The organism is Actinoplanes sp. NBC_00393 (assembly GCF_036053395.1).
Lineage (GTDB): Bacteria > Actinomycetota > Actinomycetes > Mycobacteriales > Micromonosporaceae > Actinoplanes.
In genome coordinates this window covers 1,036,735-1,092,495 of sequence record NZ_CP107942.1, presented here as the reverse complement: position 1 = coordinate 1,092,495, position 55,761 = coordinate 1,036,735, and the positions used below count along the sequence as shown (strand labels likewise).

The window sequence follows — 55,761 nt, the reverse complement described above, 5'->3', positions numbered from 1 at the left end:
CAGTGGCCGCGCTGTTCACCGTCCTGCCGTTCGGTTCGGCGCGGGCCGGCAGCCTCTGGCCGGATCTGACGCCCGGCGCGTACGCCCTGATCGTGACGGCGGCCGCGATCCTGACCACGGCGGCCATGGTCGGGACCGCCCGCCGGACCGTGCGCGGCCCGGCGACCGCGGCGCTGCGGGCCTGAGGCGTCAGTGCGGCGCGGCCGCCAGCTCGGGCGCCCAGGCCCGGGGGTCCTCGTCGGGACGCGCGAAGTGGTAGCCCTGAGCGAGGCGGACACCCGCCTCGGTCAGGGCTGCCACTTCTTCGGCCCGTTCCACGCCCTCGGCCACCACGGTCATGCCGAGCGACGCGGCGAAGGTGGCCATCGCGGTGAGCAGCGCCCGGCGAGCCGGGTCGGTGTCGGCGTGATCCACGATGCCGCGGTCCAGCTTGATGATGTCCGGGCTCAGCCGCAGGATGTGCTGCATCGACGCGTACCCCGCGCCGGCGTCGTCGACCGCGAGCCGGCAGCCGGCCGGCCGGATCTGCCGGACCACCTCGGCCAGCGCCGCGTAGTCGTCGACCACGGCGTGCTCGGTGACCTCGACGACCACCCGCGCCGCGTCCGGGCCCAGGCTGTCGAGCAACGCGGCGAACCGGTCGTCGAGCATGGTGGCCGGCGCCACGTTCAGCGACAGGTAGGCGCCGTCCGGCAGCTCGGGCAGCGCGCGGCAGGCGGCAGCGAGGGCGTGCAACTCGAGCGCCGGCCCCAGACCCAGCTCCCAGGCCTCGTCGAACCACACGTCCGGCGCCCGGTACGGCTCCGCGGTGAACCGGGACAGCGCCTCCACCCCGACCAGCTGCCCGGTGCCGACGTCCACGATCGGCTGGAACACGATGCGCAACCCGTCCGGGTCGCTGAGGGCCGCCTCGATCCGGGCCCGGCCGGCCTCGCGCCGCTCCCGGCACTCCCGCTCGGCGGTGACGTCGGTGCTGAAACCGTGGTACGCCGTGACTCGCCCCCGCTGATCCCGGACCGGAGTCACACTGCTGCGCAGGTACCGCGCGGTGCCGTCGAAGTGCTCGTAACGCACCGGCTCGGGCGCGAACAGCTCCGCCAGATCCCGCCCCACCATCGCGGCCGGCGCATAACCCAGCAGCTCCTCGACGGCCGCGCTGGAATAGGTCACCCGCAGATTCTCATCGGTCTGCCACACCCAGCCGGGCACGCTGTCCACGGTGTTGCGGAACGCGTCCACCGCGGCCTCGGCGGTCCGCCGCAACCGCCGGTACAGCCCGATCAGCCGGACCAGCACGATCGCCAGCAGCGGCAGCCAGCACGCCGCGGCCACCGCGAGCCACTCGTCGGCCTCGACGGACTCGCCGGTCACGACGACGTCCTCCCACTCCCAGACCGCGGAGGTCAGGGTGAGCAGGAAGCTGACGCTGAGAATCACGATGGCGGCCACCACGAGCCGCCGGGTGGCGGGCACCTCGACGCTGTCCGGAGCGTCGCGTCCCCGAGAAGAATTCACCTGCCACAGGATAGCTCGGGGTCTCAGCGTCCCATCTGCAGGCGGATGCTGGTGCCGCCCGGGCGGGTGTGGATGCGTACCAGGTCACAGAGCAGATTGGCGAGCAGCAGCCCGCGACCGCCCTCGGTATGTGTGTCCGGCGGCACTCGCCCGGCCAGCACGTCGGACAGGTGACCGTGATCGTCGACCTGGCAGACCACGGCGTCCTCGACCCAGAACGAGACCACGCCTCCGGCCGCGGTGTGCAGGATGGTGTTCTCCACCAGCTCGTTGACCGCGGCCACCAGATCGTCGGTCCGCTCGGCGGGCAGACCGGCCCGGGCGGCGCGCTCGGTGACGAACCGGCGGATCCGGGCCAGGTCGCGCACCTCGGCGAAGGACACGGCGGCGGCGCGCTGCGGCACCTCGGGCAGCGGGCGGTTGAACCGGGCGGCGGTGGTGAGCGGGTCGGCGTACCAGGGGCTGGGCCGGCGGCCGCCGCCGGCGATCATCACCGGGTGGGTGCGCCAGGCGTCGTGCAGCCTGGTCCGGTCCAGGCGCGCGGCGTCGTACGGGCAGAGGATCGCCGCGTCCCGCCCGGCGAACACCGAGTTGATCAGCGCCTCGTGGGCGGCGCAGGCCGGGTACTCGACCTCGGAACGGCCCGGCCAGATCGGCTCGCCGATGATCGACACCCGGCGGCCGGCGTGCGCCGCGGCGAACTTCAGCAGCACGCCGGGGATGATCCGGCCCGGATTCCGGCCGGCCACGGTCATGTCGGCGAAGGAGACCTCGGCGGCCAGGTCGGCCAGGCTGTCGCGCAACGGCCCGAGGTTGGCGCCGGGCACCGCCACCAGCACGGCGTCACCGGCGGCGACCGCGGCGCGGACGAACGAGGTCGTGCCGCGCAGGTACTCACCGAGATCGTGGTACAGCAGGCCGGGGTGGTCGAAGACTGCTGAGCTCATGCTGTCGGCTCCACGGTCAGCCCGGCCACCGCCCCGGCGCCGTTGAAGGCCAGCAGCCGCTGCATCGTCGCGGAGCAGCCGACCACCCGCAGCCGGTGCGACTCGGCCACCGCGATGCGCAGCAGGATCCGCATCGCGGCGGAGTCGGCGAACCGCAACCCGGACAGGTCCACGGTGAGCGGCCCGCCGGGATCCGGGGTGTCCTCGAAGAGGTTCTCCAGGACGGCCTGCAGCGCGTGCCGGTTCGACAGGTCGGCGTCGCCGGTCAGGCGCAGGCCCGGCGGGTCGATGGTCCGGACCGCCCGCAGGGCCGGTTCGGCCGACGGAGCGGTGTCGCGGTCCACGGTGGCGGGGTGCGACCAGCAGATCCGCTGCAGGGCGGTCTCGGTGAACACCCGCCGGTCGTACAGGCAGATCGCCATCGCGTCGCCGTCGGCGAAGACCCGGTTCACGTGCGCCTCGTACCAGGGCAGCCGCTCGGCGCCGGGCACCGGCCGGGCCGCCCAGGACATGTCGCCGATCGCCCGCAGCCCCCGGAAGCCGTCGGCCCGGGCCTGCGCGGACTCGGCCCGCCAGCCGGCCATCGTCGCCTCCGGGTCGAAGGAGCCGCCGGACAGGTACGACTCCTCGGGCGTCGCCATCCGCAACTGCCCGCGGTCGAGGGCAGGCCGCACGTCCAGGCCCCGCGCGGCGAGACCGGTGGTCAGCTCGCCGGGCGCCGGGCCGAAGTAGAGGATGCGGTCGTCCTCGCGCAGCCCGGCGCCGATGTAGGCGGCCAGGCTGTCCAGCCGACCGGCATCGTCGTCGACCAGCACGCAGGCGTGGTCGCCCAGCCGGAGGCGGTCGAGGACCGCGGTAGTTGCCACGGGGCAAGTATTACGCCGCGCTGTCAGCCACGCCACACCGGTAGAACTCAGACACATGCCGGCACCGCCGATCTCACCCATATGCGACTGGCAATACGGCGAATCTGGCCGATCATCGGTGCCCTCGTCGCCTGCGCTCTCGGGTTCCTGCTGCTGCGGCAGGTGGCCACCGGCGCGTTCGACGACCTGGAAGCCCGGCAGGTGGCGCAGGACGCCGACCGGATCCGGATCGGGCTGGACGGGCAGGCCCGCCTGCTGACCGCGTTCGGCGTGACAAACAGCATCTGGGACGACACCCACCTCGACGTGGCCCGCAGCGACCGGGAGGCCTTCGCCGAGGACTTCCCACCGGCGACCCAGCACGAGGCGAACGACCTGGACGGCATCCTCGGTGTCGGCCCGGACGGGACGCTGCGCGTCGGCGGCCTGACCACCGGCGCCGACGAGTTCACCGCGCCGCCCGCCGAGCTGGCCGATCCGGCCCTGCTCAAGCGCCTGTTCGACGCGGGCGCGCCGGCCGGCACGGCGGTCTGCGGCGTGCTCTCGGCCGGCGGCGGATACCTGTTCTGCGGGCTCGGCGCGTTCCCCAGCAGCGGCGAGGGCGAGCCGTCCGGCGGCCTGGTCCTGCTCAAGCAACTCTCCGCCGAGCGGCTCGGCGGACTCGGCGCCGACCTCGGTCTGAGCATCACCTCGGTCGGCGCGATCCGTCCCGGCGCGAGCGCCCAGCCCGCCCTGACCAGCCTGGTCGGCACCGTCGACGTGCACACCGCGGTGCTCGGCGACGACCGGATCGCGGTGGACGCCGGCATCGAAACGGTCGACGGCTCGACGCTCACCCTGGAGGCGGTCCAGCCGCGCCCGATGTACCAGGCCGCGACCAGCACCGCGCAGCGCCTGTTCGCCCTGATGGCGGCCGCCACGATCCTGCTGGTCCTGCTGATGCGCTGGTCCACCCGGCGGGCGCTGCGCAACCGGGTCCGGCCGCTGCGGCACACCACCGAGCAGATCATCGCGTCCGGTGACCACACCCTGCGGATCAACGCCACCGGCACGGACGACATCGCGGCCCTCGGCAAGGCCGTCGACTCGATGCTCGACAAGATCAGCCGGAACGAGGAACTGCTGCGCACCGAACAGGAGCAGCGCCAGGAGGAGCTGCGGCGGGCGCACGAGGAACAGAGCGCGGCCCAGCAGGCCGCCCAGACGGCCGCACAGGAGCTGGTCAGCAGCACGTCCAGCATGGTGAGCGACCAACTGGGCGGGGTCTCCGAGCGGGCCGGCACGGTCGGCGCGGCGGCAGCACGCATCGAGAAGCAGGTCGAGGACGTACGCGCAGCAGCCGGCCGCCTGCTCTCCAGCAACTCCGCGGCCGGTGAGGCGGTCGGCACACTCCACACCAGCCTGCGCAAGGTCGACGAGGTGGCCCGGTTCATCGGCGGGCTCGCCAAGCAGACCAACCTGCTCGCCCTCAACGCCACCATCGAGGCGGCCCGGGCCGGCGCCGCCGGAGTCGGCTTCGCCGTGGTCGCCGACGAGGTGAAGACCCTCGCCTCGACCACCGCCGAGTCCACCGAGACGATCACCGCCACCCTGGGCGAACTCAACGAGCACATCGAGGCGGTCGTGGCGATCATGGCGGCGATGACCGCGGCGATCAACGACATCGATGCGACGACCGCGCACGCCCAGACGATGACCGCCGAACAGGCCGGCACGCTGACCGCGCTCGACGACGAGGTGTCCGCGGCCATCGAACGACTCGGCGACCTGGCGGCGACGACCGCGCGCGGGGCGGGCGCGATGCGGTAGCGTGCCGCAGCCAGCACCTGTTCTGCAAAAGGGGATTCCGTTGTCCCGCGTCGCCCTCACACCCACGAACGAAGCGGCGCCGGAGACCCCGGACCAGCACGACGGACGGTTCTCCCGGCTCCGTGTCGCGGCCCGCCAGGCGGCCCCGGCAATCGGCCTGTACCTGCTGCTGCGCACGATCAGCCTGCAGGTCATGGCCGTGCTGGCGGCGCACGCGCACGTCCGGGCGCCGGGCAAGAACGTCTATCCGGACGGCACCATCAACAACCAGTGGCGCAGCTTCACCTCGGCCATGGACGCGCTGGTCTCCTGGGACGCCAAGTGGTATTCGAAGATCGCCGAGCAGGGCCTCGGCGGTCCGCTCGGCGCGGTCGACGCCGACGGTGTGCCGTACCAGCTGCGCCTGATGTTCTTCCCGCTCTACCCGTGGCTGGCCCGGCCGCTGACGTACCTCGGCTTCTCCGGCGTCACGGCGTGCCTGATCGTCTCCTTCATCTCCGCGGTCGCCGCCGCCTGGGCCCTGTACGCGATCGGCCGCCACGTGCACAGCCACCGGGTCGGGGTCATGTTCGCCGCGGTCTGGGCGCTCGCCCCGGCCGCCATGACACAGAACGGCGCATTCTCCGAGTCGCTGTTCACCGCGCTGGCGGCCTGGGCGCTGTACGCCGTACTGAAAGAACGCTGGGTGCTGGCCGGTCTGCTCGCCGGACTGAGCGGACTCAGCCGGCCCACCGCCGCCGCCCTGATCGGCACCGTCGGCCTGGCCGCTTTGATCGCCGCCGGCCGCCGCCGCGGCGGCTGGCGGCCGTATGCCGCGATGCTGCTCGCGCCGGCCGGCCTGCTCGGCTACATCGCGTATGCCTCCAGCAGGCTCGGCGGCGTCTCGAAATACTTCGAGACCCACAGCAACACGTTCGGCGCCTGGTGGGACTACGGCGAGTCCACCTGGGAGGTCATCAAGGACATCATGATGGGTACGGGTGACGACAACGCCACCAAGCCGATCCGGATCCTGTCCGTCCTGATCCTGGGCCTGTTCATCATCCTGCTCCTACTGCTGGCCCGCCGCGGCCCGTGGCCGCTGACCGTCTACGCCCTGGTGACGCTGATCCTGGCGACCGGCTCGCACGCCCACATGTCGATGATGGGCCGCCACCTGCTGCCCGCGTTCCCGGTCCTGCTGGTCCCGGCGATCGTGCTGGCCCGCGCGAAGAACAGCGAGCTGATCGTCGTCCTGGGCGGCCTGGCCCTGCTCTCCGGCTGGTACGGGGGTTGGCTCCCGTTCATCTCCGGCCAGGCCATCTGACCTGGCATCGATGAATTACGCTGCCGCCCGTGAAGCCGATCATCGGGCGCCGCGGGTGAGAAGCCGTCGCGTCAGTTCCCGCAGCGTCGTCCTGACCGCCGCCTTCCTCGCCCTGGCCGCGGGCGGTGCCGCCGCCTGCGACACCGCCGACCCCGCGCAGGAGTGGGAGTCGCCGGACTACAACTACGAGCCCGCCGTGGCCGAGCCGATGATCGTGCCCAGCACAACCGCGCCGGCCTCGACCGCACCGGCCCCCTCCGCGCCGGCCTCTTCCGCGCCGGCCTCTTCCGCGCCGGCCAACCGGGCGAAACCGGCGACTGTGCCGCCGGTCGCCGAAGAGGTCTTCTACTGCGCCGACGAGGAAGGCGAGATCGTCGAGGAGTACAACTGCGCCGAAGACGACGGCTGGGGCTACTACTATCTCTGGCACTCCCCCACCTACCCGCGGACCCTCACTCCCGGCGACTACCTGGACGGCGGCGACTACTTCCCCGCCTCCGACGCGGACGGCCGCCGCGCCTTCAAACTTCCCGCGGCCGGCCCGATCCCCAACGGGACCATCAAGACCGGCGTCGTAGGCACCACCGTCAGCGGCACCTCCGGCGGCAGCTGACATTTGTCATGGCCGGGCCGTGCGATCACGCATGACAACCGGTGTGTGACGGCACTGCCGGGTGGGCGTTGCGTCGAACATGCTCAATGCATGACATCGACAGCGACATCAGCGGCCGTGGAGGTCAGCGAGGTGCGGCGCCGCTACGGTGGGGCCGATGGGTTCGAGGCGGTGCGCGGCGTCTCCTTCGACGTGCGGCGCGGTGAGCTTTTCGCCCTGCTCGGCACGAACGGCGCCGGGAAGACCTCCACGATGGAACTCGTCGCCGGGTTCAGCCGGCCGCACGCCGGCGAGGTCCGGGTGCTCGGCCACGACCCGCACCGGGAGCGGCCGGCGGTTCGGCCCCGGCTGGGCATCATGCTGCAGGAGGGCGGTTTCCCGCCCGACCTGACGGTCGCGGAGACGGCGGCCATGTGGGCCGGCACGCTCAGCAACCCGCGCCCGGCCGCCGAGGCCCTCGAGCTGGTCGATCTGAGCAACCGCGCGGGCGTACGCGTGAGGCAGCTCTCCGGTGGCGAACGCCGCCGTCTCGACCTCGCGCTGGCCGTGCTCGGCCGGCCCGCGGTGCTGTTGCTGGACGAGCCGACCACCGGCCTGGACCCGGAGAGCCGCCGCAACGCCTGGCGGATGATCCGCAACCTGCTCGCCGACGGCGTGACCGTGCTGCTCACCACGCACTACCTGCAGGAGGCGCAGGAGCTCGCCGACCGGCTGGCGATCATGCACGAGGGCGTCGTGGTGGCAGCCGGCACGCCCACCGAGATCGTCGCCGGCCATCCGGCGCGGATCAGCTTCCGGCTGCCGTTCGACCTGAGCCCGGACGCGTTGCCGCAGCTGCCCGGCGCCCGCCCGCAGGAGGACGCGGCCGAGCCGGGCCGCCCGCTGACCATCCGCACCGACGCCCTGCAGGACACCCTCACCGAGCTGCTGACCTGGGCACGCCGGCACGAGATCGAGCTGGCCGGCCTGGAGGCCAGGCCGGCCTCGCTCGAGGAAGCGTTCCTCGCGGTCGCCGATCACGACAACCCCTTGGGAGTACGGGCATGAGCACGATCCGCCTCAACCGGTTCCGTTCGGTCAGCACCGCCGAGCTGCGGCTGTTCGGCCGTAACCGCAGCGCCCTGTTCAGCGCGCTCGCCATCCCGCTGATCCTGGCCGCGGCGATGTCCGGCGCCGGCGTGGACGAGAGCGGGGTGTCCGCGGCCGCGATGGCCGTCACCTCGCTGCTCGGGTACGTGCTGCTCGCCGCGGTCTACTACAACCTGGTCACCACCTATGTGTCGCGGCGCGAGGAGCTGGTGCTGAAGCGGCTGCGGGCCGGCGAGCTGTCCGACAACGAGATCCTGACCGGCATCGCCACCCCGATGGTCGTGGTCGCGCTCGCCCAGATGGTGGTGTTCGTCGTTGCCGGGGCGTTCCTGTTCGGGCTGCCCGTACCCGTCAATGTCTTCCTGTTGGTGGCCGGCGCCCTCGGCGGCGTGATCGTGTTCGTGCTGCTCGCCGCGATGTCCACCGGGTTCACCCGGACCACGGAGTCGGCGCAGGTGACGACGTTGCCGGTGATGCTGGCCTGCCTGATCGGCTCGATGATCTACTCGGCGCTGGACGACGCGCCGGCCGTGGTGGTCGCGGTGCTGCGGGCGCTCCCGCTCACCCCGGTCGTCGACCTGATGCGCCTGGGCTGGCTGGGCACCACGGGTGAGGCCGCGCCGGCCGATTTCACCGGGGTGCTGAACGAGGCGCTGGTGCCGGCAGCGATCCTGGTGGCATGGATCGTCATCGGTGTGCTGGCGGTCCGGCGGCGGTTCCGCTGGGAGCCGCGGCGCTAGCCTCGACCCTCGCATGATCGAGCGCGAAATCGTCAGAGAGGCATTCAGCGATGTTGTCGAGTCGGAGCCGGGCCGCCCGGGTGGACTGGTACCTGCGCAGCTCGATGTACGTGCTCTATGCGGCGGTCCCGCTCGCGGTCGGTGGCGCGCTCGGCGGGGAACTCGCCGCGCACGACACGGAACTCGGCGCGCTCGCGCTGGTCTCCGCCGGCCTCGCGACCGCCCAGGCGATCGCGGGGGCGATGCTCCTGAGCGCCGCGATCGACCACCACCTGGGCCGCCGTCCCCGGCCCACCCGGCTGATCATCGTCGTCGTCGCGCTGAGCGTGCTCACCATCGCCTCCGGCTGGCCGGCGTACGCCGACAACGATGCCGACTACGCCTTCGTGGTGGTCGTCGTCATGACGTCGTTCCTGGCCGCGATCACCCCGATCGTGTCGATGACGACGGTGGTTTCGGCGACGTTGATCGGCTGGCTGCTGGCCGCCGGCCCGGCGATCCTGCGGGACTGGCACGAGTTCTTCCCGCAGCTCGGCCTGTTCCTCGTCGTGGCCGTGGCGATCTTCACCTGCCGCACCACAGTGTGGATGCTCGACATGGTGTGGCAGCTCGACGACGCGCAGCACGTCAAGGCCAATCTGGCGGTGGCCGAGGAACGGCTGCGCTTCGCCCGGGATCTGCACGACGTCGCCGGGCGCGCCCTGTCGGTGGTCGCCCTGAAGGCGGAGCTCGCCGCCAAGCTCGGCGAACGCGGCCGGCCCGAGGCCGTCGAGGAGATGCTGGAGGTACGCCGGATCGCCCAGGACTCCCTCGCCGAGTTGCGTGCCGTGGTCTCCGGGCTGCGGACCGCCCAGCTCGACGAGGAGCTGGCCGGCGCCCGCTCCCTGCTCGCCGCGGCCGGCATCACCTGCCGGGTGATCGGCGACGCCGTCGGGCTCGGCCCGCGCACCCAGACCGCGTTCGGCTGGGCGGTCCGCGAGGCCACCACCAACGTGCTGCGGCACAGCGAGGCCCGCGAGTGCACGATCGAGCTCGACCGGGCCGCGGACGGTACGGTGTCCCTGATCATGACGAACGACGGCGCGAGCGGCGGACGGATCCGCCACGGCAACGGCCTGACCGGCCTCACCGAGCGCATCGCCGACCTCGGCGGCACGGTCACCGCCGACCGGGAACAGCCCGACAGGTTCCGGGTCGAGGTACGCCTCCCGGCCACCGCCGACCGACCCGAGGTGGCCCACCAGTGAACCTTTCTCAACCTGGCGTCGGGCCGGAGACATCCGGGTCATCGAGTGGCGCCGGGCCGCACGGCCCTGGCCACGTTGAAAAAGGTTCAGTGATTCGCATTCTGCTCGCGGACGACGAGCACCTGATCCGCGGCGCGCTCGCAGCCCTGCTGGCCCTGGAGGAGGACCTCGTCGTGGTCGGGCAGGCCGCCACCGGCGCCGAGGCGATCGCCGCCGCCCGTGCCCTGCGCCCGGACGTCGCCGTCGTCGACCTGCAGATGCCGGACCTGGACGGCGTCGCGGTCGCGGCCCGGCTGCGCGACGAGGTGCCGGACTGCCGCACGATGATCGTCACCAGTCACGGCCGGCCCGGGCACCTGAAGCAGGCGCTCGCCGCCGGCGTACGCGGCTTCCTGCCGAAAACCGTCTCCGCCGACGACCTGGCCATGGTGGTGCGGACGGTGCACGGCGGCGGCCGGTACGTCGACCCGCAACTGGCCGCCGAGGCGATCAGCGCCGGTGACAGCCCGCTCACCGCACGCGAGGCGGACGTGTTGCAGCTCGCGGCGGAGGGTGCTCCGGTCGACGAGATCGCCCGGCGGGCGTCGCTCTCGCCGGGGACCGTGCGCAACTACCTCTCCTCAGCGGCCGGCAAGGTCGGCGCGGCCAACCGTCACGAGGCGGCGCGGATCGCCCGCAAGCACGGCTGGATCTGAGGGTCCGCGAGAACCCGGGCGCGTAGTAGCTCGTACTGATCGCGGCAACGCCGGGGTGTGCCCGGCGGCCGCTGCTGAACCGCGCCCCCGGTGATCACCTCGTCCGGGCGGAACTGGCCGGCGGTGAGGTCGACCTCGCGCCCGCCGGGCAGCCGGTTCCAGTAGTGGTACCCGGTCCGGACGCCGTCGACGTGCACCTCCCCCAGCACCAGTTCCCCACCGAACAGGTCGTGCACGACCAGAGCGGTCACCCCGCACTGGCCGCGGGCCGGGTTGTCCGGCCGCCAGTCCGGCAGGTCGTGCGGGTCGCAGGTGTCGGCGCCCCAGGCGGCGCGCAGGACGGTGGTCACCGTGTCGAGTTCGATCATGCCGATCAGGCTGCCGCCTCGACCGGGTCGAGGGTCAAGCGTCCTCTTTCACGAACCCGTCGTGCAGGTTCGTCACCTCCAGGACCATCCGCACGACGGGCCCGGGAGAACTCAGTCGCAACGTGGCGCCCTGGGCCTGCGCGGCACGGCGGGCCGCCACCAGCATGCCCAGCCCCGACGAGTCCAGGAACGTCACCGAACTCATGTCCACCTCCAGGTGGGCGCAGTCGCGGCGGTCGAGGACCTGCTGGAGTACCTGACGGAGCACGGCGGCGTTGTCGATGTCCACGTCGCCCTCCGGGATGACGACGATGGTGTCGCCGTTGCGCTCGATGGTGCAGTCGAACGACATGGACCTGCCCTCTTTCCTTCTTGATCGACGCGCGGCACGCGTACCCATCGAAGGCCACCGTGAAACCGGTTACCGGCGCCGATGTGCCTCCCCAATGGAAGGATCAGAGTATGCAACGGGTCAACGACCGCCTGGTCAACTGGGCCAGTCTCATCGAGGACGACACCCTGCGGCAGGCGGAGAAGGCGTCCCGGCTGCCGTTCATCCATCCGCACATCGCCCTGATGCCGGACGCCCACCTGGGCAAAGGCGCCACGGTCGGCTCGGTCATCCCGACGCTCGGCGCGCTCATCCCGGCTGCCGTCGGCGTCGACATCGGCTGCGGCATGGCGGCCGTACGCACCCGCTATCACCGCGACGACCTGCCGCCGAACCTCGGCCCGCTGCGCCTCGCGATCGAGAAGGCGGTGCCGCTGTCGGCGGGCGCCTACAACACCCGGCTCACCGACTCGGCCCGCGCCCGGGTCGGCCGGCTGAGCGAGTCGGCCGGCTTCGACCCCGGCCGGTACGCGAAGAACTGGCAGCTCCAGCTCGGCACCCTGGGCAGCGGCAACCACTTCATCGAGGTGTGCCACGACGAGAACGGCACGGTGTGGCTCTTCCTGCACTCCGGCTCGCGCGGTGTCGGCAACAAGATCGCCGGCCATCACATCCGGGTCGCCCAGGAGATCATGCTTCGGGACGGGATCAGCCTGCCGGACCGCGACCTGGCCTATCTGACCGAGGGCACCGACGAGTTCGCGGCGTACCTGCACGAGCTGCGCTGGGCGCAGAGCTTCGCGCTCGCCAATCGCGACGAGATGATGGACCGGGTGATCGCCTGCTTCGCCGATTTCGTCGGCGCGCCGGTCGAGGAGCTGGAACGGGTGCAGTGCCACCACAACTACACCGAGCAGGAGACCCACTACGGCAAGCAGGTGTGGCTGTCCCGCAAGGGCGCCATCAACGCCGCCGCCGGCGTGCCGGGCCTGATCCCCGGTTCGATGGGCGACGCCTCGTACGTGGTGGTCGGCAAGGGCAACGCGACCGCGCTGAACTCCGCACCGCACGGCGCCGGCCGCGCCTACTCCCGCTCCCGGGCCCGCAAGACGTTCACCCGGGAACAGTTGCGTGAGGCGATGAAGGGCATCGAATTCCGCGACACCGACGCCTTCCTGGACGAGATCCCGCAGGCGTACAAACCGATCGACGTGGTCATGCGCGATGCCGCCGACCTGGTCACGATCCGCCACACCCTGCGGCAGCTGGTCAACGTCAAAGGTGATTGACGTGCGAGTGGAGGGATTCGAACCCCCTCAGCGAAGCAACCGGTTTACAGCCGGTCCCGACTCTCCCGCGTCGGCGCACTCGCGTGGTGCCAGGCTCTCGCCTTTCTCGCCTGGCTTCGGCCTGGCTTTTCGTGTAGGCACCCAGCGGACCGTATAGGACGCCACCGCGATGACCAGGGCGCTATACGAATGCCTCGGCTCGTCGCGGCACCTTGATCACCCACCGAACCGTGTAGCGGCTGCTGACCCGGTGCTGGTCAAAAGCCTTGGCGCTCTGTCACTACACGATTTGGTGGGTGACTGTACGGTCCGCTGGGCGCCTACATTTCGCCGGCCGGTTACGCAGTGGCGGAGGCCGGATTCGAACCGGCGATTTCGGGTTTATGAGACCCGCGAGGACGACCGAACTCCTCTACTCCGCTGGCGGATGGGGTCGGGATCGAACCGACACGGGATTTCTCCCCAACGGTTTTCGAGACCGCGGCCGTCGCCTGCCCTCGGCTGGCCCATCCAGATGTGTTCGTCGGGTATGCAGGATTCGAACCTGCGGCCTCTCGGTCCCAAGCCGAGCGCGCTGCCAAGCTGCGCCAATACCCGCGTCGAGATACAGAAAAGCCGCCCGTTCCGATCCGGAAGGGCGGCGCGAAAATCGCTAGCTGAACCTGCTAGCAGCGCCACCGGCCGGGCTCATAAGACGGGTAGAACGACATGACCGGCCACTCCCTCCACTGCTTGCTGGATCAGTTGAGTTGAACCTATGCGCCGCCTCGATCAGGCGCAATGCAATTAACGGCCGGTTGCGGCGACCAGCCCACCGGCCACGATCCCCAGAATGACGATCATAAATCCGGCGACCAGGAGCGGGGTACGCAGCGGCCGGCCCACGAACAACCCGGCGCCCCCGACGAGAACCCCGAGCAAGGCGGCGCCCATCGGGAGGCCGGCGGCCAGGTTCTGCCCGGTCGTCGAACAGATCAGCTGCGGGTCACCGGATCCGCAGGCGTCACTGGCCATCACGAAGAGGACCCCCGCAACGAGGCCGGCGACGGCGAAGAGAACCAGCCCGCAGAACACCACGAAGGCGCCGAGGTTCCGCCGAGGGCTGCCGAACCGCTCCCTGGTGAACCACCCACCGGCCGTCATGCCCGCCGATGCTATCCACGCCGCACCAGATCCCGGCAACGCCGCCTGACTCGAACCCGGCTGGCTCCCACGGCTGCCTACAGGACCGGGAAACGACCCTCAGCGCCAGCCGAGCAACGCGGCTGGCTCCCACGGCTGCCTGCGGGACCCGGAAACGACCCTAATACTGCTACGGCGGATCACTACTTCGAGTAGTTCTGGATCGTTTGCCGGACGTGGTGACGGTTGAGCAGGTTCAGGGTTGGGATGAGGCGTTCCAGGAGTTCTTCCTGGAGTTCTCGCACCATTTCGGCCGGGTGGAGACCCGCTGGCAGGCACGGAAGTACTTGCGCGGATTGATGGCTCCGATCGAACGGCGTAACAGCTGGACCCTCGCCGAGCATGCCGGTGATGCCACCCCGGACTCGATGCAAGCGCTGCTGTGCAGCCCGTGTTTCGACCGGGACGCGGTCCGTGACGCTGTCCGGGCCCGGATCGTCGCGGAGCTCGGCGATCCGGGTGGAGTGCTGGTCGCTGACGAGACCGGGTTCATCAAGAAGGGCAAACACTCCGCCGGGGTCCAACGGCAGTACACCGGGACCACCGGCAAGGTCGACAACTGCCAGATCGGGGTTTTCCTCGCCTATCACGCCCCGGCCGGGCAGGCGTTGATCGACCGGGAGCTGTATCTGCCGGCATCGTGGACCGACGACCGAGACCGGTGCCGCAAGGCGAACATCGGCGACGAGGTCGCGTTCGCGACCAAACCACAGCAGGCGAAAACCATGCTGGAACGCGCCGTCGACGCCGGGACGCCGTTCGCCTGGTTCACCGCCGACGAGGCCTACGGCCAGAACCGGGGTCTGCGCGACTGGTGCGAAGAACAAGACATCCACTACGTGATGGCCACCCGCAAAGATCATGAGGTGCCTGCCGGACTGCACACCACCACCCGCGTCGACGCCCTCATCAGCCGAATCCGGGCCGGGGCATGGCGGCGGATCTCCTGCGGCGACGGCGCCCATGGGCCGCGGGTCTACGACTGGGTGTCCACCCCGATCCGTGCTGAGTTCCCGCACGGCCGCCGCGGCTGGGTTCTCGCCCGCCGCAACATCAACACCGGCGAGCTGGCCTACTACGTGTGCTTCGGCCCGCGCGGTACCCGGCTACGGACTCTCGTTCGCACGGCGGGCTCACGGTGGGCGGTCGAGGAGGGCTTCCAGACCACCAAGAACGAGGTCGGCCTGGACCAGTACCAGGCCCGCCGCTACGACGGCTGGTATGCCCACATCACCCTGGCCATGGCCGCCGCCGCGTTCCTCATCGTCACCCGCACCACCGAGAACGCCGCCAGCAAACACCCGCCGACGATGACGAGGACGGCCTGATCCCGCTGACCGTCAACGAGATCAGACGCCTGTTCGCCGCTCTCGTCCTGGCTGTCCAGCACCCCGCCGCACACATACTGGCCTGGTCCAACTTCCGCCGCCGCTGCCTGCAGCGAGCCCGCAACTCCCACTACCGCAAACGACTCAGCACGCTCGGAAGCTACGAACCCCCGTAGCAGTACTAAGAGCCAGCCGGGCATTTCAGCCGTTTCAGTGCGCGGGAGTTGGCGCCGAGGGACTACTTGCCGGGCAGAGACCTTTTCAGCGATCGGGCAGCAGCATGCGCAGCAGTGAGATCAGTTCGCCCGGGTGGACCGGCTTGTCGAGGTATTCGACGGCGCCCGAAGCGAAGGCCGACGCGATCTCCGTCTTCGTCGCCCGCCCGCTCATCATGACCACCGGCATCGCGGCGGTCGCAGCATCAGCGCGGATCCGCTCGCAGACGCTGACGCCGTCCAGGCCCGGCATCACCATGTCCAGGATGACCAGGTCGGGCCGGGTATCAGTGAAGATCCGCAATGCTTCCGGGCCGTCGGTCGCGGTGACGGCCCGGTAGCCGGCCCGCTGCAGCAGGAAGGCGATCAGCTCCCGGACGCCCTCGTCGTCGTCGACGACCAGGACCGTGGCGGTGCGGGTCTTCACGGCCATGTGGCGGGACTCCCTGGGGTCAGGCGGTGCGGGTCGGCTTGCCGGAGCAATCGGCCCGCCGGCGGCTGACGCCAGCACTATCCCGGTAGCGAGCAGGGAGCGGGCCGGCCACGCCACACGCGGACCAGCCCGGCACGGGGCCGGCCCACCACACGCGGGCCGGCCCGGCGAAAGAACGGCTACTCGATCTCGCGGCCGTTCGCCTCGCTGGTGCCCCGCACCCCGGCGGCGCCGAGCTTGGCGAGCAGGCCGGTCAGGTCGACGCCGGTCAGGTCGCTGCCGAGCTGCAGGCCCTGGGCCACGTTGTTGGCGACCGACTTGGTCAGCGACGAAGCGCCGTCCGTCGAGATTACCGTCATCTTGTCGATCGCACCCATCGGCGCGCTGGCCGCCTCGACGACCTGCGGCAGCACCTTCACCAGCAGGTCGAGAACGGCCGCTTCACCGTACGCCGCGAATGCCTCGGCCTTGCGCGCCATCGCCTCGGCCTCCGCCTGCCCACGGGCCAGGATGGCCGCGGCCTCGGCCGCGCCCTCACGCTCGATCGCGTCGGCGATCGCGGTACGCCGGCGCTGCTCCGCCTCACCATCCTTGGCACCCTCGATGGCGTGCGCCTCGGCGAGCGCGGCCCGGCGGGCCCGCTCACCCTCACCGGTGAGCCGCGCCTGCTCCGCTGACGCCTGAGCGGCCGCGATGGTGGCCTGCCGCTGCGCGTCGGCGCCGATGACCGACGCGTTGCGGGCCGCCTCGGCCTCCTGCTCGACCTTGTACCGCGCCGCGTCGGCCGGCTTGCGCACCTCGGTGTCGAGCTGGCGCTGCTTGAGCTCGGCGTTCTGCTCGGCGACCTTCTGCTGTTCGGCGAGGATCGCCTGGTCCCGCTCCGCCTGGGCGAGCGGGCCGGCGGCCGCCGACTTGGCCTTGGCGGCGTCGATCTCGGCAGCGATGGAGGCCTGCTTGAGGTTCAGGTTGCGCTGCGCCTCGGCGATGGCCTCCTCGGCGAGCAGCCGCTCCTGCTCGGCGGCCTGCCGGGCGCGGGCCTCGGCGATCGCCGCGTCCTTGAGCACGCGGGCGGCCTCGGGCCGGCCCAGGTCCTGCAGGTACGACCCTTCGGCCAGGATGTCCTGCAGCTGGAACGTGTCGAGCACCAGACCCTGGTTGGTCATCGAGTGCTCGGCCTCCTCGGCGACCGCGCTGGCGAACGCCGCCCGGTCCCGGATGATCTCCTCGACGGTCAGCCGGCCGACGATCGAGCGCAGCGCGCCGGCGAGCACCTCACGGGTGAAGTCCTCGATCTCGGCCTGCTGGTGCAGGAACCGCTGGGCGGCGGCGCGGATCGCGTCCTCGGTGCCGCCGACCTTGACGATGGCGACGCCGTGCAGCTCGGCGCGGATGCCCTGCTTCGACACCGCGCCCTTGATGCTGACGTCGATGCGGCGGCTGGACAGGTCGAGGGACTGGAGACGCTGCACGACCGGCATGACGAACACCGAGGCGCCCATCACGACCTTCTGACCGGACAGGTCGGTGCTGCTGGTGCCGTCCGCCGACTGCGTCACCCGGCCCTTGCGCCCGGTGATGATGAACGCCTCGTTCGGCCCGGCCACCTTGATCCGGGAGAGCACGAACAGCACGAGCAGGATGATCAGCAGCAACGCGCCGCCGATCGCGATCAGCAGTGGTGACATTTATGCCCTTCCGGGGGTTGGCGTCGCCTCGACGACGACGGAGGTGTCGGTGGGTGCTTCCACCACGAAGATCTGGGTGCCGGCCGGCAGGGCCTGGTCGGCGCGGGCGTTGAGTTTCACCGGCTGCCCGCCGAGCCGGATCCGCACCTCGCCGTAGCCGCTGCCGGCGGGCACCGGCGTGACCACCACGCCGAGCGTGCCGACGAGGTGCTGCCGGGTGGGGGTGGCGTCGGTCGGCATGTCGCGGGCCGCGCGGGACAGCTTCAGCGCGAGCCAGGCGGCAATCACCGCGGCCACGGCGGCCACCGCCGCGGAGGCGGCGATCAATCCGGGGGTACGCGCATCGAGCAGCTCCGAGGTGATCGCGCCGGCGAACCCGAACGCGCCCAGGAATCCGGCGATCGCCTCGAGAGAGACCAGCCCGTCCGCGCTGATGTTGCCGATGTGCGCCAGTTCCCCGCCGAGCAGAGCGAACGCCAGTAGCGCGATCCCCACCCCGCCGATCACCAGGAACACCACGGTCGCCACCGTCACCCGCGCCCCTCCCCCTCGCTGCCGGGCCCACAGGGTATGGCAGGCCCGCCACCTGCACCAAGCCGGATCGGCCCACATTTTGCGAGATTTCGGGCAGGTCCGCACCGTTGTCCGGGCACCGTCGGATAACCGACATGATCATCAATCCAAAAGATCAAGTTCGAGCATCCGTACGGCGAGCAGCGCCCGCCGCACCGCACGATCCAGAACGTCCGGATCCAGGAACAGTCCGTCCTGCGGCTCAATGGTGAAAAGCTCGCCCTCGCGTACGGTCCACGGCGGGATCCGGCCGTCCAGAAAAGCCTGCCGCACCTCGGGTTCGGTCTGCCGCGGCCAGTCCCCGACGAACCGGTACGGCAACCGCACCGCCATGTCCGGCACCGCCCGCGGCAGCCGGACCACCACGAACGCGCCCTTGCCGTGCCGCGGCAGAACGGCGCCGGACAGCGCGCCGCCCGTCCACCGGATCTCGCCGGTGGTCACCGCAAATCCGTCCACGTCCCGCGTCCAGGCCCGCTCCACCCGCACCTCGCCGTGGAGCTGCAGCCCCTGCCAGGGCCAGAGCCGGTCGTCGCGCGCGACGGCAGTCCAGCCGGCGGACGCTGCCCACGCCTGAGCGCGGCGGCGCAGCAGTTCCCGTTGTCCCAGCACCGTCAGTCCCGCGCCCAGGACGACGGTGAGCAGCAGCAGAACGGCCCACCCGGGAAACCACTCACCCAGAATCCGGGCCGCGACGGCCAGGATCGTGGCCACGGCGAGGCCGGCCGTGGCGAAGGTGGGAGAGCGCTTCGTCCGCATCGACGATCATGGTAGGGCGAGCGTCACCGCCGCGTCGCCGTCGATCCAGCCGGCGGGCAGCACGGCGAGCGCGTCCGCCGCCGCGGCAGCACGCAGACCGGCGGCGCCGCTGCCTCCGACGATGCGGCCGTCCCACAGCACCGGTACGACGCGTACGCCGTCCCGCATCAACCGGGCCGCCCCGGTCACCGGCCGTCGCGGCAGCGGCCCGGTGACTCGCCCGCCGAGCGTGTGCAGCAGCGGTTCGAGCAGCGTGAGCGCCGCGACCAGCCCGGCGTACGGGTTCCCGGGCAGGCTGACCACCCACCGCCCGTCCGGAAGCTCGGCGAGGCCCTGCGGATGTCCCGGCCGGCAGGCGACACCCCGCACGTGCCAGGTGGCCCGCCGCTCTTCAAGCACGGCGTGCAGGTGGTCGGCGGCCCCGCGCGACGACGAGCCGCTCACCACGATGACATCGGTCCCCGCGTCGAGCGCGTCACGCAGAAGTGCCGCGTCGTCCCGCAGGTGGCGACGCTCCGTCAGCTCTCCACCGGCCCGCGAGGTCACCGCGCCGACCAGCCCGGTGAACGAATCCCGCACCTGCCCCGGCCCCGGCAGACCCGCGGTGATCACCTCGTCCCCGGTGACCAGCAGTGTCACCGTCGGCCGCCGGTACGCGAGAACCTGCTCGACCCCGGCCTGCACCGCCGCAGCCGCAACTGTGGCGGTCACCGTTCTCCCGGCCGGCACAACCAGATCCCCGGCCGGCCCGTCCTCACCCACCCGCCGAATGTGGCTGCGCGGGCCGAGCCTGCCGGTGACGATCGCTCCTTCTCGCCGGCAGTCCTCGTACGGCAGCACCGCCTCGGCCCCGTCCGGAACCGGCGCCCCGGTGCCGATCTCGACCCCCGTCCCGGCCGCCAACTCCCCCGGACCGGCGGCGCCGGCGAGAACCCGGCCGATCACGGTCCACGGACCAGGGCCGGCCACGGCGTAGCCGTCCATGGCCGCGCAGTCGAAGGCCGGCACCGGCACCGCGGCACAGACCGGTTCGGCGAGGACCCGGCCGAGCGCCGAGTTCACCTCGGCCGGTTCGGCGGGCAGCGGGCGCGGCGTGTCCCGGGCCAGGTCGTAGGCCCGGGACCAGGCCATGCCGACCGGATGCCGATGCGACGCGGCCGCGCCGAGGGTGAAGGACTGCACGCGACCAGTAGACGCCACCGCGATGTCAGCCGCGCGACGGGCACCTCACAGCCGGCGCCGCTGCTCAACCGCGCCGAACTCCGCCAGGCCCACCTCTCCGGCGAGATCCCGCCGTGGACGGCCCGCGGCGACGAGCTCTTCACCATCCAGCAGGTCGACGGCCACATCGGTCCCGGCGCGATGAGGACGCTGTCCGGCGTACCGTGCAAATCGCCCACCTGCTCAGCTTGCGCTGATCACGCTCCGGTGTGGTTGCCGGGCGCGCGCCGCCCGCGCGCCTAGGGTTGATCCCGCTATGACTGCACCGGAGACCGACACCGAGACCCGCCCCTGCGCGCACTGCGGCCGCCCCGTGCCGCAGCGCGCCTCCGCCGGGCGGCCGTTCCGCTACTGCCGCGACAACGACGGCGAATGCCAGCGGGCCTCCCGCAACGTGCGGATGCGGCACCGCTCCTCCCCCGGCCTGGCCGGCTCGGTAGCCCGCACCTGGGAGGTCGTCGACCGCCTGGACACCCTGGTGGGCACGCTGACCGAAGCGTTGCACTCGGAGATGTCCCCGGCGGGCGTGGAGCGTCAGGTCGCCGAGGTGCGCGCCGAGACGTCCCGGCAGGTAGCGGCCGCGCACGCCGAGCGGGACGACGCCCGCCGCGACGCCGAGCAGGCCGCCACCGCGACCGCCGCGGCCCAGCAGATCGCCGCCGCGGCAACCGCGGAACGCGACGAGGCACGGCACCGGGCCGCCGACGCGGAACGGGCCGCCGAGGAGGCCGGCAAGCGCGCCCAGGAGGCCGCAGCGGCGCGGGACGAGGCAGTGCGCACGGCAACCGCGGCCGCCGCGCTACGCGAACGAGCCGAGACCGAACGCGATGCCGCGGCCGACGAACTCGAGACGACGCGCCGCGACCTCCAGGAGACCCGCGGCCAGCGCGACACCGCGGAACGCGATCTGGCCACCGCGCTCAAGGAAGCTACAGATTTCCGGCGTACGGCCGAAGCGGCGCAAAAACGCTCTCAAGCGGAGATTGCCGACCTCAAGGCCTCGGCGTCCCAGGCGCGAACCGAAGCCGAGCAAGCCGTCAAGCGCGCGGACGTCGCGGCTCAGGAGCGGGACGAGGCCTCTGCTCAGGCGCAACAGGCGCGCGCGGAGGCGTCCGCCGTCCGTGCGGAACTCGCCGCGGCCCTGACCTCGCAGGACGACCTCCGCCGAACCGTCGAGGAGCTCAAGCGTTCCGCCTCGGATCACGCCGATCTGGAGCGCCGCCTCGCTGCTGCCCGGTCCGAGGCCGACACCGCCCACGAGCGGGTCGCCCAGCTGACCTCGCAGGTCAGCGACCTCGCGTCGGCCCTGGCCTCCCTCGGCGCGGCGCACCCACCCGCGCCTTCCCAGTCGGCCGCGCCTTCCCAGTCGGCCGCGCCGGCTCAGTCGGCCGCGCCGGCTCAGGCGGCCGCGCCGGCTCAGTCGGCCGCGCCGGCTCAGTCGGTGCCGTCCGGCGGGAGCTGATCTCCTGCGCCGACCGCATCACAGCGTCCGACTATCGACAGGGCGAGATTTATCACGTAAGGCTGCGGCGCAGATCGGGACAAGATCGCCCAATTGCCGGCGGGCCTGCTACCAGATCGCTACCGGGGGCCGACCGCCTGCTAACCAAAGGGTGAGTTAATTACCGGTGAATCAGAGTGAGTGACCGACATCGCACCACCCGCACAAGTGGCAAATGACCATAAAGTGGACCAAGGTCCACTCGGAAGCCGGTTCAATTTGCCGGGTAACGGGTGTGGCCGGTTACGCTCATAGCGTTAACACCGCCGATACCGGCGGTATCTGACAGGCACCGACAGACTTTGGCGGCCCGGTTCTCATCGCTGATGGCAGGAATCCAGCGGCCGCCCCTTTCGTTACACCAACGAGAGCAGCACCACGAGCGAGGGGAAAGCCGATCATGGGCGAACGCATGCTGCGCGGCAGCCGTCTAGGCGCAGTCAGCTACGAGTCCGACCGTAACACCGAGCTTGCGCCCCGACAGACCCGTGAGTACCTCTGCGTCAAGGGTCACCAGTTCGAGGTCCCGTTCGCTGTCGACGCCGAGGTGCCCACCACCTGGGAGTGCAAGTTCGACGGCAGCGTGGCCCGTCTGGTCGACGGCAGCGAGCCGGAGCAGAAGAAGGCGAAGCCGCCGCGCACCCACTGGGACATGCTGCTCGAGCGGCGTTCGATCGCCGAGCTCGAGGACATCCTCAACGAGCGGCTCCAGGAGGTCCGCACCCGCCGCGGCCGCTGAGCACTGATCGAAAGGGCCGCCCCGGCACTCCGGGGCGGCCCTTTCGCATATCCACTGTCCAGGCTGCGCCCATGGCTACCAGCCGCCGTCCACGCACCCCACAGGCGGCCCCATAACCAGCCCCAGCGGCGGCCGGTCCGGCTCAGCCGCCGCCCACGCACCAAACCACTAGCCCATAAGGGCTCGTCGAAGAACAAGCCGTTGCTTGGCGGATTTCGATGCGTTGATCTGTTATGGCGGTATCGGAGGAGGAACGGGGCAGGCTGGCAGCGAAGTTTGAGGTGATCTTGCCGCATCTGGACGAGCGGCAACGCCGGTTGCTGCTGGGTGCTGAGGCTCGGGTGCTGGGGCATGGCGGGATCCGGGCGGTAGCGCGAGCTGCCGGGGTCCGGGAGGGCACGGTGGCTGCGGGCGTCGATGAGTTGGAGGCCGGGGTGGCGCCGCTGGGCCGGGTCCGCCGTGCCGGTGGCGGCCGGAAGCCGGTGACCGAACATGATCCCGCTCTGATGCCGGCGTTGTTGGGGCTGGTCGAGCCGGACGAGCGGGGGGACCCGATGTCGCCGCTGCGATGGACGACGAAGTCGTTGCGCCACCTTGCGCAGGAACTGGCCGGGCGGGGTCATAAGGCCGGGCCGGACACGATCGCTGCTCTGCTGCACGGTGAGGGATTCAGCCTTCAGGGCAATGCCAAGACTCTGGAAGGCAGACGCCATCCCGACCGCGACGCCCAGTTCGGCTACATCAACGAGCAGGTCAAGGATTATCTGTCCAGCGGTGACCCGGTCGTCAGCGTCGATACGAAGAAGAAGGAACTCGTCGGCGCGTTCGCGAACAAGGGCCGCGAGTGGCGGCCTGCCGGTGAGCCGGCCGTAGTCCGCACCCACGACTTCGCCGATCCGCAGCTGGGACAGGTGATCCCCTACGGGGTCTACGACCTGGCCGCCGACACCGGCTGGGTCGCCGTCGGCACCGACCACAACACCGCCGCGTTCGCCGTCGCCACTCTGCGCCGCTGGTGGGACGGCTACGGCCGTGACCGCTACCCGAACGCCGGACGGCTCTTGATCACCGCGGACGCCGGCGGATCCAACGGCTACCGCACTCGCGCCTGGAAAACGGATCTGGCCGCTCTCGCCGCCGAAATCGGGCTACCGATCACCGTCTGCCACTTCCCGCCCGGCACCAGTAAATGGAACCGTATCGAGCATCGCTTGTTCGCCCACATCTCGATGAACTGGCGGGCACGACCCCTGACCAGCCACGAGACCATCGTCCACACGATCGCCGCGACCACCACCAGCAGCGGGCTGCGCGTGCACGCCGAACTCGACACCGGCCACTACCCGACCGGCGTCGTCATCACCGACGAGCAGATGAGCACCCTGGCCATCGACCGTCACGACTGGCACGGCGACTGGAACTACACCCTGCGCCCCGACCCGGCCACACCCGCCGGCGAACCCGCGACAGCCCTACCACCGCTGCATCACCTGGCCGCGCTGGTGCACCCGGCCATCACCGGCATGCCCGACAGCGCATGGAACGACCTGATCAACCGGCTCACCGTTCCCCATCAAGCCCAACACGAAGCGTTCCTGCACAACCTGCGCGGCCACGCCCGGCCCCGCGGCGGCGGCCGCAAGATCCGCGTCACCCTCAGCCACCAACTACTGGCCACCTTGCTCCACGACCGCTACCAACTGCCCCGCAAGGTCATCGCCGATCTGTTCGGCGTCGCCGGCACCACCATCAACGTCGCCATCCGCAACACCCGCACCCTGCTCACCCAAATCCAGCACCCCATCGAACCCAGCAACATCCGCCTCACCAACCACACCGACCTCGCCGCTCACACCCGCGCCGCCGGATTCACCGCACCCGCCTTGATCAAAACAGCGAGTTAAAAATCGACGAGCCCTAACCAGCCTGAGCGACGGCTGGTTGAACTCAGCCGCCGCTCAGGCGTGGTTGGGAGCGCACCGCCGCGGGTCGGCGGGGTGTGAGGTGGTCAGCGGACGATTTCGCCCTCGATGGCGCCGGCCGGCGGGCGGGGGTCGTCGTCGCGGACGACGACGGTGACCGGGTCGCCGCTGTGGACGCGGACCTTGCGGGGGCCGAACAGGTCGCTGGTGACCGCGCCGCCGAGGTTGCGCTGGGTGAAGCGTTCGACGCCGCGGCGGGCCAGGCGGCGGCCGGGCGGCAGCAGCAGGAACAGGCCGGCCACGCCGGTCAGGAAGCCGGGGATGGCCAGCAGGAGGGCGCCGCCCAGGCCGACCAGCGAGTTCGTCACCTCGGCGCCGGGCGGGCGGCCGGCGCGGGCCGCGTCCTGGAAGGCGTGCCAGCCGCGGATGCCTTCGCGGCGCAGCAGGGCGAAACCGGCGATGCTGCAGACGATCGCCAGCAGCAGCGCCCAGCCGGTGCCGATGGCGTTGGCCACCAGCAGGAACGTCATGATCTCCGCGAACGCCAGCAGCGGAAATGCGATCGGTAGGTAGGCCAGTCTGCTTCGCCGCATTGCTCGTCCTCCGGGGGTCCCGGGCCCGAAACGTGAAACCGGGCCCGCGTCAAGCATGCCACCTCACGGCCAGGTGGAACCCTGTCGCGGTTTGCGGTTGAGGAGTTCGAACAGGCTCTCCTTGCGCGCCTGCGCACCCCACAGGGTGACCCTGAGCAGCTGTTCCTTGAAAATGTTGCCGCTCATCTTGCTGACGCCGTGTTCGCGTTCGGTGAACGTGATCGGCACCTCGATCATCCGGAACCCCTGCCGGTACGACCGCCACGCCATCTCCACCTGGAAGGAGTACCCCGTGGAGGCGATGGTCGCCACGTCGATCTCGTCGAGAACACCGATCCGGTACGCCCGGTAGCCGCCGGTCGCGTCCTTGAACGGCATGCCCAGCGCGGTCCGGATGTAGATGTTGCCGCCACGCGACAGGAGCAGCCGATGGATCGGCCAGTTGTGCACGCTGCCGCCCGGGATGTACCGGGTGCCGAGGACCACGTCGTGGTCGACCAGCGCGTCGAGGATCACGGACAGCTCCTCCGGGGCGTGCGAGCCGTCCGCGTCCATTTCGACGACCGCGTCGTACCCCTTGTCCTTGGCCCAGGCGAAACCGGCCTTGTAGGCCGCACCCAGGCCTTCCTTGCCGGTCCGGTGCAGCACGAAGATGTGGTCGTCGTGGAGGGCGAGCTCGTCGGCGATGGCGCCGGTGCCGTCCGGCGAGTTGTCGTCGGCGACCAGGATGTCGACGTCGGGAACAGCTTTGCGCGTCCGCTCGGTGATCGCCCGCACGTTGTCCGACTCGTTGTACGTCGGGATGATCACGAGGACACGTCCGACTCCCGGGTAGCCTTCCGCCGCGCTCACCGTTCCTCCGTAACCTGTTCTTCGCCGTTGCTCCCATTGTCACGCCGACGGCGCAGGGGGAGCACGCCGGCGAGCGCGACAGCCGTCAGGACGACGGCCACCACCTCGGGCCAGATGCCCGAACGAGTCGCCAGCGTACGCGGTCCACCCAGGTGGATGTCACGGACCACCACCGCAGCAGTGTTGAAACCGGTAGAACCGTGTACATCTCCTTCGGTGTCCACGAAAGCGGACACCCCGACGGTGGACACCATCAGGGCGTCCCGCCCGTGCTCAACGGCCCGCAACCGGACCATGGCGAGCTGCTGGAGGGCCTCGGCCTCGTTGAAGGTGGCGTTGTTGGTCTGTACGGCGAGCAGCTCCGCCCCACCGGTCACGGTGTCCCGGACGATGCCGTCGTAGGCGACCTCGAAGCAGATCACGTCCCCGAGCACCCCGGCTCCGGTGTCGATCACGCCGGGCGCGTCGCCGGGCAGCATGTTGCGGACCAGGTCGACCTTGTCGGTGACGAGCCGGGCGATCGAGCGCATCGGCATGTATTCGGCGAAAGGGACCGGGTGCCGCTTCTCGTACTGCTGGTCGAGGTCGGGGCCGGTGCCCGGGTTCCACAGGATGCCGACGTTGTAGATGTCGCCGGGCACGTCGGTGCGCTGCAGGGTGCCGACCAGGATGGGCGCGCCGATCGCGTCGGCGGCCGACTGGATCAGCGCGGCGGCGTCGGCGTTGCGCAGCGGGTCGATGTCGCTGGAGTTCTCCGGCCAGACGACCAGGTCGGGCTGCTTCTGCTTGCCGGCGGCGACGTCGACGGCGAGCTGCTTGGTGGCGTTGACGTGGTTGTCCAGGACAGCCCGCCGCTGGGCGTTGAAGTCCAGGCCGAGGCGGGGCACGTTGCCCTGGACGAGCGCAACAGTGCTGGTCTTGGCGGCGGGAGAAGCGACCGGCAGCGCGGCCGGTCCGGCCATCAGGACTACCGCGGTCGCCGCGAACCCGCCGGCCGCGAGCAGCCCGCGCGGGCTCCACCGCCGCCAGGCCAGCGCGACGAGGGCGCCGCCGGCCGCGGCCACGGCGAAGGTGACGAGCGGCGCGCCGGCGTACGCGGCCAGCCGCAGCGTGGGCGCGTCGCCCTGGCTGAACGCGAGCCGGCCCCACGGGAATCCGCCGAACGGGGCCTGGTCGCGAACGAACTCCTGCGTGGTCCAGAGCAGCCCGGTGATCAGCGGCCACAGGGCCCGCCACCGGTCGACCAGCGGGGACAGCCAGGCCCCGGCCAGCCCGATCAGGCCGAGGATCAGTCCCTGGGCCACGGACAGGATGATCCACGGCAGCCAGCCTGCGCCGATCGTGGTCCACTCCAGCAGCGGCACGAAGAGCACGAGGCCGGTGATGGCGCCGAGGCCGTAGCCGGCCCGCAGCCGCCGCCGGTGGGTCGCCGCCGCGAGCAGGGCAACCCCGGCCGGGGCGAGCCACCACAGGTCGTACGGCGGGAGCGCCAGCAGCAGCGCGAGACCCGCGGCGACCGCCAGTGCCACCGCGACCGGCAGGCGCAGCGGCCGGCCGGGTGGCACGGCTGGAGCGCCGGGGTCGGCGAGGGCGGGCGGCGGCATCGTCATTTCCACGGGACGCAGGCTACCCGGCTCTGGCCTGCGATGACGGAGGGGCGCGGCCACGGTTCGGCCACGCCCCTCGGGTGCTTCCGTCTGTCCCCGGCCGGTGGGCCCGGCGACCTCTCGATGACCTTCGGACCGACGCGCCACGCGCCGGATGCGCGCGCCGTGCCGTTGTCTACTGGCCATGATCGGACTCCGGAGAGACCACCTGAACGCGGCCCGGTCCGCGCCGCCCCGCGCACCTTCTCCCCCTGGACCTGGCTGAACGCGCGACCCCAGCGAGGACTGCGGCCAGTGGGTGAAGGAACGAAGCGGATCACAACCGCTCGCCGTGAACACGACCTGAAGACGGTACGTCCAGGGACCGGCTTGCTGTCAACCAGGAGTTCCGCGTCCCGGCGTGTCGCATTCATCGGCGTGTCACCGCTCCTACCGGATCGAGCTACCGAGCAGACCCGCCGCGACCTGCGGATGATCCACGGCAAGCAGGCCCGCAGCAGCAAGGACGTACTTAAGATCCACCACAGTCTTGGCACGTTCCGGCGGCGCCCATCCACCACCGACGTCGGCAAGCAAGGTGTCGAGGACGTGACGACCGCCACCATGCCGTAATACTCCGCCGGATCCGATCACGAGGCGAACGTCTCGGAGATCGCGCCCGCCGGTGCGCGGCTGCCCCGGTCCGGGCGAGTGCCCGCGGGCGTGCCGCCGCAACGCGATCACCGCCGCGGCCGCCGCGAGATCAAGATCATTCTTGGGTGGGGGAAGCTTCTCGGTGACGGCAGCGGCCCGCGTGCCGGCGGCGCCGACGGCCACGCCGAGATCACCCTCGACGGTCCGGGCCCGCCACAGCGTCCCGGCCACATCCCGGCGCGGGCCGCTCTCGCTCTCCGCGTCGGGCAGGAGCGCCGAGTAGACGTCGGTGGTGGCTCCACCGACGTCCACCACCAGAACTCCGGTGCCGGTCACGTCCGCCAGCAGTTCCACCCCGGCGAGGACCGCGTCCGGGGTGGCGGCCCGCACCAACTGCGCGAACCGCCGGCCCTTGGACAGCCGTTTCCCGCCGATGACGTGCCGCAGGAAGACCTCCCGGATGGCCGCACGGGCCGGCGCCGGGTCGAGCACGCCGATGCGGGGCAGCACGTTCGCGGTCGGCGTCACCGGGACACCGGCCAGCAGGTCGAGTGCCTCGGAACGGGCCTCGGCGTTGCCGGCCAGCACCACCGGGATCCGGATCCGGCCCTTCCCGAGGCGCCGGGCGTTGTGCAGCAGCACTTCGGCGTCGCCGCCGTCGGTGCCGCCGACCAGGAGCAGCACGTCCGGGCGGGCGGCGCGCAGGGCGGTCAGGTCCGGGCCGGTCAGCGGGCCGCAGGCGACGTGCACCACCTGCGCTCCGGCGGACAGGCCGACCCGGTGGCCGGCCTCGGCGGTGACCAGGGACTCGTACCCGATCACCGCCAGCCTCAGCCCGCCTCCCGCGGACGAGCACACGTACAGCTGGTCTCCGCCGCCGACGGCGGCGACCGCGGCGTCCAAACCTTCCAGGACGTCCGTTCCGGACGTGGTCGGCACCTCGGCCCGGCCGATCAGTCGCGCTCCGCTGAGGTCGATCTTGGCAGCTTTGGTGTACGTCGAACCGACATCAACGCAAACTGCGGTGCTCACTGCGGCTTCGTCGGCACGACCACCGTCCCGACCGCCGTGGTGGCCACGATCGGCTCGTCGAGGACCTGCGCCGCCGATCCTTCGGTCCCCCGGCACACCACCGTCACCGTGAACTCGATCTTGCGGGACCGGGTGCCCTGCTTCACCACCGTGGCGGTGATCTCGAGAACGTCCCCCGCCCGGATCGGCGCCTTGAACTGCACGTCGTCGTAGGACGCGAACAGCCCCTCGTCCCCGTCCAGCCGGATGCACAGCTCGGTGGCGACGTCACCGAACAGCCCGAGCGAGTAAGCCCCGTCGACCAGGTTCCCGGCGTAGTGGGCGTGCGAGTACGGCACGTAGCGACGGTGGGTAACAGTGATCATTTATCGCTGCCAATCAGAGCGTGGACGAGGTAGGAGGCGACCTCCCGGGGTGTGGTGCCGCGACTGAAGATCCGGTCGACGCCCAGCTCGGGGGCCATCAGCTCGTCGAAGCGGGGCCCGCCCACGATCAGCAGCGGCCGTTTCCCGGCCGGCAGGGCTTCCCGGAACGCCGCGGACATGGCCCGGGTGTTCTGGAGGTGGGCGTCGCGCTGGGTGACAACTTGGGAGACAAGTACCGCGTCGGCCTTCTTCTCCCGCGCGGTCTCCACCAGGTCCGGCACCGACACCTGGGCGCCCATGTTGGTGACCGACAGCTCGGAGTAGTACTCCAGGCCCTTCTCCCCCGCGATGCCCTTGAGGTTCAGGATGGCGTCGATGCCGACGGTGTGCGCGTCGGTGCCGATGCAGGCGCCCACCACGTTGAGCCGCCGCCGCAGCCTGCGCTTGACGGCCGCGTTCACCTCTTTGGCGCTGAGCAGCGGGTAGTCACGTTCGACAACCTGCACCTTGTCGGTGTCGACGAGGTGGTTCACCTTGCCGTACACGACGAAGAAGGTGAAGCCGTCGCCCATCTGCTTGGCGTGCACCAGCATCGCCGGGTCCATGCCCATCTTGTTGGCGAGCTGGATCGCGGCGCCCTCGGCGCGCTTGTCGTGCGGGATCGGCAGGGTGAAGGAGAGCTGCACCATCCCGTCGCCGGTGGCGTCCCCGTACGGCCGGATGATGCTCACGCGAGGGCCTCCGTGACCGGGTTGTAGTACGTGTCCTCCTGCTTCGCGACCCCGTCGAGGCCCTTGCCCCGGTCGGCCGGGCGCTTCATCAGGCCGAAGGTGCCGTCGGCGATGGCGTCCATGAGGGTGTCGTCGACGATGCGTTCGAGCAGGTCGATGGCCTCGTGGAGGACCTGTTCGGCGCGGCCCCGGATGAACGGGCCGGGGGTGAAGTCCTCGTGCAGGTTTCCGGCGCCGTTGAGCACGTAGCGAACGTTCTGCAGGGCGATGTCCCGGTCGGAGAGCCACGGGGTGACCACGGCCTCGGTCATCATGCCGACGAGCAGGATCCCCTGGCCGGTGAGCGCGCCGGCCAGGTTGAAGAAGCCGTCGAGCAGGTTGCCGCGGAACACGTCGCCGGTCATGTGCTTGGTCGGCGGCATCCACTTCAGCGGCGCGTCCGGGAACAGCTCCCGGGCCAGCAGCGCGTGCGCCAGCTCGAGCCGGAACGAGTCCGGCAGGTCCGGGTTGATCTCGAAGGCGTGCCCCAGGCCGAGCTGCCAGTCCTCGAGACCCGCCTCGTGCGCGAAGAACTCGTTGAGCAGCTGTGACACGGTCACCGTGTGCGCCGCGTCGACCGCGTCCGCGGTGGTCAGGTAGTTGTCCTCGCCGGTGTTGATGATGATCCCGGCGCGGGCGTGCACCTGGCGGGAGAACCGCTGGTCGACGAAGGTGCGGATCGGGTTGATGTCGCGGAACAGGATGCCGTACATCGAGTCGTTGAGCATCATGTCGAGGCGTTCCAGGCCGGCCAGCGCGGCGATCTCCGGCATGCACAGCCCGGACGCGTAGTTGGTCAGCCGGATGTAGCGGCCCAGCTCCTTCGACGTCTCGTCGAGGGCGGCCCGCATCAGCCGGAAGTTCTCCTGCGTGGCGTAGGTGCCGGCGAACCCCTCACGGGTGGCGCCCTCCGGCACGTAGTCCAGCAGCGACTGGCCGGTGGACCGGATCACCGCGATGATGTCGGCGCCGGCCCGGGCCGCGGCCTGCGCCTGCGGGATGTCCTCGTAGATGTCGCCGGTCGCGACGATCAGGTAGATCCACGGGCGCTGCTCCGGATTCCCGTACCGCTTGATCAACCGATCGCGCTCGGCCCGGCGCCGGTCCACCTGCTTCAGACCGGCGCGGGCCGCCCGGGAAGCGGCCCGCCGGGCCGCGGTGATCTCGCCCTTCCGGTCCGGAACGTCGAATCGGACCGCGCCGGCCGCCGCCTTCTGCGCCAGCACGGTCACGTCCTCGACGCCGGACGTGGCCAGCGCGTGGAACACCGGCACGGCCACCCCGTGGCCCAGCCCGACGTCCTCGCGCACGGCGTCCACCAGGCGATTCACCCAGGGGATGCCGTCCGCGTCGGCGCCCTGCACGCCGGCCAGGCGCAGCACCGCACGCTCCACCGAGACGGTGGTGTGCGAGCGCGCCAGGTCGACGACGGGCTGTCCGGCCCGCGCCGCGAGGGCCCGCGCACGCGCGACCACCTGCGGGTCAAGATCTAACTTCCCGGCCACTTCTCTGTGTCCCTTACCTCTCGTAGATCGTGTCGCCGTGCAACACCGTGCGCCGGCAGACCGGGCGGGCCGGCGTCACACCGTCCACGTCCGGCAGCAATGCGGGCAGGCCCTCACTCAGCCCGCCGGGGGTCTCCCAGACCGCGAACGTCGCGGACGCGCCCGGCGCCAGCGTGCCGACGTCGCCGATCGCGGCCGCCCGCCAGCCGCCCCGGGTGCTCGCCGCGAACGCCGACCGCACGCCCAGCCGGTAGACCGGGTTGCGCGGCGCCACGGCCGCGAGCACGGTCGCCCACGGGTCGAGCGCGGTGACCGGCGAGTCGGAGCCGAACGCCAGGGTCACCCCGGTGGCGTGCATCTGCCCGATCGGATTGCTGGCCAGGGCGCGTTCGACGCCGAGGCGCTGGGCGTACATCCGGTCCGGGCCGCCCCAGAGCGCGTCGAAGACCGGCTGTACCGAGGCGATCACGCCGAACTCGACCATCCGGGCGATCATCGCCTTGTCGATCAGCTCGACGTGCTCGATGCGGTGGTGGCCCTCGCGCAGTTTGTCCACGCCGATCTGCTTCGCGGCGATCGCGAAACCCTCCAGGACGGTCTCGATCGCGGCGTCGCCGATCGCGTGGAAACCGGCCTGGAAGCCGATCGTGGCGCAGTCGAGGATGTGCTCGGCGGCCTGTTCGGCGGTGAGGAACGCCTCGCCGCAGCCGTGGTCGCCGTCGAGGTAGGGCGCGCGGACCGACGCTGTGCGGGAACCGAGTGCTCCGTCCGCGTACAGATCTCCGGCCGCACCGTGCGCGCCCAGCTCGCGAGCCCGCGCCGCCCCGCCCAGCTCGCCCCAGAAACCGAACACCTGCGGCAGAGCCTGCCCGGAAAGCCGGAGCACCGACTGGAAGTCGGCCTCGCTGGACGTGCCCGGACCGCCGCACTCGTGCACCGCGGCGATGCCCATCGACGCCGCCTTCGACAGCGCGGTGCGCTGCGCCGCTTCCCGCTGCTCCGGCGTGAGCGAGCCCAGCGCGACCGCCCGGACCGCGTGGTGCGCCTGCTCACGCACCCAACCGGACTCGTCGTAACCGTCCACGCCTTGTGCGGCCGGCAGCAGTGACGCCGAGGCGAGCGCGGAGTGCACCGAGGCCTGCGACAGGTAGACCCGGCGGCCGCCGCCGGCGCGCTCGAGCTCGTCCGCGGTCGGCGGGGTCTGCTCGGTCCAGGTCGACTCGTCCCAGCCGTGCCCGTGCACCACACCGTCGGCCGGCCGGGTCTCGGCGAAGGCCGAGACCGCGCCCAGCAGCTCCCGCGCCGAGCGCACCCCGGACAGGTCCAGGCCGTCGAAGGCCAGGCCGGTGTCGGTGGCGTGCAGATGCGCGTCCACGAAAGCGGGCGTGACCAGCGCGCCGTCCAGGTCGACCGTGCGGTCCGCAGCCGGCGCGTCGCCGCTGGGACCGAGCCATGCGATGGCCGCGCCGTCGGTGACCATCGCGGTCGCCCGCGGGTCGGCGGGCGAGTAGAAGCGGCCGTTGAGGTAGCGGACCCGCTCGCCACGGTTCACGTGCACGGGCCTGGTCGGGGGAATCTCAGTCATGCGCGTCAGTCTGCCGCGATTCGTGCTTCGAAGAGCGCACGCAGCGCGGGCACCCGGCGCAGGAGACCGACAGCGAACTCGGCGTGGCCCGGCACGAACCCGTTGCCGACCAGCATCGTCACGTCGGCGGCCAGCCCCTCGGCACCCAGCGCCGCGGCGGAGAAGCTGGTCGCCATCGAGAAGAAGATCACCGTGCCGCCCTCGGCGGTGGCGAGGATCGCGCCGTGCTCGCAGCCGGGCACGTCCACGCAGACCACGGTCACGGTCGCGGGCTTGCCGAGGGCAGCCGTGACCGCGGCGGAGAGCGCGATCGGATCCCGGGCGTCGGCGATCTCGACCTGGTCGGCGAGGCCGGAGCTGCGCAGCGTCGCGGCCTCCCGCTCGTGGGGCACGATCCCCACCGTGGTCGCGCCGGCCAGCCGTGCGGCCGCCAGCGCGAGTGAACCGCTCTTGCCGGCCCCGCCGAGGACCGCGACGGTCGGATGGGAATAGCCCCGGACGACGCGGTCGACCAGGGCCGGGGCACCGCACACGTCGTAGACGGCCAGGGCCAGCTCGGCGGGCAGGTCGTCCGGGAGCACGCCGACGATCGAGCGGCCGAACAGGATCGCGGTGCCCTCGGCCGGGACCTGCTCGCTGAGGCCGTCCCACGAGGCGAGGCCGTCGGTGATCCGCAGCGGGGTCAGGGTCAGCGACACGAGGGTGGCGACCCGGTCGCCCGGTTTGACCGGCAGCGGCGACTCCGGCCCGACCTCGTCGACGACGCCGATCAGCATGCCGCCGGAGCCGGTGACCGGATTGTGCATCTTGCCGCGCGTACCGATGATCTCCAGAACCTCGGCCCGGATCGCAGCGCCGTCACCGTCATGCTTGCCGGCCAGCTGCCGATAGCTGGCGGCGTCGAGGTTGAGGCGCTGCACCCGGATCCGCACCTCGTCCGGGCCGATCTCGGGCGAGGCGTCCAGCCGCCAGGCCGCCTGCGGCAGCACCCCGGCCGGCTCCAGCACCCTCGTCAGACCCACAGACCCCGCCATCCCCAAGCCTCTCCCTCGAAACATCTCCCGCTGATCGCGGTCCTACCGTAAATCTTTCGCATCCAGAGTTTCTAGACCGGAGATTCTCCAGTACGTTGATCGAAGCCACAAGCTAACAAGGAGGAGCCCGGTGCAGCCTTACGAGTACCAGCGGCGTGAGCTGATCGAGCCGGATTGGACCCGGTTCCCCGGCTGGCGCGACGTCACCGCCGCGCAGTGGCAGTCCGCCCAGTGGCAGCGGGTCAACTGTGTGAAGAACGTGAAACAACTGCGCGCCGTCATGGGCGACCTGCTGGACGAGACGTTCTACGTCGATCTCGAGGCCGACCAGCAGCGGCTGGCCACGATGTCGATGCTGATCCCGCCGCAGATGCTCAACACCATGGTGCCCGACCGGGCCCCGGACACGGCGTCGTTCCTGGCCGACCCGATCCGCAACTACATGCTCCCGGTCGCCTCCGACCGCCGCACCGACTGGCCGTCGCACCCGAACGCCAGTCGTGACTCGCTGCACGAGCACGACATGTGGGTGGCCGAGGGGCTCACCCACCGGTACCCCACCAAGGTGCTGGCCGAGCTGCTCGCCACCTGCCCGCAATACTGCGGGCACTGCACCCGGATGGACCTGGTCGGCAACAGCACGCCGGCGGTCAGCAAGCTGAAGCTGCTGCAGAAGCCGGTGGATCGGTACGCGGCGCACCTCGACTATTTGAAGAATCACCCCGGAGTACGCGATGTCGTCGTCTCCGGCGGGGACGTCGCCAATGTGCCGTGGAAACAGCTCGAGGCGTACCTCATGGGGTTGCTCTCGGTGCCCACCGTGCGGGACATCCGGCTGGCGACCAAGGCGCTGATGGGCCTGCCGCAGCACTGGCTGCAGGACGACGTGGTCGAGGGCATGCACCGGGTCGCGGTGACCGCCGAACGGCGCGGGGTGAACCTGGCCGTGCACACCCACGTCAACCACGTGAACTCGCTGACGCCGCTGGTCGCGCGCGCGGTGCGTACGCTGCTCGAAGTCGGTGTGCGGGACGTGCGCAACCAGGGTGTGCTGATGCGGGGTGTCAATGCGACGACATCGGACCTGCTCGACCTCTGTTTCGCGTTGCAGGGCGAGGCGGGCGTGCTGCCCTACTACTTCTACATGTGCGACATGATCCCGAACGCGGAGCACTGGCGGGTGCCCGTCTGGCATGCCCAGCAGCTGCAGCACGACATGATGGGCTACCTGCCCGGGTACGCGACGCCGCGGATCGTCTGCGACGTCCCGTTCGTGGGCAAGCGATGGGTGCACATGGTGGCCGATTACGACCGGGAGCACGGGATCTCGTACTGGACGAAGAACTACCGGACCTCGATCGAGGCCGAGGACACCGAGGTGCTCGGTAAGCAGTACGCGTACTACGACCCGATCGACACGCTGCCCCAGACCGGGCAGGACTGGTGGCGCAAACAGGAGACGGAAGCATGAGAAAGGGCCCGGCGATCACGCCGGGCCCTTTCTGCACGTCTGCCCAGCTCTCACCGGGCCTTTCCGCGTTCACCCGGCTTCGCCGGGCCCTTTCGCGTCTGGTCAGCTGAAGGCGTCGCGGACGTCGCGGCCGGCGTCCTTGACGTGCTCGCCCGCCTGCTTGGCGTGGGCGGCGCTCTCCTGCGCCTGGCCCTCGGCGTAGAGGCGCTCGTTGTCGGTGGCCTCGCCGGCCGCCTGCTTCGCCTTGCCGGTCAGCTCTTCGGCCTTGTTCTTGATCTTGTCGGTGATGCTCATCGTCATCCCCTCCTTCGTGTTGCCTACAAAGATCAAGTGCCCGTTCGCGGCGGCTTTGAAACGAAGTGCGGCCATCGGCTCGGGATACGATGATCACCGTGAATGAACACGCGTCCTCCTTCGGCGCCGCCGCCGATGCGTACGAGCGCGGGCGTCCGCCGTACCCCGAAGAGGCCCTCGACTGGCTGCTGCCCTCCGGCCGGCCGCGCGTGCTCGACCTCGGGGCCGGCACCGGCAAGCTGACCCGGCAGATCCGCGACCGCGGCCTGGACGTCGTCGCCGTCGACCCGTCCCGGGGCATGCTGACCGAACTGCAGCGGGTCCTCCCGGACGTGCCCGCCCAACTGGGCACCGCGGAGAGCATCCCGCTGCCGGACAACTCGGTGGACGTCGTGCTCGTCGCCCAGGCCTGGCACTGGGTCGACAGCGCGCGGGCCTTGCCGGAGATCTGCCGCGTCCTGACCCCGGGCGGCCGGCTCGGCCTGATCTGGAACCTGCGGGACGAGAGCGCGGACTGGGTCCAGCGACTCGGCGAGATCATCGGCAGCGCCGAGACGGATCGCGGCGACCGGATCACCGCGCCGTTCGGCCCGCCGTCGTCGGCCGTCTTCAACTGGACGCACAGCGTCAAACCGGACGAGCTGCTCGATCTGGTCGCCTCCCGCAGCCGGATCATACTGCTCCCGGCCGACGAGCGGGCCGCGGTGCTCGCCCAGGTTCGGCAGTTGATGGCCACTCACCCGGCACTGCTCGGCCGCGGGTCGTACGAGCTGCCGTACGTCACCGAGTGCACCCGCGCGTCCCTTTAGGCTTTGTCTGTGCCAGAGCTCTCCGAGGTGCGCCGCGACCACTTCATGCGGGCGGCGATCGGCTGCTTCGCCCGGTACGGCTACCGCCGCACCTCGATGGACGTGATCGCCCAGGCCGCGGACGTGTCCCGGCCCGCCCTCTACCAGTACTACCGCAACAAGGAGGACGTGTTCCGCGACGCCGTCCGGTGGGGACTCGACGACCTGGCCCGGCGGGCGCAGATCGAGGCGGGCAAGCCGGGCGAGACCTCGGAACGGCTGGCCGCCGTGCTCTCCGTCGTGGTCGACCTGCACCTGCCGCGCCGGGACGGGGCCCGGTTCGACGCCGAGCTGATCGACGAGACCCGCAGCCGGGCCGGTGATCACTGGACCGCGTTCGAGCAGACCATGGTGGAGGCGCTGCTCACCGTGCTCGGCCGGCCGCTCGACGACCTGGCCCGGGTCCTGTTCTACGGCGCGAAGGGCATCGCCGTGCAGCTCGACGACCGGGACGAGGCGCTCCGACTGCTGGGCCGGCTCACGTCGTTCGCCGTACACGGTGCCCCTGGTCTTCGCTGACATTATTTGCAAATATTGTCAGGATGAACCGCTTCCTCGAAATTCTGCGCGACGGCGGCAAGGTGACCACGGAAGAGCTCGACGAGATCTGGGCTCAGCTGGAGCCGGTCCGGCCCGAGGAGATCCTCGGCACCTGGAAAGGCGGCGAGTTCGTCACCGGGCACCGGTTCGAGGGCACCCTCGCCAAGATCGGCTGGTACGGCAAGACGTTCACCTCGTTGACCGAGGTGGCGCCGCTGGTCTGCCGTGACGGGTCAGGTTCGCTCTATTCGAATGAGGAGCTCGCCGGCGGCGGGGCCTCGCTGTGGATGGTCGAGTTCCGTGGCGAGTCGACGGCCACGATGGTGTACGACGGCAAACCGGTGCTCGACCACTTCAAACGGGTCGACTCTCGGACGCTGCTCGGCGTGATGAACGGCAAGGGCGTACGCGACGGGGACCGGTTCTACTACTTCTACCTGGAGCGCGACTAGTGCGGGCCGTCGCGGCCCTGGTCGAGTCGCCCGGTGGGCCCTTCACCCTGCGCGACGTCGAGATCGAGCCGCCGCGCCCGGACGAGATCCTGGTCCGGATCACCGCGGCCGGGATCTGCCACACCGACCTGATCATGCGGCGGAACTGGCCCCTGCTCCCGATGGTCTTCGGTCACGAGGGCGCGGGCGTCGTCGAAGCCGTCGGGTCGCAGGTCACCTCGGTGGTGCCGGGGGATGCGGTGTGCCTGAGTTTCCGCAGCTGCGGGGAGTGTGCGCAATGCCGGGGCGGGGCTCCGGCCTACTGCCTGCGGAGCGCGCTCAACTCGCGGGGTGCGCGGGCTGACGGGAGCAGTCCGCTGTCGCGGGACGGGGGCGTTGTCTACGGCAACTTCTTCGGGCAGTCGAGTTTTGCTACGTACGCGGTGGCGTACGAAAGCAACACCGTGAAGATCCCTGCCGACCTCTCCCCCGTCCTGGCCGCGCCGCTCGGCTGCAGCGTGCAGACCGGCGCCGGGACGGTGCTCAACGTCTTCGACCCGGCGCCGGGCGCCACCGTGTTGGTCCTGGGTGCCGGCAGTGTCGGGCTGTGCGCGGTGATGGCCGCGGTCGCTCGGGGGTGCACGGTGATCGCCATCGACCCGGTGGAAGCGCGCCGGGACCTGGCCACGTCGTTCGGAGCGTCCTCGGCGTTGCCGTCGTTGCCCAATTCAGGGCGCGCCGACTTCGCCATCGACACCACCGGACGGCCCGACGTGATCGACCGGGCGCTGCGCTCGCTGCAGCGGCAGGGGACGCTCGCGCTGGTCGGCATCGGCGCGAAAGCCGAGATCGACATCATGACCGTGATGACCAACGGGCTGCGCATCCGTGGCGTCATCGAGGGCGATGCCGTACCCACGTCGTTGATCCCGCAGTTGATCGACCTTCAGCTTCCGCTCGACAAGATCATTACGGAGTACCCGTTCACGGAGATCGAGACTGCCGCCCGGGACGCCTTCGCCGGCCGGGTGGTCAAGCCGGTGCTCCGGGTAAGTTAGCCGCGATTCCCCGGGCGGCGATAAGTTAACCGCGGTTTACAGTTCATGGCATGGATGAAGGCCTATTCGAAGACTCCGCTGTCATCCGCAGGGTGGCCGGGGAAGGGCTGCTGCTGGCCGGCGGCGGACGCGCCACCCTCCTGCAGATCGCCCACCCCGCCGTCGCCCAGGGCGTCCTCGACCACAGCTCCTTCGCCGACCGCCCGCTGGACCGGCTGCGCACCACGATGAGCTACGTCTACGGCGTGCTCTACGGCACCCGCGCCGAGGCGCAGACCATCAGCCGCGCGGTGGCCGCCATGCACTCCAAGGTCACCGGGCCCGGCTACACCGCCAACGACCCAGCCCTGCAGGTCTGGGTGAACGCCACGCTGTTCGACACCGCGATGCTGCTCTACGAACGCGTCTTGGGCCCGCTCCCGCCCGCCGAGGCCGACGTCTGCTACCAGCAGTACAGCGTGCTGGCCACCGCCATCGGCTGCCCCGAATCGGCGTGGCCGGCCGACCGCGCGGCCTTCAGCGCCTACTGGGACCACATGATCGCCACCATCGAGGTCAACGATTCAGGGCGGCGCATCGCCAACACCCTGCTCTGGCCGGAAGGCCTCCCGGTGGCATTGCGCCCGGCCGTCCCCCTCAACCGTTTCGTCACCGTCGGCCTGCTGCCGGCCCCGATCCGGGACGGCTTCGGACTGCCGTGGTCGCCGCGCCGCGAGAAACTCCTCGACCGGGTGCTGTCGGGCACCGCGGCCGTCTATCCGCGGTTGCCGGGGCGGGTGCGCTACGCCCCTAAGGATTTCTACCTGCGCGACTACCGCAAGCGCCTGTCCCGTCGCCGGAACCCGCTGGCTTCGCGCTGAGCGCACCCCTCGTGGGGGTGCGCTCAGCGCGCGCCTCTCGCCTTCTGTTGCGTCGGCGCTCGGCTGGTCGGATTCAGTGGCGTCGCTGGCGCCGTCGCACATTGCCCGCCACAGTCAGGGCGATGCCGGTGATGGTCATGATCGCTCCTGCGCCGAGCATGGACATGATCGCGGCACCGGTCGTCGGCAGGTTGGAGTCATCATCCGGGCTCGCGTCGACGCTGTCCTCGCCGCTGGCAATGGCGGTGACGTCCATCCGCAGCGCGAACGGCTCACCGTTCGGGTCGACACCCGCGGCGACGATCGCATGGTCACCCGGTGCGAGCCCAGGCGGCAGGCTGACCGTGATGCGGGCGATGCCGTCACCGTCAGCAACACCGGTGCCGAGAATGTGCGGCTCGGAGTAGACGGTGATCGTGACGGTCGAGTGCGGCGCGTACCCCTCACCGACGATGGTGATCTGATCGCCGGGAATGATGGTCGCCGGCGTGCCCTCATCGGTGGTCAGGTCGCCGTCACCCACCGGCGCCTCCGCGGGGATCTCCAACGCCGTCGGCGTCACCGCGCCGGACGGGTTGGACGGCCCGGACTCACCGCCGGCGCCGATGGCGACAACGGTGACCCGGTAGGAGGTGCCGGGGTCCGCGCCGAGGACACAGCTTGTGCCGCTCGTGGTGCAGGTGGCCGGGCCGGGGTCAGCGATCGCCCGGTAGCTGGTGGCTTGGCCGTCCCCGGCCGGGGCAGTCCAGGAAACCTCGATCGACGAGATACCGGCGACGGCGGTCACCCCACCGGGCGCGGCAGGCACACCGGCAGACGGCGTGGGCTCCGGGCTGGTGGTCGGGCTCGTCGTTGGGGTGAGGCTCGCTGCAGGGCTGGTCGTCGCGGTCGGGCTCGGGATCGCGACAGGGCTGGTCGTCGGTGGCACGGTCGGTGACAGCGTGACGGTTGGTGTCGGCGACGCCGGCGGGGTGGTGGGCGGGACGGTTGTCGGAGTCGTCGTGGGCGGGGCTGTCGTCGGCGGAGTCGTCGAAGGGCTGGTGGGCGGGCTCGTCGGCGGGGCGGTCGTGGGTGACGGGGAGGGGCTCGCGGTCGTGGGTGACGGGCTGGGACTTTCCGACTCGCTTGGCGACGGGCTCGGGCTCTCCGACGGGCTCGAGCTCTCCGACGGGCTCGAGCTCTCCGACGGGCTGGAGCTCTCCGAAACGCTCGGTGATGGGCTCGGACTCTCCGACACGCTTGGTGACGGGCTGGGGCTGGCCGGGACGGCCGTGGGGGTGCCGGAAACGGTGGCATAGGCGATGCCGGGGCCGACGCTGTTCACGGCGCGGATGTAGGCGGTGTGCAACTCGTCGTTGGCCAGTGGGCTGATCGTCGCGGACAACGAGGTGGCTCCGTCGCCGGTCGGGGAGCTGGTGAGCGGTGCCCAAGTGGATCCGCCGTTGAGGGACACGTCGTAGCGGGTGATCTCGTCGCCGCCGTTGTCGGCCGGGGGCTCAAACTTGACGTCGAGTGCTCCGTCGGCCGGGGTGGCGGTGGCATCGCTGGGTGCTGCGGGGACGGTGGCGGGAGTGACGGTGTCGGCGAGGCCGGCGGCACCGGGGCCGGCGCTGGTCACCGCACGGACTCGGATCGTGTACGTCACTCCGTTGGTGAGCGAGCTCAGAGTGGCAGTGCGTGCGGTGGCGGAACCGTCGACCGGGGTCGTGATGAGTGAGGCCCAGGTAGATCCGTTATTGAGCGAAACCTCGAAGCCCATGTTCTCGCCGCCGCCGTCCTCGGCGGGCGGTTCGAAGACGATGGTCGCGGACTCGTTGGAGCGGGTGGCTTCCAGAGCGGTCGGCGCGCCCGCCGGACCGGCCGGGGTGACGGTGTCGGAAGCGGCCGTCGACCCGCCGATCTCGTTCACCGCGCGGACATAGATCGTGTACTCCTGCCCGTTGGTGAGACCGGGGATCGGCGCTTCCTGGGTGTCCCCCTCGCCCGTCACGACGTCCAGGTCGAACCAGTCGTCCTCCGAGTCGAGGGCGTACTCATAGCCGTCGACGGGCAGGCCGCCGTCCTCGGCCGGCGGCTCGAAGGTGACATGGGCGGATACGTCACCGGGAGTGGCGGCCAGGTCGGTGGGCGGGTCCGGGACCGTCGCCGGGGTCACTGCCACGGCTGCGTACCCGGAGGATGACCCACGGCTGTTCCTCGCTTGAACCCAGACCGTGTATTCCTGCCCGTTGACGAGGTCTCCGATGCTCGCGTCGACGGTGGTGTCCTGCTCGCCGGTCGGGTCGGTCGACAGCGCGGTCCAGGTCTGACCCGCGTTGAGGGAGTACTCGAAGGTGAGGGTGCCGCCGCCGGTGGCGCCGGGCTCGATCGTGAGGTCGGCGCCGCGATCCTGCGGGGTGGCCGTGATCCAGGCCGGGTCGCCCGGCAGATCAGGCACCGGGGTCACCGACTCGGCGATTTCCGCGCCCTCGCCGACGCCGTTCACGCCGCGAACCCGCACGTCGTAGAGCCGGTCGTTGTCCAGGTCGTCGAGCGAGGCCACCACGGTGCCTTCGTCGTCGACCAAGTGGTCCAGAGGCGTCCAGGTCTCGCCGTCGTCGATGGAGACCTCCCAGCGGTCGACGGGCAGACCGCCGTCGTCGCCGGGAGTGATCGACAACGCGGCAGTGGCATTGCCGGGCACGATGGTCAGGGCGGCCGGGACGCTCGGGACGTAGACGTCCTCGGGGGTGATCGGGTTCGAGTCGACGCTCACCAATGATCCACCGGTCATGTTGTCGCCGGTGTTGGAGGCGCGGACCGTGAATGTATAGGGCGTTCCGTTGGTGAGGCCGGTTACCTCGCAGGAGAGCTGGGAGGTGGTGCAGGTGAAGCCGCCCGGATCGGAGGTGACCTCGTACCAGTTGGCCGGGTTCCCGCCGTTGTCCTCCGGGGCCGTCCAGGAGACCAGCGCCGTCTCGTTGCCGATGCCCGCGGCTACGTCTGTGGGGGCGTCCGGCACCTTGAGCATCGCGACGGCCCGCGGATCGTCGAGGCCGGTGATCACGGGCTGGTTGCTGATCGCCTCCACGAGCCGGCCGCTTCCGGACAGCGCCACATAGGGTTTGGTGGCGACGGGCGCGGCGATGCCCGCGGGGCCGGCTGCTCCCGAAAGCAGGTCGCTGCGACTGGGCGAGAGCATTGCGACCACGCCATCAGCTGTGCCCGAGACGTAGACGTCACCGAGCCGGTCTACAGCCACTCCGGACGGGTTCTCGATCTGTTCCTCCACCAGCACGGTCACCGTGCTGGGCGGTTCGAACTTGATCAGCCGGCTCGGGGTGGAACGGTCGGTCACGTAGACGATGCCGTCGCCGGTGACGGCGACGGCTCGCGGGTCCACCAACTCGGGGGCGGCCTCCTCGAGCCCGGTTATCGGTAGGTTCGACTCGGCGCCAGCGCTGGTCAGGGCGACGACCCGCGCGTTGCCGCCGTCGGCGACGTAGACCGTGCCGCTGTCGTCCACCGCCACCCCAGTGGGATCGTCTAAGCCGGTGAACGCCAATTCGTCGAGGTTGCCATCCGGAAGGATCTCGACGACCCGGTCCAGGCCGGAATCGGAGGCGTAGACGGCGCCGTCGTCGCCGATGGCCACGCCGGTGTAGAAAGCTCCGTCGTCCGCGGGGATCGTTTCGGTCTGCCCGTCCGGGCCGATCCGCAGGATCGACCCGTCGTTGCCCGAGGTTATGTAGGTGACAGCGCCGGCGACGTGCCCGTCGACCGTGGCTTCGGCCTCTCGGGAAGTGGTGACCAGGACCAGCCCGGCCACCGCTGTGGCGAGCAGGCCGGCGACCCCGCGACGCACGCCCTGAACTGTCCTCATCTTCGTGTTCCCCCGCGAAGTCGACCCCTGGGACGCCGGGCAAACCAGCTTCAACCAGGGCGAACCGGCGGCGTCTCCGGTCCCCACTATCACCGCTTCCGGCACTGCCGCGCGCGTCAACCACGAAAGACGCTCACAACTGACCAGCGTGCGTGCATGGTTCTTCCCGCGGGCGCGCTGGGGCCTGAACGGCCCGGATGATCGCGCCGAGCGAGCGGGGACGGCGTGGCTGCGTTTGGCAGCACGGGGCTGCCATCGGTGGTGAGGAGCAGGACCAGCGGTTCCGGGTCGGCGGACAGCAAGCCGGTGACCAGGCGGTGGTCGCGGGCGGCTGAAGGGAGGTGACAAAGCCCTCGCCGAGGCGGCCGGTCGGCATCTCCTAGACGCAGTAGCGCACGTCGGTAGCAGCAGCAGTCACAGCGTCAGGGCAGCGCCGTGGACCCGGTCAGCCACGACGCAGGTACTCGGCCGGTAGATCGTCGGGAGCGGCTTGCGCGCCCAGCTCGGAGGGATTGCGGCCGCCCGGATAGCCGGGATAGGTGCGGTTTCGGCGGGAGACTGCCAGCACCGATTCGCGGCGTGGTGGCAGCAGGCGCAGGAACCGCGCACGGGCCTTCAGCCCGGCTGTGGCCAGCGCCGGGACCCAGCGCGGCGCCGGCTTGAAGCCGAAGGCGCGCAGCATCGGTTCGTCCAACATGCCGCGCACGCCCAATCGCGCGACCGGCCGGAGGAAGGCCGGGAACCACGCCGCGAACAGCTCGACGGTGTACTTCCCGATCTCCCCGTTGGTATCGGAGTAGACGAATTCGCGTTCCTCGTAATCCTGCTTGAAGGCCTTATAGGCGGCGAACTCCGCCGGAATGTCCCGGATGCCCATCCGTTTGCCGACCTCGCTGTAGTAATAGAACGCCGCCAGGCGTTCATGATCGTGCAGCGGCCGCCACCCATACCGGTCCAGCCAGTCGATCGGGTCGTAGACGAAGGTGGACAGCACGTAGAGCATGTCGTCGTTGGTGATCGCATACCGCCCGTGCGCGCGATTGATCACCCGCAGCGCCTCTTTGCCGCGTGGCGAGTCGTAGCCGTGCGCGGCGACCTCGGCCATCAGCAGAGCGGTGTCGTCGTAACGCTTCTGCGGCCTCTCGCGGAACTCGCCGGTGGCCGCGAGCAGCCGCGAGATGCTCGGCACGCAGTAGGTGCGGAAGAGGGCGAACTCCAGGGCCCGCGTGTAGTCCCACGGGAACTCCCGGCCGGCCGACAGCTGGTAGATCTCCAGGTGGTCGCGGACCGGGTCGAGCTCCTCGATGCGGCGCAGCAGGTCGTAGCGTCGGGACATCAGCTGGTCACTCCTTCACCCAGGCGCAGAATCCGGCATCGATCTCGCCCCCTATTTGATATTTGATACCGTAAGGCACTGATACGCCGGAGGTGAAGATGGCGCAGCCCGTCGACCGACCACAACTGTCCGAAGAGGTTGCCGCTTCCCTGCGCGGCCGGATCATGTCCGGCGAGCTGCGCCCGGGCACCCGGGTCCGCCTCGAGGAGGTCGCCGCGCAGCTCGGGGTGAGCATCACTCCGGTCCGGGAGGCGCTGCTGACCCTGCGCGGCGAGGACATGGTCGAGCTGGAGCCCCGCAAGGGGTACGTGGTGGCGCCGCTGTCGAAGCAGGACGTCCTCGACCTCTTCCAACTGCAGGGCAACATCGCCGGGGAGCTCGCCGGCCGGGTCGCCGAGCGGATCACCGAGTCCCAGCTCGCCGAGCTGACCTTGACGAACCAGTTGTTGATGCGCGCCGTCAAGGCCCGGCGGACCGTTGACATCGAGCACCTAGAATTCGCCTTCCACCGCAGCATCAACCTGAGCGCGCAGGCCCGGAAGCTGAGCTGGTTCCTGCACGTGGCGACCCGTTACACCCCGGCCCGCTTTTACGCCGCCGACCCGGGCTGGCGGGACAGCGTGCGCGACGACCACGAGGCGCTGCTCACCGCGTTCAGCACGCGCGATGCGGCGGCGGCGCGTGCGGTGATGACCCGGCACTTCACCGACGGTGCCCAACTGCTGATCAAGCACCTGGACGACCTCGGCATCTGGGAGTAGCACGGCCCGGCGCCCCGGGCGCGCGCGAACCCCCTCGCGCTGCGCCCGGGCCACCGGCCCCACCGCGTGCGGCGGGCTCCCCAGCCCCACCGCACGCGGCAGGCCCACCGGGCCCTCCCCGCGGAGCGGACCCCCCGGCCAAACCCCGCCAGGCCGGCCCGGCCGTCTCATCCCGCGCCTCGCGCATGCCGCAGGCGGAACAGGTGACGGGCGCGGTCCAGCGCCGCCGGATCCCGGTCGAAACGCATCAGGTCGATCGGCGCCGAGAACCGTTTCCAGGTGACCGACTGGGCCCGGCTGAACTCGCGCAGACCGTCCGCTCCGTGGATGCGCCCGAATCCGGAGTCCCCCACCCCGCCGAACGGCAGCGAGGGCACCGCGGCGAACCCGAGCACCGAGTTGATCGAGGCGGCACCCACGCGCAGACGCCGGGCCAGGGCGGCCGCGGTGCGTTTGTCAGCCGAGAAGATCGAGGCGGCAAGGCCGTAGCGGGTGGCGTTGGCCCGGTCGACCGCCGCCTCCAGATCGGGCACCCGGTCGACCACCAGCACCGGGCCGAAGGTCTCCTCGGTCACCGCGGGGCTCTGGGGCGGGACATCCGTGAGAACCACCGGGGCGACATAGGGCGCCGCAACGGAATCCGCTCCACCCACCACCGCCCGGCCACCACCGGCCAGTGCGTCGTCGACGTGCGCCCGAACCACGTCGATCTGCTCGGGAGTGGTCATCGGCCCGTACTCCGTACCCGGTTTGATCTCCTTGGCCAGCGTGGCCAACCGATCCAGGAAGGCCGTGTAGACGGCCTCGACCACGTAGACGCGCTCGACGCCCGCGCAGGTCTGCCCCGCATTGCCGAAGCCGCCGAAGGCGGCGGCCCGGGCCGCCGCGTCCAGATCGGCGTCGGCTGCCACGATCATCGCGTCCTTGCCGCCACCCTCCACGACGATCGGCGTGAGGGTGCGCGCGCAGGCGGCCATCACCAGACGGGCGGTAGCAGCCGAACCGGTGAAGGCGATCTTGTCGACACCCGCGCTGACCAGGGCGGCACCGGTCTCACCCGCGCCGAACACCGCTTGGAGCACCGGATACTCCGGCACCGCACGGGCCCACGCCCCGGCGAGCCAGGCGCCGACGCCCGGCGTGTACTCACTCGGTTTGAACACCACCGCGTTGCCGGCGGCGAGCGCGTACGACACCGAGCCGAGTGGGGTGTAGACCGGATAGTTCCACGGACCGATCACGCCGATCACGCCGAGCGGCAGATATTCCAGGGCGGCGCCCTGGTCGGCGGCGAGCAGGCCGCTGCGGACCCGGCGACGGCTCAGCACCTTTCCCGCGTTGCGGGCCGCCCAGTCCAGATGCTCGACCGCGAGCATCACCTCGAGCACCGCGTCGCCCTGTGGCTTGCCGGTTTCGGCGCGGATCAGCGTGGCGAGCTCGTCGACGTCCGCGGCAATCTCCCGCTTCCACTTCAGCAGGCGATCCCGACGTGCCCGGTAGCCCAGATCGGCCCACCACGACGCAGCAACGCGGGCCCGCTCGACGGCCTCCCCGACCGCATCGGCACCCGAAACTTCATACTCCCCCAGCACCTCGTCGGTGGCTGGGGAGAGGGAACGCAGCCGGCTCATCAGGGCCTCCCAGATTTGATATTTGATATGCTACGGTCGCTGTCAATACCCGCCCTCACCAGCGCGGATCCACAGCATACGGCTTGCCAGCACCTTGAAGGGATCGACATGAACCTCGACCTCACCGATGAGCAGCGAGCCTTCGCGGCCGCCGTCGACGAGTTCTGCCGCCGCGAGGCCGGGACCCGGGCGCAGCGCGACGCGCTCAGCGGCAACGGCGAGCATGCCCACCACCAGGGGACGTATCAGAAGCTGGCCGATCTCGGCTATCTCGGCGCGTCCATCCCCGAGCAGTACGGTGGGTCCGGCGGCGGCATGGTCGACACCTGTCTGTTCCAGGAGCGCGTCGGGTACGGAATGCTGCCCATCGGCGGCTTCACCACCTCGGCCATCGTCGCCGCCGCCGTGCAACGCTCCGGCTCCGAGGCTCAGAAGAAGACAGTCCTCGGCGGGCTCACCTCCGGCCGGACGTATTCGATCGCCATGTCCGAGCCAGAAGCCGGCTCCGACGTCGCCGCTCTGGCCTGCCGCGCCGAGCCCGGCCCCGACGGTGGATACCTGGTCAATGGCCAGAAGACGTGGTGCTCCAACGCCCACTTCGCCGATGCGATCCTGCTGGTCGCCCGCACCGGCGGCATCCCCGGCGAGCACGACGGTCTCACCATGTTCCTGGTCCCCACTGACACGCCAGGCCTGCGCATCTCCGGCATCCCGACGATGGGCGGCAAAGAGGTGAACGATCTCTACTTCACCGACTGCGTCCTGCCCGCCGACACCGTCGTCGGAGTGGTCGGCGGCGGCTGGTGGCAGCTGATGGCCGGCCTCAACGTGGAGCGGCTCATCCTCGCCGGCCTCATGCTCGGCACCGCCCAGCGCGCCTTCGACGACACCCTCGGCTACATCAAGCAGCGCAAACAGTTCGGCCGCCCGATCGGCAGCTTCCAGGTGCTGCGGCACCGCATCGCCGACCTGGCCACCGAGATCGAGTGCTGCAGCCTGCTGGTGCACCGCACCGCCGAGCTGGTCGACCGCGACCCGGCGAAGGTGCTCCCACGGGAAAGCTCGATGGTCAAGCTGAAGGTGACCGAGGTGGCACGCGAGACGGCCCTCGCCGGCATGCAGATGATGGGCGGCTACGGCTACGCCACCGAGTACGACATGGAGCGGCATGTGCGCGCCACCCTGGTCTCCACCATCTACGGCGGCACCAGCGAGATCCAGCGCGACATCATCGGCAAGACCTACGGTCTCTGACGGCGTGGGTTCGGGAAGGCTCGCCGGTCACGCTCCTTCATCGGTACGGGTGAACGCAGTCCCAGGAAACCGTGGCCGTCCCTGGGCTACCGCGCGGCCATGTGCCACTCAAGGCCGCCCGGCGACCGCCGGGCTTAAGCAGGTGGCCGGGCCCGGCTCGGCCGACCATCGCGACATCAGTTTCCGGGCTGAGCAGTGCTGGAGGTCAGCGAGGCACTCCGGCTGACACTCAACGTCGCTTCATGCCGCCAAAAGCAGCACTGTAGGTCAGCTGGACGGCCCGGCTGACAATCAGCGTCGCTTCCCGCCAGCTTCCCGCCAGCTGAAGCGACGCTGAAGGCCAGCTGCGACAGGACGGCTGTTGATCTAGTCGCCGGCGGCGCGGAGCGTCCAGGAGGTGCGGCGAGGGTGGTCGGGTAAGGCGATTCGGCCGGTGCACCACAACAGCACGTCGGCAGGATCGCCGGGTGGGGCGTATGGGAAGAGGCGGGACAGTACCGCGGCGCAGAGTGGGGGTGGTGGGAACCAGTCGATCGCCAGCCCGGCGCAGATGTCGGAGGTGTGGATCAGGATTTCGTTGACGCCGAGCGCGGCGAAGCCGGATGGGTCGGTCGGGCCCCAGTGCCACGCCCGCGCGTCCGGGGTGGCGGAACGCAGCGCAATGCTGAGCAGGTCGGCGCTGGTCGCGGCGATCTGGAGGATCTGGGCCGGTGTGGCTTCGGGGCGGATGGTCAGGTCCAGCGGTAAGTAGGTGTCGGCCGCTCGAGCGGTCAGCTGGGTCGCGTAGGCCATCAGGTCGTGCGCTATGTGCGCCGCCGTCTCACGGCAGCTCCATTCCAACGGGCCGGCCGGGACGGCCCAATCGGCCTCAGCAGGCAGAGCCCGGACGGCTGGGGTGAGGGCGGCCAGCATCGCGGTCTTTGCGGCATCGACGTCGTCGGCGTTCATCGGGGTCAGCATGGCAGGCGGTGCAGCTCAAGGGTGCCGGGCTTTGTGGGGACGGCGCGTTCGAAGGCTCGCGGGTGGTCTCGGGGTGCCGGGGGTTGTGGGGGACGGTGTTTACCGACGGCGGGATCGTAGGCTTGCGGGGTGGAGTTCGGCGTTGGCATTGCTGCTGCTGAGGACGCTGTGGGGCTGCGGGAGGGTGCGCGGTGGGAGCAGCGGGCGACTGCCGGGTTCGGTGGGTGATGACGCCGGCTGAGCGGTTTGCCGCGGCTCGGGTGGCGCGGCTGGCGACTGTGCGGCCGGATGGCTCGCCGCACCTTGTGCCGATTGTGTTCGCCCTGTTGGGGGACGTGATCAGCACGGCGGTGGATGGGAAGCCGAAGCGGCACCGGCAGTTGCAGCGGCTGGCCAACATCGCGCATGAGCCGCGGGTCAGTGTGCTGGCCGATCACTACGACGAGGATTGGTCGGCGCTGTGGTGGGTTCGGGCGGATGGCCTGGCCACCGTCGTCGAAGAGCCCGAGTCGGCGTTGTTGGAGCGCTATCCGCAGTACGCGGAGATGGCGCCGCCCGGTCCGTTCCTGCGGATTCGGGTGGAACGGTGGACAGCCTGGCCCAGCTGAGAGCAGGCCGCCGAGAAAGTGGGTGTCCGAGCACGAGAAGAGGGCGCCCGGAAAAGGGCCAACCGGGAAAGGACCGACCCGGAAAGTGCCAGCCAGCGAGAGCGGTTGGCCGGAGAGGGCCGACCGGAAAAGCGCCAGCCAGGGGAGAGCGGTTGGTCTGGGGCGCGGCGGACGGTCAGTCGGCGATGCGGGGTGGGCGGTTCTCGTACGGGGTGGACAGGACGACCGTCGTGCGCGTGGTTACGTTGGCGGCGGTGCGGATGTCCTGGAGTAGGCGTTCCAGGTCCGCGGGGCTTTTCACCCGTACCAGGAGTAGGTAGAAGTCCTCGCCGGCCACTGAGTAGCAGGAGTCGATCTCGGTCAGGTGGGCGAGCCGCTCGGGGGCGTCGTCCGGCTGGGACGGGTCGAAGGGGCGGATCGCCACGAACGCCGTCAGGGGTAGGTCGAGCGCCTCGAAGGACACCCGCGCGGCGTAGCCGGTGATCACGCCGCGCTGTTCGAGGCGGCGGACCCGCTGGTGCACGGCGGAGACGCTCAGCCCTACCCGCTCGGCCAGGTCGGTGTATGACAACCGGCCGTCCGCGGTCAGGGCCGACACGATCGCCCGGTCGATCTCTTCCACGGCCGTCACATTACTGGTCGGTCAAGCAAGCGCGGCTCGCCGGGCCAAGACCGGCGACCTGGGCCATGAAGGCGAGGAAGCGGACAGGCGCGCAGGGGCAGGCGGGCAGGCGGCAGGCGCAGGCGCAGGCGCAGGCGCAGGCGCAGGCGAGGAGACGAAAGCAGGAAGCAACGAAGACGGAGTGAGCGGGATGGAGGGGGCGGGGATGGAGGGCGCGGATGGAGCAGGCGCGGATGGAGCAGGCGCGGATGGAGCAGGCGGGGATGGAGCGAACACGGCCGCGGCGGGGAAGAGGCCCGCCGCGGCGGGTGGGCGGTGGATTACGCGATCATTGCGCGGGAGATGACCAAGCGCTGGATCTGGTTGGTGCCTTCGACGATCTGTAGGACCTTGGCCTCGCGGAACCAGCGTTCCACCGGGTGGTCGGCCGAGTAGCCGTAGCCGCCTAGCACCTGCACCGCGTCGGTGGTGACCCGCATGGCGGCGTCGGTGGCGAACAGCTTGGCCTTCGCGGCCTCGATGGAGAACGGCCGGCCGGCGTCCTTGAGGCGGGCCGCGGCCAGCAGCAGCGCGCGGGCCGCCGACACCTGGGTTGCCATGTCGGCGAGCATGAAGCCGACGCCCTGGAAACGACCGATGGGCCGGCCGAACTGTTCGCGCTCCTTCGCGTACGCCGTCGCGTAATCCACCGCGCCCTGTGCCAGGCCGACCGCGCAGGCTGCAATGCCGAGACGGCCCGCGTCGAGGGCCTGCATGGCGATGGCGAAGCCTTCGCCTTCCGCACCGACCAGCCGGTCCCGCGGCACCCGCGCGTCCTCCAGCACGATCTGCGCCGGCGCCGCCGCGCGCAGGCCCATCAGCCGCTCCCGCTGCTGCGGCAGCAGGCCCGGCGTGCCGGCGTCGGCCAGCAGGCAGGAGATGCCGCGGGCGCCGGGCTGACCGGTACGCACGAACAGGTTGTAGAAATCAGCCGTGCCCCCGTGCGTGATCCACGCCTTGGTCCCGTTGACCACCCAGTCGTCACCGTCGGCAACCGCGCGGGTCGCCAGGTTGGCAGCGTCCGATCCGCCCTGCGGCTCGGAGAGGCAGTAGGCGCCGAGCAGCTCGCCACCGAGCATGTCGGGCAGCATCTTGCGCTGCCGCTCGGTGCCGAACCCGGCCACCGGGAAGCAGCTCAGCGTGTGCACGCTGACCGCTTCGGCGATCCCCAGCCAGGTCCCGGCGAGCAGTTCCAAGACCTGGAGATATACCTCGTACGGCTGACCTGCGCCGCCATCGGCCTCGGAATAGGGCAGTCCAAGCAGCCCGGAACGTCCCAGGGTGCGGAGAATGTCGCGGGGGAACTCGCCGCGCGCCTCGAAGTCGTCGACCTTGGGAGCGAGCTCGCGGGTGGCGAGCTCCCGGGTGAGGTCGAGCAGGTCTTGTGCTTCAGGGGTGGGAAGCAGTCGGTCCACGGTCATGCGCAGAGCTTAACGAACGTTCAGCCCCGATGCCGGGCGGTGCCGCGGGTCGGCACGTTCCGGTTTCAGGTGCGGGCCTCCGCAATGGCGGCGATCTGGCCGAGCGCGCGATAAAGGTCCCAGCGCAAGCCTGGCAGGGCGTCGGACGGGAGCCCGTCGAACAGTTCGGCGAGCCGGTCCGCCACCTCCTCCGCGGCCGCCGGGTGCTGCCGGATCACCTGCACCAGGCTGTCGGCCGCGAATTTTGAGGCGTTGGCCCACCTGTCGTCCGTCAGGATCAAGTTGATCAGGCCGGTTACCAGCGTCGGCGAGTACTCGGCGTTTCGCAGCGCACCGCAGGCCTGCTCCCGCAGGAAGGTCTGGTCACCCTGGGCGACTAACGGCTCGGCGCCCGGGACCAGCACCTTCGCCAGCTCGGCGGCGCCCTCGTGCTCCAGGAACCCGGCGTTCAGGTCGTAGCTCGCAGCCGGACACCGTGCGCGGTCTGCACCTGCTCGTAGGCGCGGCCCAGCGCCTTCTCCAGCGCCCGCTCGTCCAGCACCCGCGCTTTGACCCCTCGGGCGACCAGCTTGCCGGCCTCGGCGCCGACGGCCTTCGCGATCGCGGTCAGGGCGGTGGTGGAAAGCGGCTCCATCAACCATCTCCCGGGGTGACGAGCCCCGTCTCGTAGGCCAGCACGACGGCCTGCGCCCGATCGCGCAGATCCAGTTTCGCGAAGATCCGGGCGACGTGCGTCTTCACCGTCGCCTCGCTGAGCGTCAGGGTATCGGCCAGCTCCGTGTTGGACAGTCCCCGCCCGAGCAGGGTCAGCACCTCCAGCTCGCGCGGCGTCAGCGCGGTCAGGTCGCGGTGCACGGCCGGGGCCTCGTCGCCGGGGACCGCGAACCGCTGCACCAGCCGCCGGGTGATCGACGGGGCGAGCAGGGCGTCGCCGGTGCCGACCAGGCGGACCGCGTTGGCCAGGTGGTCGGCGGTGACGTCCTTGAGCAGGAAGCCGCTGGCGCCGATGGCCAGGGCGGCGTAGACGTAGCGGTCCAGGTCGAAGGTGGTGAGCATGAGCACCCGGCAGTCCGGGTTGCGGGCCAGGATGCGGCGGGTGGCCTCCAGGCCGTCCATGCCGGGCATCCGGATGTCCATCAGCACCACATCCGGGCGCAGTCGCCGCTCGGCCTCGACCGCGGCGGCGCCGTCCGCGGCCTCACCGGCGACATCGATGCCGCGGGCGGTCAGGATCAGCCGGAAGCCGGTCCGGATCAGCTCCTGGTCGTCGACGATGAGAACTCTCGGGGGCGACGTCATGCCGGATCCTCCAGCGGGAGGCGGGCGCGCACCCGGTAACCGCCGCCGAGGCGCCGGCGGGCGTCCAGATCACCGCCGTAGACGGCGACCCGCTGCCGCAGCCCGAGCAGGCCACGGCCGGCCCCGGCGCCGGGCGAGGACGGTACGGGTGAGTCGCCGGTCAGCACACTCGGGCCGGTGGTCAGCACCTCCACCCGCAGGGCGCGTTCCGCGTACCGGATGGTGACCTCGGCCTTGCCGCCGGCGCCGTGCTTGAGCGCGTTGGTGAGCGCCTCCTGCACGATCCGGTACGCCGTGACGTCGACGCCGGACGGCAGCGGCCGCGGCTCGCCGGAGACCCGCACCTCGACCGGCAGTCCGGCGAACGCGATCCGGTCGACGAGACGGCTCAGGCTGCTCAGCGTGGGTTGCGGCGCGAGATCCGTACCCTCGCTGTCTTCTTCTCCGTCGGCGGCCGGCGCCAGCAGGCCCAGCAGATGCCGCAGCTCGGTCATGGTGGTCCGCCCGGCGCGCTCGACCTCGCTGAGCGCGGCCACCGCCTCGTCCGGCATCGTGCTGAAGACCTCGCGGGCCGCGCCCGCCTGCACGATCATGACGCTGACGTTGTGGCTGACGATGTCGTGCAGCTCGCGGGCGATCCGGGCGCGTTCCTCGTCCACCGCCGCCCGGACCGCGATCGCGCGCTCACGTTCCAGCAGCCAGCCGCGTTCGCCCAGGTCACGCTGATGCCGGCGGCGGGCGCGCAGAAAGGCCGCGGCGAATCCCGCGGCGGCGAGGACCGCCACCGCGAGCGCGATCAGAAGCCACACCGTCCCCACGACGCCAACCCTGTCAGAAGCGCGCGAGCGGCACATCATCCCGGGCGCGGACGCGGCTACATCCCCGGGATGAGGGCGGCGCCGGATTGCATCCGCCGAAGGATGACCTGCGGGGTACGCGCTCCGTAGCGTCCCTGCCATGACCACAGACAGCCGAGTGGTACGCCTCGACGGCGTACGCAAGGAGTACGGGGACACGGTGGCGCTGGACGGCGTCTCGCTGGAGATCCACGCCGGCGAGGCGGTGGCCGTGATGGGACCCTCCGGCTGCGGCAAGTCCACGCTGCTCAACATGATCGCCGGCCTGGACCGGCCGACCGCCGGCGAGATCACCGTGCACGGCGAGCGCCTGGACGCGATGAACGAGAAGGGTCTGGCGCTGTTCCGCCGGCACCACCTCGGCATGATCTTCCAGTTCTTCAACCTCCTCGACGACCTCTCCGCGCTGGACAACGTGGCCCTGGCCGCGCAGCTCACCGGCACCCGCCCCGGAACGGCCCGCAAGCGCGCCCTGGAACTGCTCGGCGAGCTGGGCATCGCCGGCCGCAAGGACGCCTACCCGGCGACCCTGTCCGGCGGCGAACGGCAGCGGGTCGCGGTGGCCCGGGCGCTGATGAACCGGCCGGCCCTGCTGCTCGCCGACGAGCCGACCGGCGCGCTCGACAGCAAGGCCGGCGAGCAGGTGATGGACCTGCTGCTCGACCTCAACCAGATCGGGCAGACCCTGCTGATCGTCACCCACGACGAGCGGCTGGCGCACCGCTGCGCCAGCCGGCTGATCGAGCTGGCCGACGGCCGGATCGACCGCGAGTCCGCCCTGGACCGGGTGTGAACGCCGTCTGGACGGCTGCGCGGGCCGCGGTCCGCAGGCGCAAGCTGCAGACGTTCGTGATCTTCCTGGTGGTGCTGATGTGCACCGCCACGGTGACCGTGTCGCTCGCCCTGCTGGACGCCGCGTCGGCGCCGTTCGACCGGGCCTTCGAGCAGCAGAAGGGCGCGCACGCGATCGCCGCCTACGACCCGGCGAAGGTGACCGGCGCCGAGCTCGCCGCGGCCCGCACCGGCGTATCGGCGATGACGGGACCGTTCGGCCAGGTGGTGCTGGAACCGGAGGAGGACCGGGCGCCGGGCGTCGACGGTCCGCTGACCGTGGTCGGGCGCGCCGATCCGGGCGGCGAGGTCGACCAGGTCGACGTGTGGCGGGGCCGGTGGCCGTCCGCGCCCGGCGAGATCGTGCTCGACGAGGTGCCCCAGTTCGACGAGTGGGCGCTGAACATGCTCGACGAGCGCACGACCGTG

At 70.8% G+C, this 55,761-nt stretch carries 55 protein-coding genes and 4 tRNA genes (2 of these 59 cut by a window edge); 24 read left to right on the top strand and 35 right to left on the bottom strand.

Annotation, left to right across the window (positions count from 1 at the left end; translation table 11 throughout):
* Positions 1-185: the final stretch of an FtsX-like permease family protein gene (locus OHA21_RS04850; RefSeq protein ID WP_328470557.1), read on the top strand. It extends 1,135 nt beyond the left edge of the window; the window shows 185 of its 1,320 coding nt (coding positions 1,136-1,320); the start codon falls outside the window, past its left edge; the stop codon is at positions 183-185.
* Positions 186-189: 4 nt separating this feature from the next.
* On the opposite strand, the gene OHA21_RS04845 is transcribed toward OHA21_RS04850, so the two are convergent.
* From OHA21_RS04845 to OHA21_RS04835, 3 genes are read right to left on the bottom strand one after another with little or no spacing between them, the layout of a single operon-like run.
* Entirely contained in the window at positions 190-1,515 is a 1,326-nt protein-coding gene (locus OHA21_RS04845; protein WP_328470555.1) for a sensor domain-containing phosphodiesterase, read from the bottom strand.
* Positions 1,516-1,538: 23 nt separating this feature from the next.
* Positions 1,539-2,462 (bottom strand): sensor histidine kinase, encoded by a 924-nt coding sequence (locus OHA21_RS04840; protein WP_328470553.1) that lies wholly within the window; start codon positions 2,460-2,462, stop codon positions 1,539-1,541.
* Positions 2,459-3,328 (bottom strand): MEDS domain-containing protein, encoded by an 870-nt coding sequence (locus OHA21_RS04835; RefSeq protein ID WP_328470551.1) that lies wholly within the window; start codon positions 3,326-3,328, stop codon positions 2,459-2,461. Before OHA21_RS04835 ends, OHA21_RS04840 begins: the two co-directional genes overlap by 4 nt.
* Positions 3,329-3,409: 81 nt before the next feature.
* Here OHA21_RS04835 and OHA21_RS04830 point away from each other — a divergent pair, with 81 nt between their 5' ends.
* The 7 genes from OHA21_RS04830 (at position 3,410) to OHA21_RS04800 (ending at position 10,827) form a co-directional block, all read left to right on the top strand.
* Complete coding sequence (locus OHA21_RS04830; RefSeq protein WP_328470549.1) at positions 3,410-5,137, top strand: methyl-accepting chemotaxis protein; 1,728 nt, start codon at positions 3,410-3,412, stop codon at positions 5,135-5,137.
* 40 nt (positions 5,138-5,177) lie between these two features.
* A complete protein-coding gene (locus OHA21_RS04825; RefSeq protein WP_328470547.1) occupies positions 5,178-6,443 on the top strand; it encodes a glycosyltransferase family 39 protein in 1,266 nt (421 codons plus the stop codon).
* Between the two features lie 55 nt (positions 6,444-6,498).
* Positions 6,499-7,056 (top strand): hypothetical protein, encoded by a 558-nt coding sequence (locus OHA21_RS04820; RefSeq protein WP_328470545.1) that lies wholly within the window; start codon positions 6,499-6,501, stop codon positions 7,054-7,056.
* 90 nt (positions 7,057-7,146) lie between these two features.
* On the top strand, positions 7,147-8,103 hold the full coding sequence (locus OHA21_RS04815) for an ABC transporter ATP-binding protein (protein WP_328470543.1): 957 nt from the start codon (positions 7,147-7,149) through the stop codon (positions 8,101-8,103).
* Positions 8,100-8,885 carry an ABC transporter permease gene (locus OHA21_RS04810; protein WP_328470541.1) on the top strand — a complete coding sequence of 262 codons (786 nt, stop codon included), beginning with the start codon at positions 8,100-8,102 and terminating at the stop codon, positions 8,883-8,885. The genes OHA21_RS04815 and OHA21_RS04810 overlap by 4 nt, the downstream gene beginning before the upstream one ends.
* A gap of 50 nt (positions 8,886-8,935) precedes the next feature.
* On the top strand, positions 8,936-10,132 hold the full coding sequence (locus OHA21_RS04805) for a sensor histidine kinase (protein ID WP_328470539.1): 1,197 nt from the start codon (positions 8,936-8,938) through the stop codon (positions 10,130-10,132).
* 89 nt (positions 10,133-10,221) lie between these two features.
* Positions 10,222-10,827: a response regulator transcription factor gene (locus OHA21_RS04800; RefSeq protein ID WP_328470537.1), complete on the top strand. Its 606-nt coding sequence runs from the start codon at positions 10,222-10,224 to the stop codon at positions 10,825-10,827.
* Here the strand turns inward: OHA21_RS04800 and OHA21_RS04795 are convergent.
* Together OHA21_RS04795 and OHA21_RS04790 are read right to left on the bottom strand one after the other, a co-directional pair.
* On the bottom strand, positions 10,785-11,195 hold the full coding sequence (locus OHA21_RS04795; protein ID WP_328470535.1) for a YunG family protein: 411 nt from the start codon (positions 11,193-11,195) through the stop codon (positions 10,785-10,787). The two genes, OHA21_RS04800 and OHA21_RS04795, sit on opposite strands and share 43 nt — an antisense overlap.
* A 34-nt stretch (positions 11,196-11,229) precedes the next feature.
* Positions 11,230-11,547 (bottom strand): STAS domain-containing protein, encoded by a 318-nt coding sequence (locus OHA21_RS04790; protein ID WP_328470533.1) that lies wholly within the window; start codon positions 11,545-11,547, stop codon positions 11,230-11,232.
* Positions 11,548-11,657: 110 nt separating this feature from the next.
* On the opposite strand from OHA21_RS04790, the gene OHA21_RS04785 reads away from it, so the two are divergent.
* Positions 11,658-12,815, top strand: coding sequence for an RtcB family protein (locus OHA21_RS04785; protein ID WP_328470531.1), 1,158 nt, complete (start codon positions 11,658-11,660; stop codon positions 12,813-12,815).
* A gap of 2 nt (positions 12,816-12,817) precedes the next feature.
* Here OHA21_RS04785 and OHA21_RS04780 read toward each other — a convergent pair.
* The 5 genes from OHA21_RS04780 to OHA21_RS04760 form a co-directional block, all read right to left on the bottom strand.
* Positions 12,818-12,898 (bottom strand) — tRNA-Tyr (locus OHA21_RS04780).
* A gap of 263 nt (positions 12,899-13,161) precedes the next feature.
* Positions 13,162-13,237 (bottom strand) — tRNA-Met (locus tag OHA21_RS04775).
* Positions 13,237-13,327, bottom strand: a tRNA-Ser gene (locus tag OHA21_RS04770). The genes OHA21_RS04775 and OHA21_RS04770 overlap by 1 nt, the downstream gene beginning before the upstream one ends.
* 11 nt (positions 13,328-13,338) lie before the next feature.
* Positions 13,339-13,412, bottom strand: a tRNA-Pro gene (locus OHA21_RS04765).
* Between the two features lie 189 nt (positions 13,413-13,601).
* Positions 13,602-13,958 (bottom strand): hypothetical protein, encoded by a 357-nt coding sequence (locus tag OHA21_RS04760; protein WP_328470529.1) that lies wholly within the window; start codon positions 13,956-13,958, stop codon positions 13,602-13,604.
* Positions 13,959-14,176: 218 nt separating this feature from the next.
* On the opposite strand from OHA21_RS04760, the gene OHA21_RS04755 reads away from it, so the two are divergent.
* Entirely contained in the window at positions 14,177-15,325 is a 1,149-nt protein-coding gene (locus OHA21_RS04755; RefSeq protein WP_442875155.1) for an IS701 family transposase, read from the top strand.
* A gap of 261 nt (positions 15,326-15,586) precedes the next feature.
* Here OHA21_RS04755 and OHA21_RS04750 read toward each other — a convergent pair whose 3' ends face one another.
* From OHA21_RS04750 to OHA21_RS04730, 5 genes are all read right to left on the bottom strand, one after another.
* Positions 15,587-15,973 carry a response regulator gene (locus tag OHA21_RS04750; RefSeq protein ID WP_328470527.1) on the bottom strand — a complete coding sequence of 129 codons (387 nt, stop codon included), beginning with the start codon at positions 15,971-15,973 and terminating at the stop codon, positions 15,587-15,589.
* A gap of 179 nt (positions 15,974-16,152) precedes the next feature.
* Positions 16,153-17,658 (bottom strand): flotillin family protein, encoded by a 1,506-nt coding sequence (locus OHA21_RS04745; protein ID WP_328470525.1) that lies wholly within the window; start codon positions 17,656-17,658, stop codon positions 16,153-16,155.
* On the bottom strand, positions 17,659-18,192 hold the full coding sequence (locus tag OHA21_RS04740; protein ID WP_328470523.1) for an NfeD family protein: 534 nt from the start codon (positions 18,190-18,192) through the stop codon (positions 17,659-17,661).
* A gap of 141 nt (positions 18,193-18,333) precedes the next feature.
* A complete protein-coding gene (locus tag OHA21_RS04735; protein ID WP_328470521.1) occupies positions 18,334-18,990 on the bottom strand; it encodes a hypothetical protein in 657 nt (218 codons plus the stop codon).
* A gap of 6 nt (positions 18,991-18,996) precedes the next feature.
* A complete protein-coding gene (locus OHA21_RS04730; RefSeq protein WP_328470519.1) occupies positions 18,997-20,172 on the bottom strand; it encodes a molybdopterin molybdotransferase MoeA in 1,176 nt (391 codons plus the stop codon).
* A 295-nt stretch (positions 20,173-20,467) separates the two neighbouring features.
* On the opposite strand from OHA21_RS04730, the gene OHA21_RS04725 reads away from it, so the two are divergent.
* From OHA21_RS04725 to OHA21_RS04715, 3 genes are all read left to right on the top strand, one after another.
* On the top strand, positions 20,468-21,673 hold the full coding sequence (locus OHA21_RS04725) for a serine/threonine protein kinase (RefSeq protein ID WP_328470517.1): 1,206 nt from the start codon (positions 20,468-20,470) through the stop codon (positions 21,671-21,673).
* Between the two features lie 439 nt (positions 21,674-22,112).
* Complete coding sequence (locus OHA21_RS04720) at positions 22,113-22,451, top strand: RNA polymerase-binding protein RbpA (RefSeq protein WP_014689763.1); 339 nt, start codon at positions 22,113-22,115, stop codon at positions 22,449-22,451.
* A 233-nt stretch (positions 22,452-22,684) separates the two neighbouring features.
* Positions 22,685-24,355, top strand: a complete 1,671-nt coding sequence (locus OHA21_RS04715) for an ISAzo13 family transposase (protein ID WP_442875064.1) — start codon at positions 22,685-22,687, stop codon at positions 24,353-24,355.
* Between the two features lie 104 nt (positions 24,356-24,459).
* Here the strand turns inward: OHA21_RS04715 and OHA21_RS04710 are convergent, their stop codons facing one another.
* From OHA21_RS04710 to OHA21_RS04670, 9 genes are all read right to left on the bottom strand, one after another.
* A complete protein-coding gene (locus OHA21_RS04710; RefSeq protein WP_328470498.1) occupies positions 24,460-24,966 on the bottom strand; it encodes an FxsA family protein in 507 nt (168 codons plus the stop codon).
* A 63-nt stretch (positions 24,967-25,029) separates the two neighbouring features.
* Entirely contained in the window at positions 25,030-25,818 is a 789-nt protein-coding gene (locus tag OHA21_RS04705) for a polyprenol monophosphomannose synthase (RefSeq protein WP_328470496.1), read from the bottom strand.
* Complete coding sequence (gene lnt, locus OHA21_RS04700; RefSeq protein WP_328478296.1) at positions 25,815-27,428, bottom strand: apolipoprotein N-acyltransferase; 1,614 nt, start codon at positions 27,426-27,428, stop codon at positions 25,815-25,817. The genes OHA21_RS04705 and lnt overlap by 4 nt, the downstream gene beginning before the upstream one ends.
* A gap of 426 nt (positions 27,429-27,854) precedes the next feature.
* Complete coding sequence (locus OHA21_RS04695; protein WP_328470494.1) at positions 27,855-29,090, bottom strand: glutamate mutase L; 1,236 nt, start codon at positions 29,088-29,090, stop codon at positions 27,855-27,857.
* A complete protein-coding gene (locus tag OHA21_RS04690; RefSeq protein ID WP_328470492.1) occupies positions 29,087-29,455 on the bottom strand; it encodes a hotdog domain-containing protein in 369 nt (122 codons plus the stop codon). Before OHA21_RS04690 ends, OHA21_RS04695 begins: the two co-directional genes overlap by 4 nt.
* Positions 29,452-30,186 carry an OAM dimerization domain-containing protein gene (locus tag OHA21_RS04685; RefSeq protein ID WP_328470490.1) on the bottom strand — a complete coding sequence of 245 codons (735 nt, stop codon included), beginning with the start codon at positions 30,184-30,186 and terminating at the stop codon, positions 29,452-29,454. Before OHA21_RS04685 ends, OHA21_RS04690 begins: the two co-directional genes overlap by 4 nt.
* Positions 30,183-31,730, bottom strand: a complete 1,548-nt coding sequence (locus OHA21_RS04680; protein WP_328470488.1) for a lysine 5,6-aminomutase subunit alpha — start codon at positions 31,728-31,730, stop codon at positions 30,183-30,185. Before OHA21_RS04680 ends, OHA21_RS04685 begins: the two co-directional genes overlap by 4 nt.
* 13 nt (positions 31,731-31,743) lie before the next feature.
* The gene (locus OHA21_RS04675) at positions 31,744-33,315 is read right to left on the bottom strand and encodes an amidohydrolase (protein WP_442875067.1); all 1,572 of its coding nucleotides are present in this window, start codon (positions 33,313-33,315) and stop codon (positions 31,744-31,746) included.
* A 5-nt stretch (positions 33,316-33,320) separates the two neighbouring features.
* Positions 33,321-34,349 (bottom strand): L-erythro-3,5-diaminohexanoate dehydrogenase, encoded by a 1,029-nt coding sequence (locus OHA21_RS04670; protein ID WP_328470486.1) that lies wholly within the window; start codon positions 34,347-34,349, stop codon positions 33,321-33,323.
* A gap of 130 nt (positions 34,350-34,479) precedes the next feature.
* On the opposite strand from OHA21_RS04670, the gene OHA21_RS04665 reads away from it, so the two are divergent.
* Positions 34,480-35,820, top strand: a complete 1,341-nt coding sequence (locus tag OHA21_RS04665; protein ID WP_328470484.1) for a KamA family radical SAM protein — start codon at positions 34,480-34,482, stop codon at positions 35,818-35,820.
* A 102-nt stretch (positions 35,821-35,922) separates the two neighbouring features.
* On the opposite strand, the gene OHA21_RS04660 is transcribed toward OHA21_RS04665, so the two are convergent.
* Positions 35,923-36,114 (bottom strand): CsbD family protein, encoded by a 192-nt coding sequence (locus OHA21_RS04660; protein WP_328470482.1) that lies wholly within the window; start codon positions 36,112-36,114, stop codon positions 35,923-35,925.
* Positions 36,115-36,203: 89 nt separating this feature from the next.
* On the opposite strand from OHA21_RS04660, the gene OHA21_RS04655 reads away from it, so the two are divergent.
* Genes OHA21_RS04655 through OHA21_RS04635 form a run of 5 tightly spaced genes read left to right on the top strand, consistent with a single transcriptional unit; the run spans position 36,204 to position 39,851 of the window.
* Positions 36,204-36,923, top strand: coding sequence for a class I SAM-dependent methyltransferase (locus OHA21_RS04655; RefSeq protein WP_328470480.1), 720 nt, complete (start codon positions 36,204-36,206; stop codon positions 36,921-36,923).
* A 9-nt stretch (positions 36,924-36,932) separates the two neighbouring features.
* Positions 36,933-37,481, top strand: coding sequence for a TetR/AcrR family transcriptional regulator (locus OHA21_RS04650; RefSeq protein WP_328470478.1), 549 nt, complete (start codon positions 36,933-36,935; stop codon positions 37,479-37,481).
* A 23-nt stretch (positions 37,482-37,504) separates the two neighbouring features.
* Positions 37,505-37,954 (top strand): DUF4334 domain-containing protein, encoded by a 450-nt coding sequence (locus OHA21_RS04645; RefSeq protein WP_328470476.1) that lies wholly within the window; start codon positions 37,505-37,507, stop codon positions 37,952-37,954.
* On the top strand, positions 37,954-38,991 hold the full coding sequence (locus OHA21_RS04640) for an NAD(P)-dependent alcohol dehydrogenase (RefSeq protein ID WP_328470474.1): 1,038 nt from the start codon (positions 37,954-37,956) through the stop codon (positions 38,989-38,991). The genes OHA21_RS04645 and OHA21_RS04640 overlap by 1 nt, the downstream gene beginning before the upstream one ends.
* A 50-nt stretch (positions 38,992-39,041) precedes the next feature.
* Positions 39,042-39,851 (top strand): oxygenase MpaB family protein, encoded by an 810-nt coding sequence (locus OHA21_RS04635; protein ID WP_328470472.1) that lies wholly within the window; start codon positions 39,042-39,044, stop codon positions 39,849-39,851.
* Between the two features lie 73 nt (positions 39,852-39,924).
* On the opposite strand, the gene OHA21_RS04630 is transcribed toward OHA21_RS04635, so the two are convergent.
* Positions 39,925-43,695: a fibronectin type III domain-containing protein gene (locus OHA21_RS04630; protein ID WP_328470470.1), complete on the bottom strand. Its 3,771-nt coding sequence runs from the start codon at positions 43,693-43,695 to the stop codon at positions 39,925-39,927.
* A gap of 463 nt (positions 43,696-44,158) precedes the next feature.
* Complete coding sequence (locus OHA21_RS04625; protein WP_328470468.1) at positions 44,159-45,049, bottom strand: oxygenase MpaB family protein; 891 nt, start codon at positions 45,047-45,049, stop codon at positions 44,159-44,161.
* A gap of 98 nt (positions 45,050-45,147) precedes the next feature.
* On the opposite strand from OHA21_RS04625, the gene OHA21_RS04620 reads away from it, so the two are divergent.
* Positions 45,148-45,810 (top strand): GntR family transcriptional regulator, encoded by a 663-nt coding sequence (locus OHA21_RS04620; protein ID WP_328470466.1) that lies wholly within the window; start codon positions 45,148-45,150, stop codon positions 45,808-45,810.
* A 167-nt stretch (positions 45,811-45,977) separates the two neighbouring features.
* Here OHA21_RS04620 and OHA21_RS04615 read toward each other — a convergent pair whose 3' ends face one another.
* The gene (locus OHA21_RS04615; protein ID WP_328470464.1) at positions 45,978-47,441 is read right to left on the bottom strand and encodes an aldehyde dehydrogenase family protein; all 1,464 of its coding nucleotides are present in this window, start codon (positions 47,439-47,441) and stop codon (positions 45,978-45,980) included.
* Positions 47,442-47,549: 108 nt separating this feature from the next.
* Here OHA21_RS04615 and OHA21_RS04610 point away from each other — a divergent pair, with 108 nt between their 5' ends.
* Positions 47,550-48,695 carry an acyl-CoA dehydrogenase family protein gene (locus tag OHA21_RS04610; protein ID WP_328470462.1) on the top strand — a complete coding sequence of 382 codons (1,146 nt, stop codon included), beginning with the start codon at positions 47,550-47,552 and terminating at the stop codon, positions 48,693-48,695.
* A gap of 366 nt (positions 48,696-49,061) precedes the next feature.
* On the opposite strand, the gene OHA21_RS04605 is transcribed toward OHA21_RS04610, so the two are convergent.
* Positions 49,062-49,643, bottom strand: coding sequence for a maleylpyruvate isomerase N-terminal domain-containing protein (locus OHA21_RS04605; protein ID WP_328470460.1), 582 nt, complete (start codon positions 49,641-49,643; stop codon positions 49,062-49,064).
* 239 nt (positions 49,644-49,882) lie between these two features.
* Here OHA21_RS04605 and OHA21_RS04600 point away from each other — a divergent pair, with 239 nt between their 5' ends.
* Positions 49,883-50,263 (top strand): TIGR03668 family PPOX class F420-dependent oxidoreductase, encoded by a 381-nt coding sequence (locus tag OHA21_RS04600; protein WP_328470459.1) that lies wholly within the window; start codon positions 49,883-49,885, stop codon positions 50,261-50,263.
* Positions 50,264-50,438: 175 nt separating this feature from the next.
* Here the strand turns inward: OHA21_RS04600 and OHA21_RS04595 are convergent, their stop codons facing one another.
* From OHA21_RS04595 to OHA21_RS04570, 6 genes are all read right to left on the bottom strand, one after another.
* A complete protein-coding gene (locus OHA21_RS04595) occupies positions 50,439-50,885 on the bottom strand; it encodes an Lrp/AsnC family transcriptional regulator (RefSeq protein ID WP_328470457.1) in 447 nt (148 codons plus the stop codon).
* 320 nt (positions 50,886-51,205) lie between these two features.
* Positions 51,206-52,345, bottom strand: a complete 1,140-nt coding sequence (locus OHA21_RS04590; protein WP_328470455.1) for an acyl-CoA dehydrogenase family protein — start codon at positions 52,343-52,345, stop codon at positions 51,206-51,208.
* Positions 52,346-52,410: 65 nt separating this feature from the next.
* On the bottom strand, positions 52,411-52,749 hold the full coding sequence (locus OHA21_RS04585; RefSeq protein WP_328470453.1) for a hypothetical protein: 339 nt from the start codon (positions 52,747-52,749) through the stop codon (positions 52,411-52,413).
* A 44-nt stretch (positions 52,750-52,793) separates the two neighbouring features.
* Positions 52,794-52,979, bottom strand: coding sequence for a hypothetical protein (locus tag OHA21_RS04580; protein WP_328470451.1), 186 nt, complete (start codon positions 52,977-52,979; stop codon positions 52,794-52,796).
* Complete coding sequence (locus tag OHA21_RS04575) at positions 52,979-53,644, bottom strand: response regulator transcription factor (RefSeq protein ID WP_328470449.1); 666 nt, start codon at positions 53,642-53,644, stop codon at positions 52,979-52,981. The genes OHA21_RS04580 and OHA21_RS04575 overlap by 1 nt, the downstream gene beginning before the upstream one ends.
* Positions 53,641-54,462 (bottom strand): sensor histidine kinase, encoded by an 822-nt coding sequence (locus OHA21_RS04570; protein ID WP_442875066.1) that lies wholly within the window; start codon positions 54,460-54,462, stop codon positions 53,641-53,643. Before OHA21_RS04570 ends, OHA21_RS04575 begins: the two co-directional genes overlap by 4 nt.
* A 139-nt stretch (positions 54,463-54,601) precedes the next feature.
* Here OHA21_RS04570 and OHA21_RS04565 point away from each other — a divergent pair, with 139 nt between their 5' ends.
* Positions 54,602-55,294, top strand: coding sequence for an ABC transporter ATP-binding protein (locus tag OHA21_RS04565; RefSeq protein WP_328470447.1), 693 nt, complete (start codon positions 54,602-54,604; stop codon positions 55,292-55,294).
* Positions 55,291-55,761, top strand: partial view of an ABC transporter permease gene (locus tag OHA21_RS04560; protein ID WP_328470445.1) — the 5' portion only. Its footprint extends 1,845 nt past the window's final position; the window shows 471 of its 2,316 coding nt (coding positions 1-471); it begins with the start codon at positions 55,291-55,293; the stop codon falls past the right edge of the window. Before OHA21_RS04565 ends, OHA21_RS04560 begins: the two co-directional genes overlap by 4 nt.

What these genes read in the sequence shown, in the direction of transcription:
- OHA21_RS04840 (WP_328470553.1), bottom strand. Translation starts at nt 2,462, where the DNA reads ATGAGCTCAGCAGTCTTCGACCACCCCGGCCTGCTGTACCACGATCTC.
- OHA21_RS04830 (WP_328470549.1), top strand. Translation starts at nt 3,410, where the DNA reads ATGCGACTGGCAATACGGCGAATCTGGCCGATCATCGGTGCCCTCGTC.
- OHA21_RS04815 (WP_328470543.1), top strand. Translation starts at nt 7,147, where the DNA reads ATGACATCGACAGCGACATCAGCGGCCGTGGAGGTCAGCGAGGTGCGG.
- OHA21_RS04810 (WP_328470541.1), top strand. Translation starts at nt 8,100, where the DNA reads ATGAGCACGATCCGCCTCAACCGGTTCCGTTCGGTCAGCACCGCCGAG.
- OHA21_RS04805 (WP_328470539.1), top strand. Translation starts at nt 8,936, where the DNA reads ATGTTGTCGAGTCGGAGCCGGGCCGCCCGGGTGGACTGGTACCTGCGC.
- OHA21_RS04795 (WP_328470535.1), bottom strand. Translation starts at nt 11,195, where the DNA reads ATGATCGAACTCGACACGGTGACCACCGTCCTGCGCGCCGCCTGGGGC.
- OHA21_RS04790 (WP_328470533.1), bottom strand. Translation starts at nt 11,547, where the DNA reads ATGTCGTTCGACTGCACCATCGAGCGCAACGGCGACACCATCGTCGTC.
- OHA21_RS04785 (WP_328470531.1), top strand. Translation starts at nt 11,658, where the DNA reads ATGCAACGGGTCAACGACCGCCTGGTCAACTGGGCCAGTCTCATCGAG.
- OHA21_RS04760 (WP_328470529.1), bottom strand. Translation starts at nt 13,958, where the DNA reads ATGACGGCCGGTGGGTGGTTCACCAGGGAGCGGTTCGGCAGCCCTCGG.
- OHA21_RS04750 (WP_328470527.1), bottom strand. Translation starts at nt 15,973, where the DNA reads ATGGCCGTGAAGACCCGCACCGCCACGGTCCTGGTCGTCGACGACGAC.
- OHA21_RS04745 (WP_328470525.1), bottom strand. Translation starts at nt 17,658, where the DNA reads ATGTCACCACTGCTGATCGCGATCGGCGGCGCGTTGCTGCTGATCATC.
- OHA21_RS04735 (WP_328470521.1), bottom strand. Translation starts at nt 18,990, where the DNA reads ATGCGGACGAAGCGCTCTCCCACCTTCGCCACGGCCGGCCTCGCCGTG.
- OHA21_RS04725 (WP_328470517.1), top strand. Translation starts at nt 20,468, where the DNA reads ATGACTGCACCGGAGACCGACACCGAGACCCGCCCCTGCGCGCACTGC.
- OHA21_RS04720 (WP_014689763.1), top strand. Translation starts at nt 22,113, where the DNA reads ATGGGCGAACGCATGCTGCGCGGCAGCCGTCTAGGCGCAGTCAGCTAC.
- OHA21_RS04715 (WP_442875064.1), top strand. Translation starts at nt 22,685, where the DNA reads ATGGCGGTATCGGAGGAGGAACGGGGCAGGCTGGCAGCGAAGTTTGAG.
- OHA21_RS04710 (WP_328470498.1), bottom strand. Translation starts at nt 24,966, where the DNA reads ATGCGGCGAAGCAGACTGGCCTACCTACCGATCGCATTTCCGCTGCTG.
- lnt (WP_328478296.1), bottom strand. Translation starts at nt 27,428, where the DNA reads ATGACGATGCCGCCGCCCGCCCTCGCCGACCCCGGCGCTCCAGCCGTG.
- OHA21_RS04690 (WP_328470492.1), bottom strand. Translation starts at nt 29,455, where the DNA reads ATGATCACTGTTACCCACCGTCGCTACGTGCCGTACTCGCACGCCCAC.
- OHA21_RS04675 (WP_442875067.1), bottom strand. Translation starts at nt 33,315, where the DNA reads ATGACTGAGATTCCCCCGACCAGGCCCGTGCACGTGAACCGTGGCGAG.
- OHA21_RS04670 (WP_328470486.1), bottom strand. Translation starts at nt 34,349, where the DNA reads ATGGCGGGGTCTGTGGGTCTGACGAGGGTGCTGGAGCCGGCCGGGGTG.
- OHA21_RS04660 (WP_328470482.1), bottom strand. Translation starts at nt 36,114, where the DNA reads ATGAGCATCACCGACAAGATCAAGAACAAGGCCGAAGAGCTGACCGGC.
- OHA21_RS04655 (WP_328470480.1), top strand. Translation starts at nt 36,204, where the DNA reads ATGATCACCGTGAATGAACACGCGTCCTCCTTCGGCGCCGCCGCCGAT.
- OHA21_RS04645 (WP_328470476.1), top strand. Translation starts at nt 37,505, where the DNA reads ATGAACCGCTTCCTCGAAATTCTGCGCGACGGCGGCAAGGTGACCACG.
- OHA21_RS04635 (WP_328470472.1), top strand. Translation starts at nt 39,042, where the DNA reads ATGGATGAAGGCCTATTCGAAGACTCCGCTGTCATCCGCAGGGTGGCC.
- OHA21_RS04625 (WP_328470468.1), bottom strand. Translation starts at nt 45,049, where the DNA reads ATGTCCCGACGCTACGACCTGCTGCGCCGCATCGAGGAGCTCGACCCG.
- OHA21_RS04620 (WP_328470466.1), top strand. Translation starts at nt 45,148, where the DNA reads ATGGCGCAGCCCGTCGACCGACCACAACTGTCCGAAGAGGTTGCCGCT.
- OHA21_RS04615 (WP_328470464.1), bottom strand. Translation starts at nt 47,441, where the DNA reads ATGAGCCGGCTGCGTTCCCTCTCCCCAGCCACCGACGAGGTGCTGGGG.
- OHA21_RS04610 (WP_328470462.1), top strand. Translation starts at nt 47,550, where the DNA reads ATGAACCTCGACCTCACCGATGAGCAGCGAGCCTTCGCGGCCGCCGTC.
- OHA21_RS04605 (WP_328470460.1), bottom strand. Translation starts at nt 49,643, where the DNA reads ATGAACGCCGACGACGTCGATGCCGCAAAGACCGCGATGCTGGCCGCC.
- OHA21_RS04600 (WP_328470459.1), top strand. Translation starts at nt 49,883, where the DNA reads ATGACGCCGGCTGAGCGGTTTGCCGCGGCTCGGGTGGCGCGGCTGGCG.
- OHA21_RS04590 (WP_328470455.1), bottom strand. Translation starts at nt 52,345, where the DNA reads ATGACCGTGGACCGACTGCTTCCCACCCCTGAAGCACAAGACCTGCTC.
- OHA21_RS04580 (WP_328470451.1), bottom strand. Translation starts at nt 52,979, where the DNA reads ATGGAGCCGCTTTCCACCACCGCCCTGACCGCGATCGCGAAGGCCGTC.
- OHA21_RS04575 (WP_328470449.1), bottom strand. Translation starts at nt 53,644, where the DNA reads ATGACGTCGCCCCCGAGAGTTCTCATCGTCGACGACCAGGAGCTGATC.
- OHA21_RS04565 (WP_328470447.1), top strand. Translation starts at nt 54,602, where the DNA reads ATGACCACAGACAGCCGAGTGGTACGCCTCGACGGCGTACGCAAGGAG.